Here is a 57165-nt window from a genome sequence, read left to right as displayed (position 1 = left end):
TCGCCTGTCGAGATATTGCAAGGCGAATCCTTTGCGTATACTGCATCGATGTATTCCCAATCTGCGATCCGCACGCGCTACGCCAAATGGCTGTCAGCGATCGGAATCCTTCTGCTGCTGAATGGCTGTGGGGCCGAAGAAAAAGTACCCACAACCCTTGAGCAAGTGCAGGCGGAGGGAGTACTGCGCGTGATCACCAGGAACAGCCCGGCCACCTATTTCCAGGATCGCAACGGCGAGACAGGCTTTGAATATGAGCTGGTCAAACGTTTTGCCGCCGACCTTAAAGTCGAGCTGAAAATTGAAACAGCCGACAATTTGGATGATCTGTTTAACCGTTTAAACAGCGCAGACGGTCCGGTTTTGGCTGCCGCTGGTCTGGTCGATAGCCCCGGCCGCAAGCAACAAGCGCTGTTTTCCAAGCCTTATCTCGAAGTCACCCCGCAAGTTATTTATCGCCAAGGCGAGCGTCGCCCTACCCGCCCCGAGGATTTACTCGGCAAACGTATCGTAGTGCTCAAGGGCAGCAGCCATGCCGAGCAACTGGCTGAACTCAAAGTGCAAATGCCAACCCTTGAGTACGAAGAATCTTCCGACGTGGAAATCGTCGACTTGCTGCGCATGGTCGATGAAGGCCAGATCGACCTGACGCTGGTCGACTCCAACGAGCTGGCAATGAACCAGGTCTATTTCCCCAATGTACGCGTGGCCTTCGATCTGGGCGACTCGCTCAATCTCGCCTGGGCAGTAAAGCCGGGCGAAGACCACAGCCTCCTCGACGAGGTCAACACCTTCATTGCCCGCGCCAAGGAAAACGGCAGCCTCAAGCGCTTGACCGATCGTTACTACGGCCACGTTGATGTACTGGGTTATGTCGGCGCGTACACCTTTGCCCAGCACCTGCAAAAGCGCTTGCCACGTTATGAGCAATTTTTCCGCCAGGCTGGGCGCGACAACAATATGGACTGGCGATTACTCGCTGCCATGGGTTACCAGGAATCACTTTGGCAACCCACCGCCACCTCTAAAACAGGGGTTCGCGGGCTTATGATGCTCACCCTGCGCACAGCTCAGGCAATGGGCGTTTCCAATCGCCTGGACCCCAAGCAAAGCATTGATGGCGGTGCCAAGTACATTATTCACGTAAAAGAGCTACTGCCAGAAAGCATTCCAGAGCCAGACCGGACCTGGTTCGCCCTCGCCGCCTATAATGTGGGCGGCGGCCACCTGGAGGATGCCCGCAAACTCACCGAAGCCGAAGGGCTCGATCCGAACAAGTGGCTGGACGTGCAGTCAATCCTGCCGCGGCTTGCGCAAAAGAAGTGGTACAGCAAAACGCGCTACGGTTATGCGCGCGGCGGCGAGCCTGTGCATTTTGTACGTAACATCCGCCGCTACTACGACATTCTCACCTGGGTAACCCAGCCACAGCTCGAGAGCAACCAGGTCGTCGAGAGCGGCATGCACCTGCCCGGCGTAAGCAAAGAAACAATAGAAGCCGAATCGCCTCCGCTCTAGCCCGGCAACGGCTGCCTAGCGCGCAGCATTGGCGCGGCGCGCCTTGAAAAACGCGCTCAGCATTTCACTGCACTCCAGAGCCAGCACCCCACCTTCGATCAGGACCCTGTGATTGAGGAACGTCTGACTGAAAAACTCCCCACGGCTCTGGGCCACGCCAGCCTTGGGTTCTGTCGCACCAAACACCACACGCTCAATGCGCGAATGCACGATCAACCCCGCACACATGCTGCAGGGTTCCAGGGTGACATACAGCGTGCTGCCCGGCAGGCGGTAGTTCGCCAATTGCCGGGCGGCATCGCGAATCGCCACCATCTCGGCATGAGCGCTTGGGTCATGGGTTGAAATCGGACAATTGAAACCACGGCCGATAATCTTGCCATCCTGCACCAGCACCGCGCCCACCGGCACCTCGCCCAGCGCTGCGCCCTGGCCGGCCAGCAACAGCGCCTCCTGCATAAAGTGCTGATCCTGACTGCGATCAATGATTCTCGGTTGCCGCATCAAACCACCGCAATGGCGGCCATAAGGCCGGTTTCCATATGATCAATCACATGGCAATGGAACATCCATACCCCTGGATTATCAGCGACAAGGGCAATTTTAGCGGTCTCGTTCTTGCCCAACAGATAGGTGTCGGTGAAATAGGGAATGATCTTTTTCCGATTCGAACTGATGACCTTGAACGTCATGCCATGCAAGTGGATCGGGTGCAGATACTGCGCCATATTGCGCAACTCGAAAATATAGTGATTATTCAATTTAAGCGTAGCAATTGGCCGGTCGGCGCAGGTTTTATCGTTGATATCCCAGGCCTGACCGTTAATTTGCCAATACTTTGCCGGACCTGCTTGATTCGGATCTGCCAGCGACGCCGCCCATTCGAAGTTGAACTTGATTGTCTCGGCTTTGGCCAGGTCGGGCTCTGCAACCGGATTAGCGGGCAATGGCGCAGGCCACTCAGCCACCGGCTCGGTTGATGCCAGGCTCTTGATCGTTGCCAGGCGCACGGAGCCATCACGCAGCGACAGTTCAGTACCAGCCTCGGGCACGCGCAGCGCCAGGTCAAGGCGCATGCCAGCGCCAAGCCAATACTCCTTGCCCAGCTCACGCGGCTCAATCGGGTTGCCATCGATGGCGTAAATGCGCGACTCGGCATTGGGCAGGTTCAAACGATAAGTCACCGTATTGTCGAGATTGATCAGCCGCAACCTCACCACTTGCCCGGCTGGCAGCTCCAGCGTCGGCACATGCACGGCATTGATGGTCGACAGACGTCCTCGTGTGCCTTCACGGGCAGCCTGGCGCGGCACGCTGAACGGCGTGTATTGGCCTTGCTCATCAACGTGCCAGTTTTTTATGCTCAAGGTGCGCTCGTGCTTGAACTCGCTCGGTTCGCGCTCTTCAATGATTAGCGGACCAACAAGCCCCTGCCCCATCTGCTCGGAGCTGAAAAGATGTGGGTGATACCAGTAGCTGCCAGCATCAGGCGGAACGAAGTGGTAATCGAAATACTCGCCCGGCAACACCGGCATCTGCGAGACATAAGGCACACCATCCATGTCCAGCGGCAAACGGATGCCGTGCCAGTGAATGGTGGTCTGCTCAGGCAGTTTATTGATAAAGCGCACGCGCAGCAGATCGCCCTGACGACAGCGGATTTCCACGCCTGGCGCCATACCGCCGTAACCCCAGGCGGTGGTCTTGTGCCCCGGCACCAGCTCTAAATCAACGGGTGCGGCGATTAATTCGTAGTCATGGGTTTTCTGGTCAAACGGACGACCCAGCCAATAACGAGCGCCACCGGCACCAATGCCAACAACACTCAAGCCCGCAAGACCTGCGAGCACTTGCCTACGCGTAAACGACATACAAACGGGCTCCTTATAGCCAATCAACTCGAGCCCATCAGGCGGCGGTGAACAGCGTTCTCTCTGTGGAGAACGGCGGTTACCTTAACGGCTGTGGCAAAAACCTGTATTGCCACAAATCACTTCAGTCGGCGATACCGGGATTTTATCACGACATGAACGGCAAGGCCGAGCGACCAGAAGCTACAGTGCTAAAGCAAAAGCTTGGAAGGCTGGCATCCATGAATGCCCAAGACAAGTGCAGGTCGCCACGGAACACTTGATCCAGAAAGCCCGGAACTGCATGGTTGGCAAAGCAGACAATCACGATCAAGACGGGATAAAAACAATGACGCCTGAAAACCCTAGCATCGCCCTCATTGGCCCCGGAGCGATCGGCACCACCATTGCGGCAGCGCTGCATGAGGTTGGACGCACGCCGACGATCTGTGGCCGATCAGCACTCAAGCAGCTGGAACTGCGCCACGATGGCGGGCACATCCTGGTACCCGGCCCGGTGCTTACCGCCCCAGCCGCGATCGAAACCACATTCGACCTGGTGTTCGTTGCAGTCAAGGCGACTCAAATCGATGCCATCGCCCCTTGGCTTTCGGCGTTGTGCAGCGAGAAAACCCTGGTTTGCGCACTGCAGAATGGCGTTGAGCAAAAAACACTTATCGAGCCATATTTGCCCGGCAATCAGGTCCTGCCTTCAGTGGTGTGGTTCCCTGCGCAACGCGAGCCGGACTCATCGGTGTGGCTGCGCGCCAAAGCTCGTCTCACCCTGCCGGACACTCCGGCGACCGCGCTTGTGACCAAGGCGCTGGCAGGCACATTGTGCTCGGTCGACGTAACGCCTGACTTCACCTCTGTTGCATGGCGCAAACTGCTACAGAATGCCGCCGCTGGCTTGATGGTTCTGACAGGTCGCCGTGCAGGCATGTTCGCCAGAACGGATATCAGCGAACTGGCTCTGGCCTATCTTCGCGAATGCCTTGTGGTGGCCCGTGCCGAAGGCGCGGTGCTGAGCGACCAGGTACCGCAGGATATTATCGACGTATTTCGCCGCTACCCGGCCAACCAAGGCACCTCGATCCTTGCCGACCGATCAGCTGGCCAGCCACTGGAATGGGACTGTCGCAACGGGGTTATCCAGCGCCGTGCTCAGGCTCGTGGCATCCCGACACCGATCAGCGACCTGATCGTACCTCTGCTGGCGGCCGCCAGCGATGGACCGGGTTGAGACCCTGATTTACAAGCCAGCCTGAAAACCCAAAACCCAAAAAGCCCGCAATTACGCGGGCTTTTGGTTATTCCATCGGCCTAGACCGACAGCGGGATCATTCCCACTCAATGGTCGCTGGCGGCTTGCTCGATACGTCGTAGGTGACGCGTGAGATGCCTTCGATCTCATTGATGATGCGGTTGCTGACTTTTTCCAGCAGTTCATAAGGCAGGTGTGCCCAGCGCGCGGTCATGAAGTCGATGGTTTCAACGGCGCGCAGAGCCACAACCCATGCGTAGCGGCGGCCATCGCCGACCACGCCAACCGATTTGACCGGCTGGAATACCACGAACGCCTGGCTGGTCTTGTGGTACCAGTCGAAGTTACGCAGCTCTTCAATGAAGATATGATCCGCACGACGCAGCAGGTCGGCGTATTCCTTTTTCACTTCACCGAGGATACGCACGCCAAGGCCCGGCCCCGGGAATGGGTGGCGGTATACCATGTCGAACGGCAAGCCCAATTCAAGACCGATCTTGCGCACTTCGTCCTTGAACAGTTCGCGCAGTGGCTCGACCAGTTTGAGGTTCATTTCCTCAGGCAGGCCACCAACGTTGTGGTGCGACTTGATCACATGTGCCTTGCCAGTCTTGGCACCGGCAGACTCGATCACGTCCGGGTAGATGGTGCCTTGGGCGAGGAACTGGATGTTCTCCAGCTTCGAGGCTTGGGCATCGAATACGTCGATAAAGGTACGACCGATGATTTTGCGCTTCTTCTCCGGATCTGCTTCACCAGCCAGGTTGTCGAGGAACTGCGCTTCAGCATTGGCGCGAATCACCTTGACGCCCATGTTTTCAGCAAACATGGCCATTACTTGCTCGCCTTCGTGCAAGCGCAGCAAGCCGTTATCAACGAAGACACAGGTCAGCTGATCGCCAATGGCCTTGTGCAGCAAGGCTGCGACCACAGATGAGTCAACGCCGCCAGACAGACCGAGCAGTACATTGGCATCGCCCACTTGCTGGCGCACCTGGGCAATGGCGTCTTCAACGATATTCGACGGCGTCCACAGGGCTTCACAACCGGCGATATCGAGCACGAAGCGCGAGAGAATGCGGCCGCCCTGCTTGGTGTGAGTCACTTCCGGATGGAACTGCACGCCGTAGTAGCCACGCGCATCGTCGAACATACCGGCAATCGGACAGCTCGGCGTGCTTGCCAGGACACTGAAGCCTTCTGGCATGGCGGTCACTTTGTCGCCGTGGCTCATCCACACATCGAGGCCGAATACACCGTCGTCATCGACATGATCTTCGATACCGTCGAGCAAGCGCCCCTTGCCGACTACATCAACGCGCGCATAACCAAACTCACGGATGTCGGAACCGAGCACCTTGCCGCCCATCTGCTCTGCCATGGTTTGCATGCCGTAGCAAATACCCAGAACCGGTACACCCAGGTCAAATACAGCTTGCGGGGCACGCGGGCTGTTAAGCTCGTGAACCGACTCAGGACCACCTGCGAGAATGATGCCGCGCGGGGCGAATGCGCGAATGTCGTCATCGCTCATGTCAAACGGATGCAGCTCGCAATAAACCCCGATTTCACGCACGCGACGGGCGATCAACTGGGTGTACTGGGAACCGAAATCCAGGATAAGGATGCGATGGGCGTGAATATCAGGGTGAGCCATAGCCGTCTCTCGTAGCGGAATCCACAAATGACAAGGGCTGAGTAAACAGCCCCGTACTTTTCAATCTCTATAAAAATCATTTTGCCGCACCGCGAGCGCAGTAGCGTCAAAAGGATTTTAGGGGCCTCTGAAAAACGTAGCGAGCGACGGGAGTACAAGGCAAAAACTGCAAAAAAGTGACCGAGGTCGCGCTCGACTTTACGTGTTGTAAATGAGCATTTTGAGCAGTTTTTTAACGCAGTAATACCGAGCGTAGTAGTTTTCAGAGGTTCCTTAGCCGACGCGGTAGTTCGGCGCTTCCTTGGTAATCTGCACGTCATGCACGTGCGACTCAGCCATACCCGCGCCGGTGATGCGAACAAACTCGGGCTTGGTGCGCATGTCTTCGACTGTTGCACAACCGGTGTAGCCCATGGATGCACGCAGGCCACCCATCAACTGGTGAACGATTGCCGCCATCGCGCCTTTGTATGGCACGCGACCTTCAATACCTTCCGGCACCAACTTCTCAGCACCAGCCGAGGAGTCCTGGAAATAGCGGTCGGACGAGCCTTGCGCCTGCGACATAGCGCCCAGCGAGCCCATGCCACGGTATGCCTTGTAGGAGCGGCCCTGGAACAGCTCGACTTCGCCCGGCGCTTCTTCAGTACCGGCCAGCATCGACCCGATCATCACGCAGGATGCGCCAGCCACTATGGCTTTGGACAAGTCACCCGAGAAGCGGATGCCACCGTCAGCGATCAGCGGCACGCCAGTGCCCTCGAGGGCTGCAGCAACGTTGGCCACCGCTGAGATTTGCGGTACGCCCACACCAGCAACAATACGCGTGGTGCAGATCGAGCCTGGGCCGATACCGACTTTAACGGCATCCGCACCTGCTTCGACCAGCGCCTTGGCAGCAGCGCCAGTGGCGATGTTGCCACCGATGACCTGGATCTCGGGGAAGTTCTGCTTGACCCAGCGCACACGATCAATCACACCTTTGGAGTGGCCGTGGGCGGTGTCGACGATAATCACATCAACCCCGGCAGCCGCCAGAGCTGTCACGCGGTCGCCCGTTTCCGGGCCGGTGCCGACTGCCGCGCCAACACGCAGGCGAGCCTGGTCGTCTTTGCTGGCTAGCGGGTATGCCTTGGCTTTCTCGATGTCCTTAACCGTCATCATGCCCTTCAGCTGGAAGGCATCGTTGACGATCAGGACTTTCTCGATACGGTGCTTGTGTAGCAAATCGCGCACGACTTCTTTATCGGCGCCTTCTTTGACCGTGACCAAACGCTCTTTTGGCGTCATCACTTCATGGACCTTGGCGTCCATGCGGGTTTCGAAGCGCACGTCACGTGAAGTGACGATGCCGACCAGATCACCGTTGGACAGTACTGGCACACCGGAGATGTTGTTCTGGCGCGTCAGCTCGAACAGGTCACGCACCGTGGCGTCAGCCTCGATGGTGATGGGGTCCTTGACCACACCTGCCTCGAACTTCTTGACCTTGCGCACTTCGGCAGCTTGCTGCTCGATGGTCATGTTCTTGTGGATGATGCCGATGCCGCCTTCTTGCGCCATGGCAATCGCCAGACGCGCCTCAGTAACAGTGTCCATCGCAGCTGAAAGCAAAGGAATATTCAGCTCGATTCCACGAGTCAGGCGAGTCTTGAGGCTGACGTCCTTCGGCAGAACATCGGAATAACCGGGAATAAGTAAAACGTCGTCGAAGGTAAGGGCTTCTTGACTAATACGCAGCATGGCGGGGGCTCCCAGACGGGAAAATAGGAAGCGCGCCATTATACCCAGCAGTAGCCGTGCACTCAATGCAAACAAGCAAAGGAATTTAAATGCATCGCAAAGGTTGGAGTTCAGGCCCGAGCACACACATAATAATGATTATCAAAAGCACTAAAGAATTATATACAAATGCAATTTTGTCGCACAATCGCCAGCACCGCCTTCGCCACCCTTGCCTTCAGCCCGCTGTCAGCAAAAGCCAACGAATCCTTCGAATTACCCGGACAACAAGTCACAGGTCAGCGACTCAATACTGAATACAGCAGCGACACCGCCAGCACCGCCAGTAAAAGCGCGGTGCCGATCATGCAAGAAGCACAAGCGGTACAAGTCGTGACAGAACAGGTGATCGAGGATTTCCAGGTCAATAGCCTGGATGATGCAATGAACTTCGTCAGTGGCATTACGCAGAGCAATACCTTGGCAGGCAGCCAGGATGGCTTTGTCAAACGTGGTTTCGGTACTAATGCCGATGGCTCGATCTTGCGTGACGGCATCCGCTCCAGCTTATCGCGCAACTTCAGTGCAACCACCGAGCGCGTCGAAGTCCTCAAAGGCCCCGCCTCTCTTCTGTATGGCGCACTGGAACCGGGCGGATTGATCAATGTGATCAGCAAGAAACCCGAATACCTGTGGCATAGCCAGATCAGTGGAGAAACCTCCAGCTTCGGCGGCGGCAGCGCAATGCTCGATGTCACCGGTCCTTTAGCCGATAGCGGCTTTGCGTTTCGCTTTATTGCCGAGCGCCAGCATGAGGATGACTGGCGTAACTCGGGCGAGGATGAACATACGCTTATCGCGCCGTCTGTGAGCTGGACCGGCAATGACCTGACGCTGAGCCTGGCCTATGAGCGCAAGGAATATTCCACGCCACTGGATCGCGGCACCGTGATAGTCAATGGCAAACCCGCGCACGTGGACTACAACAAGCGCTTTAGTGAATCCTGGTCAAAGGCTGAAGGCACTGATGAGTTGGTCACCGCCAAGGCTGAATATCAGATCAACCCTAACTGGCTGACCCGCCTGACCTACGGCTGGAATCAGGAGGACTATGACTACGCCGAAGCCCGTCCGGCCTCGCTGGATGAAAGCACTGGCGACCTCACTCGCCGTGCTGACGGCAGTGAATTCAAGAACCAGACGCACTACCTGGCATGGGACTGGATTGGTCATTCACAGTTGTTCGATCAACGGCATGATGTGCTGATCGGGGCTGACACCGAACGGGTTGATAACTTTCGTGGCGACACCTATCGCGGGCGCAACAGCACTGGTTTCAATATCTATAACCCGCAATACGGCAACCTCGGCGAACCGTCGCTGATCAGCCAAGCGCAAAGTGATCGCAGTGATGAGCTGCACTCGCAGTCGGTTTACTTCAAGGATAACTGGCACCTGAATGATCAATGGATTGTGGTGCTGGGCGGTCGCTATCAGCGCTTCGAGCAGTATGTGGATCAAGGTCGTGGCGATGAATACGTGAAAACCACTGATCGTACTGACAATACCTTCCTGCCTTTCGCCGGATTGGTTTACCAGCTTAACCAGCAGGTGTCGCTGTACGGCAACTACAGCCGCTCGTTCGTGCCCAACTCATCCGACGCAGATACCGGTGAATCCTTTGACCCGGAAGAAGGTCGCAGCTACGAGCTGGGCGTAAAGCTCGACCTGCAGCCAGGCATTAGCGCCAGTGTAGCGCTGTTTGATATTGAGAAAGAAAACGTCGTGGTCAGCAATAACGGCAGCTCTGAAGCCGCCGGAAAAGTTGGATCGGGTGGTGTCGAGTTGGACATCAACGGCCGCATCGCCGAACACTGGAACCTGCTTGGCACCTACGCCTATACCGATACAGAAATCAAGGACGACCCGCAGAACCAAGGCAACGAGCTGGTCAACGCCGCGAAAAACGTCGCCAGCTTGTATCTCTCCCATGATCTCGATATCAACCCTGAAACAGGCAACTGGCGTGTGGGAGGCGGCGCCCGTTATGTCGGTGAGCGCGCAGGCGACAATAGCAATTCATTCTGGCTCGACAGCTACACCGTGGCCGATGCCTTTATCGCCTGGGACAGCACATTGCTGGGCGACAAGACCCGCGTTCAACTCAATGTGCGCAACCTGTTCGATCAGCATTACTACCCATCGAGCGGTGGCAACCTGCGGGTCAACGTGGGTGAGCCGCGTGAAATTCGACTCCAGGCCAGTGTCGACTTCTAGGCATGCAAAAAAGCCTGAGCTGGCAGCCCCCTGCCAGCTTATAAAACCCTTATGATTCAGCGCCGCAGATGATCAGCCCGCTGGAACCGTCGAATGTTGTCCGCTGTTAAACGCTACAAACTCAAATTATCAGGCGCCTTGCTTCGCTACTTTCCGCGAACCGCAGCCTACTTGCGCGCTGAAGACGGCAACCTGCTGCGCCACGGCACCGGTGCTGCAAAGCCTCGGAGCAAAAGCCCGGCTAACCCAAAAAAGAAAACGGCCAATAAAGCGCGCAAAGCTGCCAGCGCTGGCCCCAGGAAAATCACTGAAGGCATCTATGGCCCGGCGCCACTGCCGATTTCCGAGCAACAGATTCAAGCCATGCGCGACCAGGTCCGCAAGGCGGCCAGTGCGGGCGTGGTCAGCCTGCCCTCCGATGAGCAGTGGGCAATGATTCTCAACACTGCCCCGTTAACCCGTGTGTTTGCAGGCGCAGGCTCAGGCAAGTCGAGCACTCTGCTGCTGCGCCTGGTATTTATGTTGTGCCACTTGCAGATCAAGCCCGAGCAGCTGACGGTAATCTCCTTCACCAGCGCCTCATGCGAGCAACTGCGCAAGCAGCTGCTTGATCTGCTGAGCTTCTGGCAATACCCCTTCGACCAAAGCCAGGCACGCCAATGCGTGCGTACCTTCCACTCGGCCATGGGCACCCTGGCAACAGCGCTGCTGGGCAAGCCAAGCTGGTTCGAGCAGCTCAACGACAAGACCGCCAACCCCAACGAGCTGGATAACCCGCTCACCGCATCACGCCTGGGGGCCGCCCAGCAACGCCTGCTGAAACAAGCCTATCAAGCCTGCTACGACGCGGAACCCGAATTCCGCCAGCAAGTTCACCAACTTTTGAGCTTACCCGCTCCACCGACCCCGGCAGATAACGCCAAAACCAAACCGGCAGGCAAAGCGCCGCTGGATACCTACAAGCTAAAAGGCGAGTTCAGCCCTGCGCCCTTGTTTGAGGCTTTTTACGCCCAGATCAACTTTATCCAAAGCATCGGCATTCACATCGCTGGGCTTGACCCGGCAAAACTGCAATGCAGCGCTCAAGAGCGTTTATTCATGCAGGCACTGGTGGCTTTCAATCGCTACTTTGAAACGGCGCTTAAAGAACAAGACCTGCTCACCTTCAACCTGGCCTTTGAGCAATTGACGCAGCTGTTCAATGGCAACAAGGGTGCATCGGCCAGCGCTGCACTGGAACCGTTCCAGCATTTGTTGATTGATGAGTTCCAGGACATTTCACCGCAAATCGTGAAATGGCTACAGGCCGTGCAGCGTAGCCTGGCCAAGCAAAAACAAGCGGTCAGCTTGATGGCCATTGGTGATGACTGGCAATCGATCTATGCCTGGCGCGGCAGCTCCCCGGAACTGTTCATGAATTTCGATAAGCACTTCCCCAGCAAGGGCAAATCGAAAAAAAGCAGCGTTTTGCTGATGACCACCAATTATCGCTCGATCGACCCCATCATTACGGCAGGCGAGCAGGTGCTCAAGGGCGTTGAGCTCAAGCAGAACAAAACCTGCCAGGCATCGCGGCCTACCCAGCCCGGCGAACACGGGGTCAAGGTTGTCAGCCGCTTTGATATCAATCGACGCTTGCCAGAGCTGCTTGAACAAATCAGCGAGCAATGCAGTTACGCAGCCGAGCAGAGCAAGCCAGAGAAAACCGCTGTGCTGTTATTGAGCAGGGCCAATCACACACTCAAAGCCATACAAGCCCAGCTCGACAAGAAACTACCAGTCAAGGGCTACACCATCCACCGCGCCAAGGGCCTGCAAGCCCAGGTTGCAATCATCGTCGACGACTGCAAGGCGCCGGATAGCTATCCGCTGCGCAACGCGCTCTATGCCTATTCTGGCTATTTTGTGAACAGCTACGATCAGGCCATGCGTGACGAAAGCCTGCGCCTTGGCTATGTCGCCATAACCCGCGGTGTAAGCCGGGTATTTTGGTATACGCAAAAGGTACAAGGCGCTACCCAGTTACTGGCGGCTAGAGGTTGAGGCTCCCTTGATAAAGGTTGCAAGCAGCAGCGAGTAAAAGATGCGAAAAAGCGATCAAGGTCGCGCTCGAATTCAGTGGCCTAGTGTTGCTCACCCTTGGTGCAGGGCATCTGTTCAGGCAGTGCGATCCAGGCGTTCGGCCAGCTCGCAAAAGAACTCGACATACTGCTGATGACCACCGCCAAAAATCACATCCAGGCGCAACGGGTCGGCAGGATCACTAATGCCTTGCAGTGCTGGCCACGGCGCCAGGTCGGGCTCGGCGATACGCCGTTGCAAGAACTCGACATCGACGCCAGGACGACGCACTTCGCCTGCGCTGCTGTCGATATAGACGACCTTGTTGTCACTTGCGAACGCCTCGCCCAGGGCCTGTACCAGGTGCAGAAAACCCCGGTCACTACCCCCGCGCGAGAATGCCTGCGAGCCTGGCTGGGCGATTGAACTGACGGTGTCACCAACGCCGACAATGCGTGGCATCAATTGCGGATCAAATTTATCCAGCGCCAGCGTGAGCAGCTCGGCCTGGGTGCCCGGCGCTTGGCGGGCATTGAAATCTTCGCCAAGTGGATAACTGGCGGTCTGGGCAAAATAGTAGTGATTGAGCAGCACCAGCAAGCCAACTTCCTTGACCGCACCGCTGAGCATGAACTGGAAATCAGTGGTACCCGCATGGTTATCGGCGCCCAGCTTGAGGCGCTCATGCCCCGTTGCATCACGCCCGGAGTTTGGCGCGTAATGGGTGAAGAAGCTGGCGCCCAGCCCCTGCTTGGCTGCCAGCCCATGCAGGCTTGTCATAAAGGCGGCGATATCTTGCTGTAACTGTCCATAGATATCCGGTTGCGCATTGAAGTGCTGGTAAAGCACATTGATATTCAGCGTTGGCGACACTCGATTATCCAGCACGGCCGAGGCCAACAACTCGCTAATCAGTCGATCATCAAGCCCATAGGCTGAACTCGCCAGCAAGCTGCGCAAAAACGATTCCGACCTGTCCGGCACTTGTTGCAAAAAAAGCAGCTCGGCTTCACTGATCCCCGGATGGGAGACCCTGGCAAAGCGATCCTGAAACTGCACGCCACCGGCTGCCAGGCCTGGCAGGTACAACCCGCGCTCTCGTGCTTGAGCAGCATCGCCCACGCTCTTTTCGACAATACTGTTCACGCCGCGCCGGCCAATGTGTTCGCCGTTGGTCAACACATAAAAGCGCCCGGCCAAGCGCGCGGCAGCTTCAATGTAGTCACGCTCTATCACCCGTGTAAGCGGGTCGCGGACCAGGCCCATGCAAACGCCGTCAAGATCCTGGACAATCAACAAGCGCTCGGTTGTGGCCAGCGAGTTGAGCAGTTCGGTGGAGTCGAGGGAATACCCTGTTTGATAATCAAGCATCGCCCTATCTTACGTGCTGGGGCTGGCAGCGCCAAACCGGCATCCCATCCGCAATGCCTGCTTGAGAGTTCCACCGCCGGGTCAGGCGTTGGCTTATCCAGTTATTTTTCATCGCCATCGGGCTTATAGGCTAACTTTATCTAGGCAGTTCCCAAGCAACCGCTGAACCGCAATCAAGGCGTTCTGAATACACTTGAATGCGCCAGGGAAGAAATCAGATGCTTATTGGCAATGCATAAACTGCGCTTTGGAGAATTCGATGTTCAAGTTTCTTAAAACAACTGCACTCGGCGGCGTCTTGTTTATTTTGCCGCTGATTTTAATTGGCGTGCTCATCGAAAAAGCAGTGCATTTGCTGCGAGGCCCGATTAGCAAGATGCTGCCGGTATTCGACCATCACAGCGTCGCAGGCATTACCGCGCTGACGATTACCGCACTGCTTGCATTGTTGCTGCTGTGTTTTCTGGCGGGCTTGCTGGCGAAGACCAGGGCGGCGAAACGGGTTCGCGACTCCATAGAAGACAAACTCCTCGACAACGTACCCGGTTACCGCCTGATCAAAGACACAATGGCGCGCATGGCCGGGGTTGAAGAAGAGGTCAATACCCAAGTCGGGCTCTATGTTGATGGCGATATTGTGCAGTTCTGCCTGATTGTCGGCAGCGCGCCTGACTGGACCTCGGTGTTCATCCCAGATGGCGGCTCTGCTGGCCTGACGGCAGGAGCGGTACAGATCGTGCCTTCGGCGCATGTCCACCCGACCGAGCTGAGCTGGTTTGAGGTACTCAAATGCCTCAAGCGCAATGGCCACGGCAGCATGGAACTGGCTCAGCCCTGGCTGCCAGGGTCGCAGCCAGATTAGCAAGGGGCCCAGCCGAGACAGCCCTCAGAGATCGACCCGCACCACGCGCACGGCATAGCCCAGGCGCTCGGCGAATTCATCGATAAATGCCTGCTTGAACACCGCATCGGCCCAGTTATTGAAGATAAACCCCAGGTTGGAAAAGCCGCAGGGCTGCAAGTAAAGAAACCCGTTGATATCGTCTTCATGGCGACATTCAGGGCAGATAAAGTTATCGGTGTATCCCGGCATCCAATTCTCAAGGCTGTCGCACAATGCCTCGCCGATCTCCTGCCTGCATTCGGGGCAACCGGCCTCTTCCTTGAAGCCCTCCTGCGGAGTAAAGATGCAGCGACGGGTGACGATCTCCAAACCGTTGACCGGCTGCGCAAAGGGCAACAACTCCGGGTGCTCGACCACACGCCGCGCCCCCGGCGCAATGGCATAGGCCATCTTCTTGAACGTACGCCCGCACGTGGTCATTTGCGCTTCGATGATGTTTTGCTGCCCCGGCCAACGCACAATCAAGCGCGCCCGCCCCTCGTGGCCCGGAAAGCTGGATATCTGCGGAACAACGATGGCTTGCTGGTCGTTCATTTAACCTGCTCTGCTGAAGTTTTCGATAAGTAAAAGCCGCGCAGTTTAATCGCGCCAGTTTCTGGATCAAGACAATCTACCGACAGCGGTTTAAAGCCTTTATCATGCGCCCATGATTAAAGATCCGTTCCAGCGCTTGGGCCTCGACCGCGAGGTGCTGAGCGTCAGCCAACTGAATAACCGTGCACGCCTGCTGCTGGAGGACGTGTTCAGCGGCATTTGGGTCGAAGGTGAAATTTCCAACCTGCCAAAGCCTGCCTCGGGTCATGTCTACTTTACCCTTAAGGACCGCCAGGCTCAGGTGCGCTGCGCCTTGTTTCGCCAGAGCGCGGCCCGGGTTCGCCAGGAGTTGCGCGACGGCCTGGCGGTAAAGGTGCGTGGCAAGGTCTCGCTGTTTGAAGGCCGTGGTGATTACCAACTGATTCTCGATACCGTGGAGCCCGCCGGTGACGGTGCTTTGCGCGCGGCATACGAAGCCCTCAAGGAAAAACTCGGCGCCGAGGGCTTGTTTGCAACTGAGCGCAAGGTCGCCCTGCCCAGCCACCCAAAGCGCATCGGTATCATCAGTTCGCCCACTGGCGCGGTCATTCGCGACATTATCAGCGTGTTTCGCCGCCGCGCTCCGCAGGTTGAACTGGTACTGATCCCGACCGCCGTGCAAGGGCGCGAAGCCACGGGGCAGATTGTCCGCGCCTTGCAACTTGCCGATCAGCAGCAATTCGATGCGCTGATCCTGGCCCGCGGTGGGGGCTCGCTCGAAGACCTCTGGTGCTTTAACGAGGAAGTGGTAGCGCGAGCTATTGATGTCTGTATCACGCCACTGGTCAGCGCGGTTGGCCACGAAACAGATGTTTCCATCAGTGATTTTGTCGCCGATGTTCGCGCCCCGACGCCCTCCGCTGCCGCCGAACTGCTCGCCCCGGACAGCTCGGAGCTGGTGCAACGCCTGAGTAATCTGCATCGACGCCTGGTGCTGCGCCTGCAAAGCCGTCTTGAGCGCGAACGATTGCGCCTTGAAAGCACCAGTCGGCGCCTGCGCCATCCGGGTGAACGGCTGCGCCAGCAAGCCCAGCAACTGGACGACCTGGACATGCGCATGCAACGTGCATTCGAGCAGCAATTCAACAGCCGCAAAGAACGCCTGGCCTATCTGGACAGGCGGTTGATCACCCAGCACCCCGGCCGCAATCTGCAACTGCTGCGACAGCGCCTCGACAGCTTTGCCCAGCGCTTGCCCAAGGCCATCAACGACGCTCTCAAGCAGCGCCGCTTGCAGCTACAAAGCCAGATGAAAACCCTCAACGCGGTAAGCCCGCTGGAAACCCTCGGCCGTGGCTACAGCATCTTGCTTGATGACAATGATCGAGTGGTGCGCAAGGCCGCAGACACCCAGCCTGGGCAACGCTTGAAAGCCAGGCTCGGCGAAGGCGAACTGGCTATTCGGGTCGAGGACAATCACATCGCTCCGACGACCTTGTCGCTGCTGGATTGACGCCAATGCGGATTAACCAGCGGGCGCTGGCCTATTTGAATGAAGTCATTCACCACCGCTCGTTGCGGCGCGCCGCCCAGCATTTGAATATCGACCCTTCCGCGATAAGCCGGCAGATAGCCGCACTGGAGCAGGAACTTGATACGCGCCTGCTTGAACGCACGGCGCAGGGCGTCAGCCCAACCGAGGCGGGTGAGATGCTGGTTGCCCATTACCGCCAGCAGCAAGCCAACGACCGAGGCGTGCTGTCGCGCTTGTCCGATTTGCGCGGGCTGCGCCAGGGCCATGTACGTATCGCCGTGGGTGAAGGCTTTATTGCGGACCTGATATCACAGCCCCTGCAGAGTTTTATCCTCAGCCATCCGGGTATCGACCTGGAAGTAAACATGGCCGGTGCCAATGAAGCCATTGGCCTGGTCAAAGAGGATGCGGTGGACTTTGCCCTGGTTTATGCACCCGCCGAAGATGACTCGTTGCATGTCCATGTCGACACCCTGCAGCCGCTCGACCTGATCACCCCACCCGACCACCCGCTGGCGCAATCGACATCGCCTGTCAGCATGGCGGCATTGCGCAATGAGTCCCTGGCCTTGATCCACAACAGCACCGGCATGGGCCAGTTGGCCGTGATCGTCGCTCAACTGGAGCACCTGCAACTGCGCCCCAAGTTGCGCACCAACTCAGTGGCGGTGCTGGTCAATTTCGTAAAGTCAGGCATTGGCGTGGCCTTTATGCCGGAACTGACAGTCAGTGATGAGTTGCAATCAGGCAGTATTCGCCGCTGCACCCTGGCCAACCGTGCATTGCGCGATGCACGGGCACGGATTGTCAGCCACAAGGGCCGGGAACTGACGGTCGCCAGCCAGGCCTGCCTCGAGCATTTGCGCGACGGCATGCGTTTTTTCAACGATCACGCCCCCAGTATCCGCGATAGAAAATAGCGTTTGTCGGCTGCGCACCGAGTTTCACAATGTGGGGATAGCGTTGCATTTAATGCATCACTCAAAGGCTTGAATAGTCAACACGACAACAGCTAGTTTCTCCCTCAGGAAATCTCAGGCTTCACACAACAACAACCTTTCCCATATTCCGAACTCGCTCTGCCACAAGGAAAATAATATGCATTCGATTCTGCGTCATAACCTTGCCCGTCGTTTCACCGCCGGATTGCTGTTCACCGCGATCTCGCTGGCAGGGGCCGTCGCGCAAGCGGCAACCGAAATCAACCTGAGCTACAACGGCGCCGCTGACAGCGAGAAAAACCCTGTCCACCTGTTCGCCACCAACCTCAAACGCCTGGCCGAAGAAAAAAGCGCCGGCGACCTGAGCATCAAGCTGTACCCAAACAGCATGCTCGGTGAAGAAGAGCAGCGCATGGAGCAAGTCATCAGCGGGCCAGGTTTGAACATCGCATCCTTTGCCGGTATTGCGCCGCTGTTTCCTGAAATCTATGTCAGCGCCATTCCGTTCATGTTCAAGGATGCCAGCGCCGCCCATAAGTTCTTCGATCAAGGCCAGTACTGGAAAGCCTCCAAGGCCGAGTTCAAGGAGCGCACAGGCACTCAATTGCTGGCGGTTGTCGAGGAAGGCGGCTTTATCAACTTCACCAACAATAAAAAGCCAATCAAATCGCCTGACGACTTTGCCGGCTTGCGCTTTCGCGCAATGGACCCAAGCCAGGTGGCGCTTTATGAATCATTCGGTGCATCGGGTACGCCAATTCCCTGGACCGAACTGTACATGGGCCTGCGCACGGGCGTAGCTGATGGCCAGATGAACCCGGCCTCCTACATCATCATGGGCAGCCTGTATCAGGTGCAGAAGTACCTGACACTGGCCAACATCCAGTATTCCGACCAATTCCTGGTGGCCAACGGCGACATGCTCGATTCGCTGTCTGAAAAAGACCGTGCTGCACTGCTCGAAGCCAGTAAAGAAGCCACTCGCCTGAACCGTGAAGCCATTGCCAAGCAGGAAGACACCGACCTGGCATTCCTCAAGGCCCAGGGCATGGAAGTGATCCAGCCGGACGACAAGGACCTGGCGGCCTTCCAAAGCAAAGGCCAACCGGCGTACCTGTCCTGGCTCAAAGAGCAGAATATCGATGCCAAGTGGATCGATATGGCGCTTGAAGATACCGGCCTCAATCACGCCCAGTAAAACGGCTAACCAGCACCCCGCCCGACCGGGGTGCTGACGCCTATCCGGAGTCACGTCACCTATGCACTCGCTACTACAGCGCAGCAGCAGCGTCCTGCTGAACCTGGGCACCTTGCTGCTATTGCTCGATCTGTTGTTACTCAGCTACGGCGTGTTTGCGCGCTATCTGATTGGCAGTTCACCCATCTGGATGGACGAACTGGCGCGCTACCTGATTATCGGCAGCGTCATGATGGTCATGGGCACGCTCTGGATTCGCGGCGGACATATGCGCATCAACCTGCTTGAGCAGCACCTGCCGCACAAATTGGCCAGGATAGTAAAACTTTATCAGTGGTTGATTGCCCTGTGCTTTTTCGCTTTTGCGACCTGGGCAAGCCTCCACTATGCCCTCAACGCCAGCCGTTTTCGCAGCATGGGCCTTGGCGTCAGCCGCATGTGGCCATTGCTCAGCCTACCTATCGGCTTTGGTTTGCTGACCCTGATGATTCTGATTCAAGGCCCACAGCAGAGACAGCCGCAAGCAGAACAAGGAATAGCACCATGATGGGCCTGGCCATGATCACAGCCTTTGCCGTTAACCTGGTGCTGGGCCTGCCGCTGTTCCTGTGCTTGCTGCTAACTGCATTGGTTGGTTTTCTGTTTGTTGACCCCAACCTGTTTTTCAATACCTTGCCGCAGCGCTTCTATGGCGGCATGGACATTTTCTCGCTGATGGCCATTCCATTGTTCATTCTGGCGGGTAACCTGATGAACAGCTCGGGCATGACGCCACGCCTGATGCGCCTGGCCAATGCGCTGGTCGGTCACTTCCGTGGCGGCCTCGGGCACGTCAACGTGGTCGCCGGGGTATTCTTTGCCGGGGTCAACGGTTCTGCCGCTGCCGATGCTTCCGCACTCAGCACCCTGCTGGTTCCAGCGATGGAAAAGGAAGGCTACTCGCGCAAATTTGCTGCGGGACTTACCGCTGGCAGCTCGCTGATCGGGCCTATTATTCCGCCCAGTATCTTCATGATTCTCTACTCGTCCCTGACCAATACCTCGGTTGGCGAGCTGTTTCTTGCAGGGGTGATTCCAGGCTTGGTGCTAGCCCTTGCGTTTATGACCATCAATGCGATCTACGCTCGAAAAGCAGGCCTCGAAGCGCAGCACAAGGCCCCGTCATGGGCGGAAGTGCTGGCCGCTGTGGCGGGCGCATCAACGGCCCTGGTTGCCCCTGTCCTGATCGTCGCCGGGATTGTCCTGGGCCTGGTTACACCGACCGAGTCTGGCGCAATCATTGTCCTGTATGTCGCCCTGATTGGGATTATCCAACGTGAGCTCTCGCTTAAAGGCTTCTGGACTTCGATCCAGGAAACAGTGCAATTGACGGCCAGTATCTACGTGATCATTGCCGCCGCATCGGTGGTCAACTGGCTGCTCAACTATGCCCAGGTTGCCAATGAGTTTGCGATGCTGCTCCAGCCATTCAACCACTCACCGACCCTGATGTTGCTGGTCATCAGCTCGATCATTTTCATTTGCGGGATGGTGATGGAGGAAGTGTCGGTACTGATGCTGCTCACGCCAATCATTGCTCCGGTTGCCCTGGCTGCCGGTGTCGACCCTGTCCACCTTGGCCTGATATTTACCCTCAATATCACCATTGCAATGATTACGCCGCCGATGGGCTCGTGCCTGTTCATTGTGGCGACCATCAGCAAATTGAGCATCACCGAGATGTTCAAAGGGATCTGGCCCTTCATCGCCGTGGCATTGGCCGTACTTTATATCCTGATCCTGTTCCCGTCCTTGACCCTGTGGTTACCGCACTTGCTGAGCTAACAAGATGAATGCAAATACAGCCATACCGCACAATCCTGAACCCGACTGGCACGCTGTAGCTGCGTTGCCCATTGTCGAGTGTAATCAGCCACTGCAAGCACTTGGCCTGAACCGGGCGCTGACAGTACACCCGGCTTATTACAAGCTCGGAGTCCCGAATGCAATTGCCGAATGCTACGTGCGCAGCGAAGTATTCGAGCGCTTGTTGCAAGTAACCAAGTGGCTCCCAGCAGGCATCCGTTTGGTGGTGCTGGATGCATGGCGACCATTCGGCGTGCAGCAATACCTGTACGACAGCTTGTGGGATGCGCTCAGGGACTATCACCCGCAAGCGGATACCGCCCAACTTGAACACCTGACGCGCCAGTTCGTGTCGCCACCAAGCACCAGCAGAACGGCGCCCAGCCCACATTTGACCGGTGGCGCGGTGGACGTATCGCTGTGTGACGAAGACGGTCGCTGGCTCGACATGGGCACCGGCTTCGATGAGGCCAGCCCGCTTTCGGCTAGCCACTACTTCGAGCAGATCGAACAGCCCGACGAGCAACAAATACGCATTCGTGACAATCGCCGAATACTCTATAACGCCATGCATGCTGCAGGTTTCAGCAATCTGCCCAGCGAGTGGTGGCACTACGACTACGGCGATCAGTTATGGGCCTGGCACAAGGGGCTGGATGCAGCCATATATGGACCGAGCCAGGTTCAGTCACTGGACAGCCTGTGGCGCCAACAGTTGGAAAAACAGATGCAGGCCGGCCAGGTCAGCTAAGCCCCCTTCAGGTGAAACGACACCTCGCGCATTGCCGCTCCGGACACTGGCCAAGACATAGCCCTTCACAGCGCACCGGCTTTAATGCAAGCATTGCAGCTTGTATTTCCCTGGATTGAGTCTTCTATGCCTGGCCTGCGTTATCTGTTGTCTTTGTGTGTACTGCTTGTGGCCCTGCCAGTCAGCGCCCAGGGTTTTATTACCCGCCTGCTTGACCAACCCGTGCCTGGCGGCGTGGCCGTGGTTGACCTGGGCAATGATGCCAGCGCCCCACGCGCGACTTATCACGGCAAGCCGGTACTGGTGGTGAAGGAAGATCAACAACGCTGGATTGCGATTGTCGGCATCGCGCTGAGCACCAAGGCAGGCACTGACACGCTTCAGGTCAGCAGCGCACAAGGTGATAAAACCCTGAGTTTCGAGGTCAAGCCCAAGCACTACAAAGAGCAGCACATCAGCATCAAGAACAAGCAGCAAGTCAATCCCAACGCCGCGAACCTCAAGCGCATCAACCGCGAACTGGCCGAGCAGAACGCAGCCTATGACCAGTTCAGCCCCCGCCAACCCAGCAACCTGTTGTTTGATCGCCCTGTCAGCGGTGCACTTTCAAGCCCTTTTGGCTTGCGTCGTTTCTTTAACGGCGAGGAGCGCAACCCACACTCCGGGCTGGACTTTGCCGCACGCAGCGGTACGCCAATCAAGGCACCAGCAGCCGGCAAGGTGATACTTACGGGCAACCTATTCTTCAATGGCAATACGGTATTTATTGATCACGGCCAAGGCTTGATCAGCATGTTCTGCCACCTTTCACAGATTGGCGTAAAGGTCGGTGACGAAGTGCCGCGCGGCGGGGTTATCGGCAAGGTCGGCGCAACCGGACGAGCCACAGGAGCACACCTGCACTGGAACGTCAGCCTCAATGCCAACCGGGTCGATCCAGCGATTTTTATTGGTGCATTCAAACCTTGAGTTACAGATAGGCCCTGCACATGCCACGGAGCTTTGCTAAGGTGCTCCGGCTTTTATCGAGGTAAGCAGGAGTCGTTATGCAACAAAAGCTGGCCAATGCCCTGGAATGGCTACAGCAACACCCGGATCTATACACCTCTATCGCGCTCGCTGCGCTGGTTGTCGCCGCCATGCTGTGCAACTGGCTGGTCAAGCGCGTGCTCGTGCGGGGCCTGCATCTGGTAGCGGGCAATACCCGCTTGTGGCGCGTGGCACACATCAGGGAAAGTGGCGTAATCAAGCGCCTGTCCAACATAGTCCCGGCACTGATCCTGTCCAACGGTATACGGGTTATCGAAGGCCTGCCCGAATCGCTGGTAACCATTGTCACCAATGTCTGCAGCGCCTTCATCGTATTGACCGTGGCACTGGCGATCAACGCGATACTCAACATAATCAACACCCTGTACCAGCGCCGCCCCGACGCCCACCAGCGGCCGATAAAGGGCTATATCCAGGTCATTCAAATCGTCATTTCACTGGTTGCGCTGATCCTGATAATCGCAGCGCTGATCGACCGCTCGCCGGTAATTCTGTTGTCTGGCCTGGGCGCCATGGCAGCCGTATTGATGTTGATTTTCCAGGACACCATCTTGTCGCTGGTCGCCAGCATCCAGATCTCATCCAACGACATCGTTCGAGTTGGCGACTGGATCGAAATGCCGCAACTCAATGCCGATGGCGATGTAATAGACATCGCCCTGCACATGGTCAAAGTGCAGAACTGGGATAAAACCATCACCAGTATTCCCACCCGGCGCTTTATCACCGACCCATTCAAGAACTGGCGAGGCATGCAGGAATGCGGCGGAAGACGGATCAAGCGCAGCCTCTTCCTCGATCAGTCGAGCATTCACTTCCTAAGCGCCGATGAATTGGCGCACCTGCAACAAATGAAACTGCTTAAACAGTACCTGAGCGATAAAAACACCGAAGTCAGCCAATGGAACAAGGCGCTCGCTGGAGACGCGGAGGTTCAGGCCAACACCCGCCGCCTGACCAATATCGGCACCTTGCGTGCCTACATTGAAAACTACCTCAAGCATCATCCGGATATCCATCAGCAGATGACGCAACTGGTCCGCCAGCTTGCGCCGACCGCCGAAGGCCTGCCAATCGAAATCTACTGCTTTACCACGACCATATCCTGGGGCCGTTACGAAGGCATTCAATCGGATATTTTCGACCATATGCTGGCAATACTGCCGGAGTTTGGCCTGCGTGTTTACCAGCACCCAAGCGGTGCTGACATGCGCGAACTGCGCCACCAGTCCCTGTTCGGCCAACCCAGCTGAAGCGGCCCGCGGGCCTTGGGTCAGGCGTAAGGTTTGACCCAGGGCCACATCAAGCAATAGTTAAGCAATATTTCTTTCAAACCCGCAATTAAATATCGGAAAACCTCTAACCAAGACCAAAATCACCAATTTTACAAGCATGCTTGCCAGCTTTAACCTGGCGCAGTAGTGTAGACCCATGAATACTTCTCACACCCTGTTTCTGCAGCGGCAACATACCAATCTGTGTCTGGTCAGCCAGCGACTGCGTAGCTAAGACTGCTGCCCTCGCCCCTCGCTACCCATTGACCCAACCTGTGCCTATCAGGTCGCCGCTTCCAAGGATTTATCATGAGCATGCTTAAAGACCCATCACGCAAATACCGCGCCTTTACGCCAATCAATTTGCCTGACCGTACCTGGCCGTCAAAGACCATCACCGAAGTGCCCATCTGGTGCAGCTCTGACCTGCGCGATGGCAACCAGTCTCTGATTGAGCCCATGGACGCCGAAAAGAAGATGCGCTTCTTCAAGACCCTGGTTCAGGTAGGCGTGAAGCAGATTGAAGTTGGATTTCCTTCTGCTTCGCAGACGGACTTCGACTTTGTGCGCACCTTGATCACTGACGGACATATTCCAGACGACACCACTATCCAGGTGTTGACCCAGGCCCGTGAAGACTTGATCACCCGCACCTTTGAATCACTCAAGGGCGCTAAAAAAGCCATCGTTCACGTATACAACGCGACAGCACCATCGTTTCGTCGCATCGTGTTCAACCTCGACAAGGCTGGCGTGGTCAATATCGCGACCAGCGCCGCCAAGGTCATCAAGCGCCTGGCCGAACAGCAGCCTGAGACCCAGTGGACATTCCAGTACTCGCCAGAAATATTCTCTTCGACCGAGCTGGATTTCGCCGTTGAAGTCTGCGATGCGGTGCTCGATGTCTGGCAACCAACCCCGGACAACAAGGTCATTCTCAACTTGCCGACCACTGTTGAAGTGGCGACGCCAAACGTCTATGCCGACCAAATTGAATGGTTTGGCCGCAATATCAGCCGTCGCGACAGCGTCTTGATCAGCCTGCACACCCATAACGACCGGGGCACGGGCGTTGCAGCCAGTGAGCTGGGCTTGATGGCTGGCGCCGATCGCGTCGAGGGCTGCTTGTTTGGCAACGGCGAGCGCACCGGCAACGTAGACTTGGTCAACCTGGCGTTGAACCTCTATACCCAGGGCATCAATCCAGGCCTGGATTTCTCCGACATTGACGCCGTGCGCAAAGTGGTCGAAGAATGCAACCAATTGCCGGTTCACCCACGTCACCCTTACGTCGGTGACCTTGTGCACACTGCATTCTCCGGCTCGCACCAGGATGCAATCCGCAAGGGCCTGGCCCAGCAGCAGGAAGACGCCATTTGGGAAGTCCCTTACCTGCCAATCGACCCGGCCGACATCGGTCGCAGCTATGAGGCCGTGATTCGCGTCAACAGCCAGTCCGGCAAAGGCGGCATCACCTTCCTGCTCGAACAGGAATACGGCGTGTGCTTGCCGCGACGCATGCAGATCGAATTCAGCCAGGTGGTGCAAAAAGAAACCGACCGCCTGGGCCTGGAAATGACTGCCGAGCAGATCTACAGCCTGTTCAAGACCGAGTTCCTGCAAGCCTCCAGCCCCTATGCACTCAAGGGCCATCGCCTGCAGGAAGAGAACGGCACCAGCGCGGTAGACGTTGAAGTCATCAGCAACAACGAAACCAAGCACTGGAGCGGAATCGGCAAAGGTCCGCTGGAAGCCTTGGTCGCCGCCCTGCCCTTCGATGTAGAGATCATGGACTACTCGGAGCACGCAATTGGCGCAGGAACAAATGCAAAGGCCGCCGCCTATATCGAACTGCGAATGGATGGCGGCCGTGCGCTGCATGGTGCGGGCATTGACGAGAACCTGACCACTGCCAGCTTCCGCGCCCTGTTTAGCGCTCTGAATCGTGCCTTGGTCCAGGCTCAGGAAGCGGCGTAACAGCTCGCCCGAGAAACCTTGCAACCAACAACCCCGCCAATTGGCGGGGTTGTTTGCTTCTGGATACAGGCAAGCCCCTAGAACAAGCTCAACAACAACGTAAGCTCAATAATGGTTGTCAGTATGACCAGCAGTAATAACAACCAGATGCCCAGCACTCTCCAATTCGAATAACGCCCGTGGGCTTGCCATCCGGCTGAGCCGCTAAAGCAGAACCTGGCATAGACAAGCATCACCAAGACTTCGGGGACAATCAACAGCTGTGCACTAAAGGTTTCGGGATGCCAACTGGAAAGACTGAAAGTCGCAACAAACAGGCCAATGGCAAGGCTCCAGAGCCTCAATAATTGGTTGCCGCGGCCCAGTACCTTGAAATTATGCTGCATCACAAAAGCACCGGCCAAAGGCGAGCCCAGGAGCGTGGCCAGGCCAACCGCGGGTACCGAGTACAACCTGACACTCGCAACCTCGTCAGCCCCAGCGCAACATGGTGTTCGCTCCAGCGTGCCGGGTGACGGGGAAACAGGCATGTAAAACCTTCAACCAAGGGTGAATATATCGGCATCACGATCAGCTGGAAAACGCTGGCGATACTCGGCCAAATCAACCCCCTTTAGAGTAAAGCGCAGCACTCCTGTTACATCCTGACCGTCCAGCATGACCTCACCCTGAAAATCAATCACCTTGGAATCACCGCTGTAGGCATGCCCCTTGCCATCGGTGCCAGTGCGATTGACTGCCGCCACAAAGCACAGGTTTTCAATCGCCCGAGCTGGCAGCAGGCGATTCCAGTGATTTCGCCGCGCCGCCGGCCAGTTGGCGGTATAGAGCAATAGATCCGTATCACTCGCATCACGGCTCCAGACCGGGAACCGCAGGTCGTAGCAAATCAGCGGGCGAATATTCCAGCCCTTGAGGCTGAACAAGGCCTGCTGTTGACCAGCGGCAAAGTGCTTGTGCTCACCGGCCATGCGAAACAGATGACGCTTGTCGTAATGCTCGACTGAGCCATCAGGGCGCGCCCATAGCAGCCGGTTGCGATAGCTGCCGTCTGCCGCCTGGATGATCAGGCTGCCAGTCACCACAGCATTCATCCGCGCAGCCTGCTCCATCATCCACTGGCTGCTCGGGCCGCCCTCAGGCTCGGCCAGTACCGCTGAGTCCATCGAAAAGCCAGTACTGAACATCTCTGGCAGGATGACCAGATCAGCCCCCTCGACGGCTGCCAGCATCTGTTGGAAATGCTCTCGGTTGGCGGCCGGGTCTTGCCAGGCCAGATCACTCTGGACCAGCACAAGATTCAGGTCCGGCAAAGTCGTTAAATCGCGCATAATTTCTCCGCGGCTTGGCACAAGGTGTCTTCACGTTTGGCAAAGCAGAACCTGACAAGACGTAGATCTTTCGGAGCCTGCTGATAGAAAACCGATACGGGAATGGTCGCCACGCCATGCTCGCGCGTCAGCCATTCAGACATGGCCACATCATCAAGATCATCACGAATGGCCGAGTAGTCAGCCAGTTGGAAATAAGTGCCGGGCGTGGGGCTGAAGCTGAAACGCGAATCCTTGAGCAAACCGCAGAACAGATCGCGCTTGGCCTGATAAAACCCTGGCAGTTCGTCAATGTGCTGTGGCTGTTCACTCATAAAGTCAGCCAAGGCCCATTGCAGCGGAGTAACGCCGCAAAAGCTGACATATTGATGGACCTTGCGCAGCTCGGCGCTCAATGCAGGCGGGGCAACCACATAACCTGTCTTCCAGCCGGTCACGTGGTATGTCTTGCCAAAGGAACTGACCACGAACGCACGCGAATAGAGCTCTTCATGCGCCAAGACACTGGTATGGGAAACACCATCAAAGACCAGATGCTCGTAAACCTCATCGCTGAGCACATAGATATCGCGACCGCGAATCAGCATGGCCAGTTGGTCCAGCTCTGCCCGACTGATCAGCGCCCCACTGGGATTATGCGGGCTGTTGAGGATAACCAGGCGCGTTTTATCACTCAGCGCATCGCTGAAGCGTTGCCAGTCGATCGAGAAATCCGGCAAGGCCAAGGGCACATGAATACAACGACCGCCGGCAAGCTCGACCGAAGGCTCGTAGCTGTCATAGCTGGGGTCAAAGACAATCACCTCGTCACCCGGGCGGATCAGCGCCTGAATCGCACAGAAAATCGCCTGGGTAGCGCCCGGTGTAATAGTGACCTCGGTTTCGGCGCTGACCGTGCGACCATAACAACGGCCAATCTTGGCGGCGACTTGCTCACGCAGCGCCGGTAGACCGGTCATGGCGGTGTATTGGTTGTGACCCGCCGCGATATGTCGGCCGACGGCGTCACGCAGTGCCAGCGGCCCATCAAAGTCGGGAAAGCCCTGCGACAGGTTCAGGGCACCCGTTTCCATGGCGAGCTGGGACATGCGGGTAAATATAGTGGTGCCAACATTCGGCAATTTGCTGATGATCATCACACCTTCCTGCTGCACACGCCTGGCTAGGCGATTCATAACCGCAGGATAACGGATCGCACAGGCATGAAAAAGGCGCCCGTCAGGCGCCTTTTTAAACAGAGACCAAATAGCCGTGCTAGCGCTTGTCCTTACGCTTTTTCTCGGCTTTCTTGTGGTGGCTCATCAAGCGACGCTTCTTGTTCACTTGACGATCGGTCAGGGTATTTTTATTGCCCTCATAGGGGTTCTCGCCACCTTTGTATTCGATGCGGATCGGCGTGCCGACCAGTTTCAACACCCGGCGATAGGTATTTTCCAGGTAACGCGAGTAAGCGCGGGGCACCGACTCGACCTGGTTGCCATGGATCACGATCAGCGGCGGGTTGGCACCGCCCAAGTGAGCGTAACGCAACTTGATCCGGCGGCCATTGACCAACGGTGGCTGGTGCTCGCGTACCGCATCCTCGAGGATCTGGGTCAAACGGTTGGTCGGCCAGCGGGTGATGGCTGACTGGAACGAAGCCTGTACCGACTTGTACAAGTGGCCCACACCCGTGCCGTGCAACGCCGAAATAAAGTGGATATCGGCAAAATCAACGAAGAACAGGCGGCGCTGCAGCTCTGTTTTCACATAGTCGCGCTCGCTTGGCTCCATGCCATCCCATTTGTTCAGGGCGATAACCAGCGCACGACCACTTTCAAGTACGAAACCAAGCAGGTTCAGGTCATGATCGACCACGCCCTCGCGCGCATCCATGACGAATACGACCACGTTGGAATCTTGAATCGCTTGCAGGGTTTTGACCACCGAGAACTTCTCGACAGCTTCAAAGATCTTGCCACGTCGCCGCACACCTGCAGTATCGATCAGCGTGTACTTCTCATCATCACGCTCGAAGGGGATGTAGATACTGTCGCGCGTAGTGCCCGCCTGGTCATAGACAATAACCCGGTCTTCACCGAGCATGCGGTTAACCAGTGTCGACTTGCCAACATTAGGACGGCCGATGATTGCCAGCTTGATACCGTCTTTCTCGCTCGGACCAGGGATGCGCTTGGCTTCTTCGCCTTCGGCAACCTCTTCTGGTTCTTCACCCTCCTCCAGCTCCCCGGCGTCTTTCGGAAAGCGACTGAGCACGGCTTCAAGCATCTGCGAGATTCCGCGGCCATGGGCACCGGCAATCGCCAGGGATTCACCCATGCCCATCGCGGCAAACTCGGCACGTGCCAGATCAGGGTCGAGATTATCGACCTTGTTGATGATCAGGTGGCTGTCCTTGTTGCGCTTGCGCAGGTGCTCGCCGATCATTTGATCCGAAGCAGACAAGCCCGCCCGCGCATCGACCAGGAACAACACCACATCAGCTTCTTCGATGGCCTGTAGCGACTGCTCGGCCATCTTCGCGTCAATACCTTCTTCATCGCCGGAAATACCACCGGTATCTACGACAATGTAAGTGCGTCCCTGCCACTTGGCCTCGCCATACTGGCGATCACGGGTCAAACCCGACAGGTCACCGACGATAGCATCGCGGGTCCTGGTCAAGCGGTTAAATAGAGTGGACTTACCGACGTTTGGTCGGCCCACCAGGGCAATTACGGGAACCATTAGGCTCTCCACTTCGTTATTTCAGAAAATACAAAGGCCGCTGCATGAGCAGCGGCCGGAATTCAAAGCTGGGCCTGGATGCTACAGATGCAGCATAGACAAGCCCGTCAGTTGCCAGCTATTTAATGGTGTAAGCAACCAACTTGCCGCTGTTACCAAATACGTACAGCCAGTCGCCATCCACCAGCGGACGTGCGCGTATGCCATCACTGTCAACGTGCTCACGACCGACAAAGCGTCCATCAACCTGACTGATCAAGTGCAGGTAGCCTTCAAAATCGCCAAATACGACATAGCTGGAGAACACTTCAGGCGCTGACAGTTGGCGACGAGCCAATGCATCATTGCTCCACAGAGCCGATGCTGAACGCTCATCCACACCTTCAACAGTGCCATTGGCCAAGCAGACATAGACGGTACCGAAACCCTGGGCCACGCCTACATAGCTGGACGCTTCACGCTGCCAAAGCACACGGCCCGACTCCAGGTCCAACGCGGCAACCCGCCCCTGGTAGCTGACTACATAGAGCTTGCCGCCGGAAAGCAGCAGGCCACCGTCGATATCCACCACACGATCCAGTTCGGAGCGGCCTTGTGGAACGGCAACACGCTGTTCCCAGACCGGTATGCCGCGCTGAGCGTCCAATGCAATGACCCTACCGCTGGACAAAGCAGCAATAGCCAGATTATTGGTTAGTACCGGGGCACTGGTTCCGCGCAATGTAAGCACCGCCGGGGTGTTATCAAAGCTCCAGCGTTGATTGCCAGTGTCCGCATCAAAGGCGACCAGCCGATCGTCCTGGGTTTGCACCAAGACGATATCACCATTGGTCGCCGGGGCCGAAAGCACTTCACTATTGACCCGAGCGCGCCACTTTTCTTCGCCAGTCGAGGAGTCCAGGGCAATAATCTCGCCTTTGAGAGTCCCCAGCATCACCAGGCCATAGCCTGCGCCCACAGCACCAGAAACTGGAAGCTCCAGGTCGTCTTCCCAGATCACGTCGCCAGTCATGCGGTCCAGGGCCATGACAACACCCTCGACGTCAGCGGCGAAGATCTTTTCACCTTCGATCGCAGGCTCGAGCATATTGAACGTTTCGCCTTGGCCATCGCCAATCGAACGGTCCCATTGCTCATCAAGCTCAACTTCGGCTGTGAAGTCAGGCAGTTCTGCTGGCGGCAGTTCCTTCTTGCTAGTGCTACTGCAGCCCACGACCAGCAAGGCCAGGCTCAGTAGTGCGACATTCTTCCAACGTATCACGTCACGCATCCCCTTTCGCGAGGTCGTCCAGCTTGATTTGCAAGCCACCAACCGCAGCATCTTCTGACAGAGCAGACTTGGCTTTTTCGTAGGCCGCGTGCGCATCGTCAGTGCGACCCAGCTTGACCAGCAGGTCACCCTTGAGCTCTTCGCGGCTGGCCAGATAGGCCTTATCAGCATCGCCATCAAGCAGTTTCAAGGCTTCTTCGGTCTTGTCTTGCGCGGCCAGCACACGGGCCAGGCGTTGACGTGCCAGCTCTTCCAGCGTCTCGTCGGCCGGTTTGTCGACTATGCCTTGCAGTGCGTTGGCGGCATCATTCAACTCACCAGCTTCGACCGCAACCTTGGCCACGAACAAATTGCCGTACTGCGCGTAATAGGTGCCACCGTACTCGCTGTTCAGCTTGCCAGCCAGCTCGGCGACTTTACCGGCGTCGGGCTTGCCACTTGGATCAAGGGCGGTTTCCAGCAATTGCTGGTAAATCATTGATGCGCCTTGTGACTGGTTGGCCTGGTACTTCTGCCACCCCTGCCAGCCCAAGACTGCAATCAGCGCCAGCGCGCAACCCGCCATCACCGGCTTGCCGTTTTGCTGCCACCATTCCTTGATTACCGCTAATTCTTCTTCGTCGTTACGCGAAACCACCCCAATACTCCTTATTCGCTAATTCGCTTAAGCCTGTTTGAGGCTGGTTGCCAGATGCTCAGCAAGAACATCCCAGGCAATGCTGTTTTGTTCACCCTGACCACGCAGCGGCTTGCAACCTACCACTTGCTGGGCCAGTTCGTCTTCCCCAATGACCAGAGCGAATAACGCACCACTCTTGTCGGCTTTCTTCAACTGACTCTTGAAACTGCCAGCGCCAGCATTAACTTGCAGGCGCAAGCCTGGAATCTTGTCACGCAATTGCTCGGCCAATGGAATGGCAGCCAGCTCGGCGGCCTCGCCAATCGCACAGAGATACACATCAACGGTACGGGCGATTTCAGCAGGCACTTTATCAAGTGTCTCGATCAGCAATAGCAGCCGTTCAATGCCCATGGCAAAGCCAACGCCGGTGGTCGGCTTACCACCCATTTGCTCAACCAGCCCATCATACCGGCCTCCGGCACAAACTGTGCCTTGTGCACCCAGTTTATCAGTGACCCATTCAAATACGGTTTTGCTGTAGTAATCCAGGCCACGAACCAGCTTGGGGTTGATCACATAAGGAATGCCAGCAGCGTCAAGACGCGCCTTGAGGCCCGCGAAATGGACGCGCGACTCTTCATCCAGATAATTCTCAAGCTTTGGTGCATCAACCAGCAGAGCCTGGGTCTGCGGCGACTTGCTATCAAGGATGCGCAATGGGTTGCTCGACAGGCGGCGACGGCTGTCTTCATCCAACTGATCGATTCGAGCCGTCAGGTACTCAACCAGCTCGCCACGATAGACCGCACGCGCTTCACTGGTACCAAGGCTGTTGAGTTCGAGGGTTACCGCATCGCCAATGCCAAGCAGTTTCCATAGACGCCAGGTGAGCATGATCAGCTCGGCATCGATGTCCGGGCCAGGCAGATTGAACACCTCAAGGCCGATCTGGTGGAACTGGCGGTAACGGCCCTTCTGCGGACGTTCATGACGGAACATGGGCCCGATGTACCAGAGTTTCTGGGTCTGGCCGCCACCGGACAAACCATGCTCAAGTACCGCACGCACGCATGCTGCGGTGCCCTCGGGACGCAAGGTCAGCGAGTCGCCATTGCGATCTTCGAAGGTGTACATCTCTTTTTCGACGATGTCAGTCACTTCACCGATCGAGCGCTTGAACAGTTCAGTGAACTCGACAATCGGCATGCGTATCTGCCGATAGCCGTAGCCATCCAGCAGACCTGCAACGGTGGCTTCAAAATAGCGCCACAGCGGGGTTTGCTCTGGCAGGATGTCGTTCATGCCACGAATGGCTTGCAGGGGCTTACTCAATTCAATTCCTTAGACGTCAAAGCTCTTAGCTGCGAACAATCACAGCGGCATCTGCTGCGAGCTTTTCAGCTGCTTTCTCACGGATCAACTTTTCCAGGTTATCCACGAGGTTTTCATTATTCAGTTTTTGTGCAGGCTTGCCATCAATGTAGATAAGGTTGTTTGGCGAACCACCGGTCAAGCCGATGTGCGCCTCTTTTGCCTCGCCAGGACCATTGACTACACAGCCGATTACCGCGACATCAAGCGGTACCAGCAGATCATCCAGACGGCCTTCGAGGTCGTTCATGGTCTTGACCACATCAAAGTTCTGCCTTGAACAGCTTGGGCAGGCGATGAAATTGATACCGCGAGAACGCAGGCGCAGCGACTTGAGGATATCGAAACCGACTTTGATTTCTTCAACCGGATCAGCCGCCAGCGAGATGCGGATAGTATCGCCAATCCCGTCGGCAAGCAGCATGCCCAGGCCAACCGCCGACTTGACCGTACCGGATCGCAAGCCACCCGCCTCGGTAATCCCCAAGTGCAAAGGCTGCTCGATTTTAGTCGCCAGCAGACGGTAGGCCGCTACGGCCATAAACACATCGGAGGCCTTGACGCTGACTTTGAAGTCCGGGAAGTTGAGTCGATCAAGGTGTTCGACATGACGCATCGCCGACTCGACCAGAGCTTCGGGTGTCGGTTCGCCGTATTTCTTTTGCAGGTCTTTTTCCAGCGATCCGGCGTTAACCCCGATACGAATCGGAATGCCTTTGTCGCGAGCAGCCTCGACCACTGCACGCACCCGATCTTCGCGGCCAATATTGCCCGGATTGATACGCAGGCAATCAACCCCCAGCTCGGCCACGCGTAGCGCTATCTGGTAATCGAAGTGGATATCGGCAACCAGGGGTAGATTTACTTGCTGCTTGATCTTGCCGAATGCCTCAGCGGCATCCATGTCGGGTACAGACACGCGCACGATATCGGCACCGGCCTCTTCCAGACGACGGATCTGCGCCACGGTGGCGGCCACATCGTTGGTGTCGGTGTTGGTCATGCTCTGTACCGAAATCGGCGAGTCGCCGCCTACGGGTACAGAACCCACCCAGATTTTACGCGACAAGCGACGCTTGATCGGTGATTCGCCATGCATGAGTTAAAGCCCCAGTTTCAGGCGTGCTGTTTCGCCAGTCGCATAGGGTGCGACATCCACAGCCTGACCGTTATAAGTAACCTGTGCACCACTGGCAAAGCCCAAACGCAGCTCCAAAGGTGCTTTACCGCTAACGTTGAGGCTCTCGCCCTGCTTCTTCAGACCGCTGTAAATCACTTTGCCATTGGCATCTTTCAACTGCAGCCAGCAGTTGGCCGTGAAATTGATGCTGACATTGCCTTCACCCGCAACCGCAGGCGTGCCTTGAGGTGCGGCAGTTGACGCCGGCGCCTCCACAACCGGCGGCGTCAAGGCCTCGGTCGTCGGCGCGTTATCAGCCACGGCCTGGCCTTCGACAGGAGCAGCATTGGGCATTGTCTCGTCGCCAGTCATTTGCGCTGCCATTTCATCGCTTGGCGGCTCTGGAGGGTCGCTCAATGAATCGTCAGTAGCCGACAGGTCCAGTTGGGTTTCATTCTGAGCGGCGGCCACGGCCTGGTCTTCCGGTTCATCCAGGGCGTGGATCTGGGTTGAACCATCGGCCCCTTCAACCTCGACATGCTCGATGCCAGCCACGGCTAAATCATCAGCCTGGCGCTTGGCCTGTTCCTGCCACCAGAAAAAGCCCACGAAACCCAAGACAACCAATATGGCAAAGCTGACGAAACGCAGGATTTTCTGCGAGTAATTCGTCGGCTCTTCAATACGACCCAGGCTCTGCACACTACTGGCCGCTACGCTGCTACCGGTGAACTGATCAAATTCCTTGACGATTTCTGCCTGATCAACACCCAAGAGTTTTGCATAGGTGCGAAGATAGCCACGGGCGAAGGTCGTGCCTGGCAATTTATCGAACGCTCCCGCTTCAATCTGGCCGAGGCGCTCAGGCGTGAGGTTGAGCTGCGCGGCAACCTCGACAATCGACCAGCCCTTGGCCTCGCGCGCGATGCGCAGAGTTTCACCGGGATTGACGCGATTTGCTGCTACAGCTTCAGGTGGCGCCGATTTCATCATTGCTCCGACAGGTATTGCTTGTATTCCGCAGTACCGGGATACAAGCGTTTAAGTTGCAGACCGAGGCTTGCTGACTTGTCACGGTCGTCAAATATTTTGGCAAGACGGGCACCTAACAACAGGCTTGCCGCGTTTTGCTCACTAATAAGGCTATAGCTATCGTAGTATCCGCGCGCCGCTACATAGTCCAGCTCTTTGTAGGATATCTCAGCCATTGCCAACAGCGCGCGTGGCTGGCGGCTATTCAAGCGCAAGGTCCGTTGAAAATACTTTTTAGCTTCCTCGGGCTTGTCCATGGCTAATGCCGTGACACCCAGGTTTTCAAACACCCTGGAACGCTCTGGATAGAGGTTGTCTTGGGCGGCTTGCTTGTACCGCTCCATTGCTTCGCCATAACGCTTTTGCTCAAAAAGAAAGCTGCCATAGTTATTCAGCAACCGGGCATCACCAGGACGTTGCGAAATGGCACTTCTGTAGTGCTCATCAGCCAGCTGAGGTTCCATTTCAAGCTGGAATACCAACGCCAGCGCGGCATGGGCATCGGCACTGGATGAGTCAATCTCCAGCGCTTTCTTCAGCGGCACCTTGGCGCGCTCGCTTGCGCCTTGCTGAATGTAGCCCAAGCCCAGTTGAATGTAGGCGTCACGTGCCTCTTCACGACCCTTTTCGGTTCTCATTGGGTCGACATCACCCGTTGAACCCCAGCCAGCAAGCAGGCTGGCAAGCAATAAGAACAGCGCGGGGCGCAGGGTCATGGATTTCCTCTCTTCTAGTTACTGTTTGCGGTGGAACGTGGCGACTCTGCCTCGCTACTCAACTCACGCACGGCGATATAACGCTCGCTGCGGCGTGTACGATCCATCACTTGACCAACCAGCTGGCCACAAGCGGCATCAATGTCCTCACCGCGCGTAGTACGCACAGTTACATTGTGCCCTGCTTTGTGCAGCAGGTCTTGGAAACGACGTATCGCATTGTTGCTCGGCCGCTCATATCCCGAGAAAGGGAAGGGATTAAACGGGATCAGGTTGATCTTGCAAGGTACATCTTTGAGAAGTGCGATCATTTCCTCAGCGTGCTCAATCTTATCGTTCACATCTTTAAGCAATGTGTATTCGATCGTCAGCACACGCTTCTCGCCCAAACGCGAAACATAACGCTTACAGGCGGCGAGGAGCATTTCCAGAGGGTACTTCTTGTTGATCGGGACCAACTGGTTGCGCAACGCATCATTGGGGGCGTGCAGCGACAGCGCCAGCGATACATCTATCACTTCGGCCAGTTTGTCGATCATCGGCACCACGCCCGAGGTAGACAGGGTCACCTTGCGCTTGGAAATGCCGTAGCCAAGGTCGTCCATCATGATTTTCATCGAAGCGACGACATTGTCGAAATTCAGTAACGGTTCACCCATGCCCATCATCACCACGTTGGTGACGGCGCGATCGATTTTCGCCGGCTGAGTGCCGAATGATTTATTCGAAATCCATACCTGGCCAATAATCTCGGCTGCGGTCAGATCGCTGTTGAAGCCTTGTTTACCTGTCGAGCAGAAGCTGCAGTCGAGCGCACAACCTGCTTGCGAAGACACGCACAGCGTGCCGCGAGCGCCCTGCGGGATATAGACGGTTTCAACGCAGCTACCCGACGCCACGCGAACCACCCACTTGCGGGTGCCATCGGTGGAAATATCTTCGCTGACCACTTCCGGCCCGCGAATCTCAGCACAGGCCTTGAGCTTTTCGCGCAAGACCTTGCTGACATTACTCATGGCATCGAAATCATCGATGCCAAAGTGGTGAATCCACTTCATTATCTGACCGGCACGAAAACGCTTCTCCCCGATACTGTCGAAGAATTGTTCCATTTCCTGCTGGGTCAGACCCAGAAGATTGATTTTACCGGTCGCAATAGTCATGGTTTCACCTTCACCCGGTTCGCTTAGCGAATGCGAGCGCACACCTCTGTAGAGGCGAAGAAGTAAGCGATTTCGCGGGCAGCCGAGGCTTCGGAGTCCGAACCGTGTACAGCGTTTTCGTCGATGGAAACAGCGAAATCAGCACGGATAGTGCCAGCTGCTGCTTCTTTAGGGTTGGTAGCGCCCATCAGTTCGCGGTTTTTCAGGATAGCGCCTTCGCCTTCCAGAACCTGAACAACAACCGGGCCGGAAGTCATGAATGCAACCAGATCCTTGAAAAAGCCACGCTCGCTGTGCTCAGCGTAGAAACCGCTGGCTTCGCGCTCGGACAACTGAACCATCTTCGATGCAACAACGCGCAGACCTGCTTTTTCGAAGCGGGTAACGATCTCGCCGATGACGTTTTTAGCTACTGCGTCTGGTTTGATGATAGAGAAAGTACGTTCAACAGCCATGTGAAACTCCAAAAACAGGGATTAAAGCGAAAAATTAAACCCGCGAATTATACGCGGGTTCTGGGTAAATGCGTAGGGCTCGCGCCTGACGGCGCACAGCCTGGGGTCAAAATCAGTCCACTTCTTCGATCCAGGCCGCCTGGATAGCCTCCAGAACCTTCTCGCCGCCGCGCTGACTATCGTCGGAAAATTCCGGCAGTTCGATCACCCAACGATGCAGATCGACGAAGTTCACGTAACGTGGATCGACATCCGGCTTGCTCTCTGACAACTGAATGGCAATTTCCAGTACATCGGACCATTTGATGCTCATGGTGATGCTCCTTAATGGCCTTCAGAAACCTGATTAATGGTGTATTTCGGGATTTCGATCACCATATCCTCTTCGCCCACCACTACCTGGCAAGACAGGCGCGAATTAGGCTCCAAACCCCAGGCCTTGTCGAGCATGTCATCTTCCAGTTCGTCGGAAGGCTCGAGGGAGTCGAAACCTTCACGGACCACGACGTGGCATGTGGTGCACGCACAAGACTTCTCGCAGGCGTGCTCGATATGGATGCCATTGCGCAGCGCAGCATTCAACACAGTCTCACCAGGCTGAGCCTCGAAAACCGCACCTTCTGGGCAATGCTCGGCATGCGGCAGGAAAATCAACTGGGTCATGCTTATTCCTCGATCTCATTAAGACTACGGCCAGCCAGCGCGGCTTTGACCGTTGAATCCAGGCGACGCGCTGCAAACGCATCGGTTACTTGGGTCAATCGCTTGGTTTGCTGTTCAAGGGCCAAGCCATCGGAACCATTTATCAACTCGCGCAACAGTTCCACCTGGGCGTCAATCGCCAACCGCTCATCGCGATCCAGCAAACGCTCGCCATCGGCATCCAGCGCTGCTTCAACTGCTTCAAGCAAGCGCTGGGCATCAACTTGCTGCTCACGCAATACGCGCGCCTGCTTGTCGCCCCCGGCATTGCTGAATGAGTCCTGCAGCATTTTGGCTACCTGGTCATCAGTCAGCCCATAGGACGGCTTAACCTGAATGCTGGCCTCTACGCCCGAACCCAGTTCGCGCGCAGCCACACTTAACAGGCCATCGGCATCAACCTGAAATGTCACCCGGATCTTCGCTGCACCCGCCACCATTGGCGGGATACCACGTAGTTCGAAACGCGCCAGGGAGCGGCAATCACTGATTAACTCGCGCTCACCCTGGAGCACATGCACCATCATGGCGGTCTGGCCATCTTTGTAGGTGGTGAAGTCCTGGGCACGGGCAACAGGTATGGTGGTGTTACGCGGAATGACCTTCTCCATCAACCCACCCATGGTCTCCAGACCGAGTGACAAGGGAATGACATCCAGCAGCAACAGCTCTTCACCATCGCCCCGCTTATTCCCGGCCAGGGTATCTGCCTGAATCGCCGCGCCGATGGCAACAACCTGATCAGGATCGATATCGGTCAGGGGCTGACGGGCAAACATCTCGGCAACGGCCTGGCGCACACGCGGCACTCGCGTAGAACCACCAACCATGACCACGGCGCCAACTTCCTCTAGCTCGATGCCTGAATCACGCACTGCACGGCGACAGGCCTTGAGGCTGCGGGCAACCATCGGCTCGATCAGCGCCTCAAACTGCGCGCGACTCAGTTCACCGCGCCATTGCTGGTAAACCACCTCGACGACATCATTGCTGGTCAGGGCTTCCTTGGCAGCACAGGCTACCTCCAGCAGGCTGCGCTGGGCGCTCGGATCGATATCAGCCGAGAGCCCCGCCTGCTCGATAATCCAGCTGGCGATCGCATGATCAAAGTCATCGCCACCCAGCGCACTGTCTCCGCCAGTCGCCATGACTTCAAATACACCGCTGGTCAGGCGCAGGATCGAAATATCAAAGGTGCCGCCACCCAAGTCATAAATTGCCACGACGCCTTCAGCTTGCTGGTCGAGCCCATAAGCGACGGCAGCCGCGGTAGGCTCATTGAGCAAGCGCAGGACATTCAAGCCCGCTACACGCGCCGCATCCTTGGTGGCCTGGCGCTGCGCTTCATCGAAATACGCAGGCACGGTAATAACGGCACCCACCAACTCACCACCAAGGGTCAACTCGGCACGCTGGCGCAACACCTTGAGAATCTCGGCGGAAACTTCAACCGGGCTCTTGGCGCCCTGCACTGTTTCGATCGAGGGCATCTGCGACTCACCGCCAACAAAGCGGTAAGGCAACTGGTCGCCAAGCTGCTTGACGTCCGCAAGACCGCGCCCCATGAGGCGCTTGACCGAAACGATGGTGTTGAACGGGTCGCTAGAGGCTGCGCCTTTGGCAGACTCACCGACTTCCACCCGGTCCGCGTGATAGCGCACGGCGGACGGCAGTATGACTTCGCCTTCAGCGTCAGCCAACGGCTCGGAAATTCCGCTGCGAACGGCAGCGACTAGCGAATTGGTGGTGCCCAGGTCGATCCCGACTGCCAGCCGACGCTGGTGTGGCTGGGGGCTCTGTCCGGGCTCAGCGATCTGCAGTAAGGCCATGGTTTATATATGCTTTTGTGAATATCAAGCGCACCCCTTGAGGCACGCGAGCGTTAATCGTCGAGGCGCTCTTCCAACTGGCGGACCTCGTGGGAAAGCTTGTCGAGAAACTGCATGCGACGCATGAGACGCTCGGCCTCATCACGACGGGCAGGATCATCCCAACAAACCGCAAAGCTTTCGTTCAACTCATCAGAGGCAACTTTCAGCTGGCGCTTGAATTGCAACACACCCTCAATATCAGCGGCGTCCTGCAGCTCTTCAAGCTCTTCGCGCAACTGGATCTGCTGCATCAGGAAGTCGGGGTCATGCACTGTTACTTCAAGCGGTAGCTCGGGGCCACTGAGGGCCAACAAGTAACGGGCACGCTGCGGAGCATTTTTCAGCGTCTGGTACGCTTCATTGAGGCTCGCGGACTTCTCCAGCGCAACGCGCTGCTCACGCGCATCGGCGTCGGCAAAGCGATCCGGATGAACCGCCCGGGCCAACTCGCGATAGCGCACAGCCAACTGATCAAGATCCAGCCGAAAGCTTGGCTGCAGGTCAAATAAAGCGAAGTGACAAGGAGTACCCACAATAGCCTCAGATGTTGAAGCTTTCGCCGCAGCCACACTCACCGCGCACGTTAGGGTTATTGAACTTGAAGCCTTCGTTCAGACCTTCCTTGACGAAATCCAGCTCAGTGCCGTCAAGGTAAACCAGGCTTTTAGGGTCAATAATCACCTTGACACCATGACTCTAAAAGCCCTGGTCCTCGCTAGCCGTTTCATCGACAAACTCCAGCACATAAGCCAAACCAGAGCAGCCAGTCGTGCGAACAGCCAAACGAATGCCCTCACCTTTGCCGCGCCCATCAAGGGAACGCTGTACGTGCCGGGCGGCGGCTTCGGTCATGCTGATAGCCATCGACAAACCTCCTTAGAGCAAGCCTTTCTTCTGCTTGTAGTCGCGCACAGCAGCCTTGATGGCGTCCTCGGCGAGCACTGAGCAGTGAATCTTAACCGGCGGCAACGCCAGCTCTTCGGCGAGCTGAGTGTTCTTGATGGTTTCAGCCTCGTCCAGCGTCTTGCCCTTCATCCACTCAGTGGCCAGGGAGCTGGAAGCGATAGCCGAACCGCAACCGTAGGTCTTGAACTTGGCGTCTTCAATAACGCCTTCGCCGTTGACCTTGATCTGCAAGCGCATTACGTCGCCGCAGGCTGGAGCACCAACCATGCCGGTGCCAACATCTGGGTCCTGCGCGTCCATCTTGCCGACGTTGCGCGGGTTTTCGTAGTGGTCAATGACCTTTTCGCTGTAAGCCATGCTCTTATTCCTCAATCATCAGGCGCCGCTCATCGGCAGCTTTAGTGTGCCGCCCATTCAACCTGGGACAGATCGACACCTTCTTTGAACATATCCCACAGTGGCGAAAGCTCACGCAGCTTGGTAACTGCATCGCGAACTTTTGCTGCTGCGTAATCAATCTCTTCTTCAGTGCTGAAGCGACCGAAGGTGAAACGAATGGAGCTGTGCGCCAACTCATCGTTGCGGCCCAGGGCGCGCAGAACGTATGAAGGCTCGAGCGATGCCGAGGTACAGGCCGAGCCCGAGGAAACTGCCAGATCCTTGAGCGCCATGATCAACGACTCGCCCTCAACATAGTTGAAGCTCAGGTTGAGGTTATGCGGTACGCGGGCAACCATGCTGCCGTTGACATAGAGCTCTTCCATATCTTCAAGGTGCGAGTAGAAGCGATCACGCAAGGCCAGCAAGCGCTGGTTCTCGGCAGCCATCTCTTCCTTGGCGATACGGAAAGCCTCACCCATGCCAACGCACTGGTGGGTTGCCAAGGTTCCCGAGCGCATGCCGCGTTCGTGACCGCCACCGTGAGTCTGCGCTTCCAGGCGGATGCGCGGCTTGCGACGGACGTACAGTGCGCCCACGCCTTTAGGGCCGTAGGTCTTGTGCGCAGAGAACGACATAAGATCAACCTTGAGGTTCTCCAGGTTGATTTCAACCTTGCCCGTCGATTGCGCTGCGTCGACGTGGAAGATAACCCCACGCGAACGAGTCAGCTCGCCAATGGCGGCAATGTCGTTGATCGTACCGATCTCGTTATTGACGTGCATGATCGAAACCAGAATGGTGTCTTCACGCAGCGCTGCTTCAACCATGGACGGAGTGATCAGGCCATCTTCACCTGGCTCGATGTAGGTGACTTCGAAGCCTTCACGCTCAAGCTGGCGCATGGTGTCGAGCACCGCTTTGTGCTCGATCTTCGAAGTGACAAGGTGCTTGCCCTTGCTCTTGTAGAAGTCAGCGACACCCTTGATAGCCAGGTTGTCGGATTCTGTTGCCCCGGAAGTCCAGACAATTTCACGCGGGTCAGCACCGACCAGCTCAGCAACCTGGCGACGCGCATTCTCGACCGCCTCTTCGGCTTTCCAGCCAAAGAAGTGGGAACGCGACGCAGGGTTACCGAAGTTGCCTTCGGCGGTCAGGCACTCGACCATTTTTTGCGCAACACGCGGATCAACCGGAGTGGTAGCGGAATAATCGAGGTAAATAGGCAATTTCATTGATTCTCTCCTATCAGGACTCAGGCTTTGCAGGCCGGATTCAGTCGACGGCGGATGCTTCTATTTTATCTAGTTGCGACGTCCTGCCGTTGCAGCGACGCTGGTCCTGGCGATGAGCAACTTCTTGAACTTCTCGACGGGTAACCAGATCGGCCAAACTGATGCCACTCAGGAACTCGTGGATCTGCTGGCTCAGGTCACACCACAGATGATGAGTCAGGCAGGTATCTCCCGCATGACAATCGCCCTGCCCCTGGCAACGCGTCGCATCAACGGATTCATTGACCGCGTCAATCACTTCGGCGACCTGGATACCGTTCATGTCACGCGCCAGCTGGTAACCGCCACCGGGGCCACGAACACTGGAAACCAGGCTTCCGCGACGCAACTTGGCGAACAGCTGCTCCAAGTAGGAAAGGGAAATTCCCTGACGCTCGGAAATATCAGCAAGGGACACGGGACCATTCTGCGCATGCAACGCCAAGTCAAGCATGGCGGTGACGGCGTATCGGCCTTTGGTTGTCAGTCTCATCTAAGAGGTACCGGGGATCACAATATGCTGCAAATTATGCAATTCCCGAGTATTTAAGTCAACTATAAGACCTATTAAATTACTCGGGATTAGCATTTGCGAGGGGCGCAAAGCATAGCAAACTCGCTATGCTCGCGCATCAGGCGGCAGGCTTGTCGTCCTGCTCTTTGCAGACACCGATGAAATCTTCATCGCGCAGGACCGGCAGATCTTTCGCGCAGTAGTCGCTACCCAGTGAAGTAAGCGCCTCGCACATACCCTCAAGGCGCACATCCACCGCCTGCAGGTGATCAAGCAGCTGGCCAATTGCACGCGAAACCGGGTCGGGCATGTCCTGGCTAACCCCATAGGCATCAAAGCCCAGCTTTTCAGCCATTGCCTTGCGCTTGGCCTCTTGGTCGCTGTCGTCCTTAACAATGATCCGGCCGGGAATCCCGACTGCAGTCGCGCCCGCCGGTACTTCCTTGGTGACCACTGCGTTGGAGCCTATCTTGGCACCGGCGCCAACAGTGAATGGCCCCAGGACCTTGGCGCCCGCGCCGACAACCACGCCATCTTCGAGCGTTGGGTGGCGCTTGCCTTTGTTCCAGCTAGTCCCACCCAGAGTCACCCCCTGGTAAAGGGTGACATCGTTGCCGATTTCAGCCGTCTCACCAATGACGATACCCATGCCGTGGTCAATAAAGAAGCGACGTCCAATCCTGGCACCCGGATGAATTTCAATACCGGTCAGCCAGCGACCAAAATTCGAAACCACGCGGGCCAGCCATTTCCAGCCATTGACCCACAAAGCATGGGCAACGCGATGCAACCAAACAGCATGCAGGCCAGGGTAGCAGGTGACCACTTCAAAGGTATTGCGCGCAGCCGGGTCGCGATGAAATACGCTTCGAATGTCTTCACGGATTAGCTCAAACATCTGACTTCCCCTGTTTGTGGTGTTCACCGCGCGCGGCCTTGAGCGTTTCGGTCAAGATCCCACGCAAAATATTCATCTCGGCTCGACTGATGTTATTGCGCCCATATAGGCGCCGCAACCGACTCATCAAGTGACGCGGGTTTTGCGGATCAAGAAACCCGATTTCCTCCAGCGCCTGCTGCAGGTGCGTGTAGAACGACTCCAGCTCATCAGCCGTCACCAACTGGGTATTGAGCATTGCAGTGGTTTCGAGCTTGGCCACCTTGGTCGGCTGGTTTTGTGCAGCCAACCATGCCATGCGCACCTCATAGGCAAGCACCTGCACCGCCGCCGCCAGGTTCAGCGAACTGAACGCAGGATCAGACGGAATATGCACATGATACTGACAGCGCTGCAGCTCTTCATTCGTCAGGCCGGCATACTCTCGACCAAAGACCAGCGCCACATCCGCACCTTCCAGCGCCTGCTCACAAGCAGTGACCCCACATTCGCGCGGATCCAGCAATGGCCACGGGATACGCCGATCACGGGCACTGGTACCGAGCACCAGATTACAACCAACCAGCGCCTCCTCAAGGGTAGCGACGACTTGCGCCGCCTGGAGAATATCGCTGGCGCCAGACGCTCGTGCATCAGCTTCATGACTCGGGAAATCAATAGGGTCAACCAGCACCAAGCGGCTCAACCCCATGTTTTTCATTGCCCGCGCCGCCCCACCGATATTACCGGGATGACTGGTATTGACTAAGACCACTCGAATATTTTGCAGCAATGAAAGCGCTCACACAGAATGCGGAAAGGTGCAAATCTTACAGAACCCACCCTGATTACGCCACGCAGGCTATGCGGCACTTCATATATGTGAGTTTTCTGATAGAATGATCGGCTTTCTTTAACGACCCAGGTGACCCATCCATGCAGCCTATGCTGAATATCGCGCTGCGCGCAGCCCGTAGCGCCGGTGAAATGATCTTCCGCTCTATCGAACGCCTGGACGTCATCTCGGTAGACGAGAAAGATGCCAACGATTACGTGACCGAAATTGACCGCTCCGCAGAGCAGTTGATCATTCAGGCCCTGCGCAAAGCCTACCCGACGCACGGTTTCTACGGCGAAGAAAGCGGCCTTACCGAAGGCACGGGCGAAGGCGCTGACTACCTGTGGATTATTGATCCACTGGACGGCACCACCAACTTCGTTCGTGGCGTGCCGCATTTCGCTGTAAGTCTTGCCTGTAAATATCGCGGCCGCCTTGAGCACGCCGTGATCATCGACCCGGTTCGCCAGGAAGAATTCACCGCCAGCCGAGGCCGCGGCGCTGCACTGAACGGTCGCCGCCTGCGCGTCAGCACACGCAAGAGCCTTGATGGTGCCCTGCTTGGCACCGGCTTCCCGTTCCGCGAAAGCCAAATGGACAACCTTGAGAACTACCTGGGCATGTTCCGCAGCCTGGTTGGGCAGACTGCCGGCGTACGTCGTGCAGGCGCCGCCAGCCTCGACCTGGCCTATGTAGCAGCGGGCCGTTTCGATGCATTCTGGGAATTTGGCCTGTCCGAGTGGGACATGGCTGCAGGCGCCCTGTTGATTCAAGAAGCAGGCGGCCTGGTCAGTGACTTCACCGGTGGCCACGACTTCCTGGCAAAAGGCCAGATCGTTGCCGGCAACACCAAGTGTTTCAAAGCCGTATTAACCGCTATTCAACCGCACCTTTCGGCATCACTGAAGCGCTAAGCGCTGCGAGCCTGCAAAAGCGCCTTCGGGCGCTTTTTTATTGCCTGCACCTGGCGCACGACTGGCTGATTTAGTTCAGAAGCACCTTCAATCGCGCCCAGACAAGCTGAGCTGCGCCCACAAAAAAGCGCCCAGACAGGGCGCTTTTTTGTGGGTCCGGTTACTGGGCTTCAGAGAGCACCAGCTTGCCGTCCTTGACCGGAATACGGCTACCTGGATCTTCAGACATGCGCACCTGGCTAACCTTGCCATCCAGCTCATACTTAACGTTGTAGCCCACCAGTTTCTGACTGGTGTCGGTGACTGTCTTGCAACGGTTTTCCGTGGTGGTGTAGGTATCGTTCGCCTGCATGTTGCCCTGCACCTTGTTACCAGCATAACCGCCACCAATGGCACCTGCCGCAGTGGCAATCTTCTTGCCGCTACCGCCACCGATCTGGTTACCCAGCAAGCCGCCAACCACAGCGCCAATTGCCGTACCGGCAATCTTGTGTTCGTCCTGCACGGGACGCTGACGCGTAACAGTCACATCGCGACATTCCTGACGCGGGGTCTTGATGGTCTCATTGATGGGCTCAACAGCCAGCACATCTGCGTAGTCCGGGCCACCGACCAAGCTGTAAGTCGCAACAGCACCGCCAGCAGTTACGCCCACCGCACCTAATACCGCACCTACAAGCAATGACTTATTCATTATTGACTCCTGACCTTCTCAATCTGGCGAATCCCGCCTTATCTGATACTCAGACAACAAAAAGCCCTCGCAAGTTCAAAACCTGCGAGGGCCAGTTGAGCGACTATGACGCCAGGCTTGAGGCCTAAGGGCGTTCGTCGACCTCCTCTGCGACAACCGGTGGAATCAGGTCATCGACAGTCAGGTTCAGCCAGATCAGCACTACGTTGGCGATATAAACCGACGAGTAGGTACCGGCAAAAACACCGATAAACAGCGCGATCGAGAACGAGAACAGATTGTCGCCTGCAAAGATCAGCAAAGCGCCAATCGCCAGCAGGGTCGAGATCGAGGTAGCCAAGGTCCGCAACAGGGTTTGCGTGGTCGAGATATTGATATTTTCAATCAAGGTCGACTTACGCAGCACCCGGAAGTTCTCACGCACCCGGTCAAACACCACGATAGTGTCGTTGAGCGAGTAACCGATGATCGCCAGGATGGCCGCCAAGGTGGTCAGGTCGAAGGTCACCTGGAAAAACGACAGTATGCCCAGGGTCACTACCACGTCATGGATCAGCGAGACGATGGCACCGACCGCAAACTTCCACTGGAAGCGGAAAGCCAGGTACAACAGCACGCCGCCCAAAGCCAGCAACATGCCGATACCGCCTTGGTCACGCAGCTCTTCACCCACTTGCGGGCCAACGAACTCAACCTTCTTGACCTCAAGTTGATCACCCGTCGCGCGCAATGCACTGGCAACCTTGTTACCCAAGTCCGGGTCATCACCCTGCATGCGCACCACAACATCAGTGGTCGCACCAAAGCTTTGTACCACGGCATCAGTAAAGCCGGCTGTCTGCAACTTCTCACGCACCTGCTCCAAAACCGCAGGTTGCTCGTAGCTCAGCTCGATCTGGGTACCGCCAGTAAAGTCCAGGCCAAAATTCAGGCCCTTTACCGCCCAGCTACCCAACGCCAACAGCGTCAGGAACACAGTCACGGCAAACGCGAAGTTCCGCGCCCCCATGAAGTTGATTGTACGATTCATGTCAGCCCCTTAAATCCACAACTTCTTGAAGTCACGCCCGCCAAAAATCAGGTTGACCATGGCGCGAGTCACCCAGATAGCAGTGAACATAGACGTCAGGATCCCAAGCGACAGCGTTACCGCAAAGCCCTTGACCGGCCCGGTCCCCATTGCGAACAGGATGCCCCCGACCAACAGCGTCGTCAGGTTGGCATCGATGATCGCCGAGAACGCGCGGTCGAAACCTTCATGGATTGCCCGTGGAATCGACATGCCATTGGCAATTTCTTCGCGGATACGCGAGAAGATCAGCACGTTGGCGTCAACCGCCATACCCATGGTCAATACGATACCGGCGATACCTGGCAAGGTCAGCGTTGCACTGAGCAACGACATCAATGCCAGCAGCAAAATCATGTTGAAGCCCAGCGCGATGGTCGCCAAGACACCAAAGAAGCGATAGATCGCAATGATAAACAGCGATACGAACAGCATGCCCCACAGCGCTGCGTCGACACCCTTGGCAATGTTATCCGCACCCAGGCTAGGGCCGATGGTGCGCTCTTCAGCGAAGTACATCGGCGCGGCCAGGCCACCGGCGCGCAGCAACAGGGCCAATTCAGACGACTCACCCTGACCGTTCAGGCCGGTAATGCGGAACTGACTGCCCAGCGGCGACTGAATGGTTGCCAAGCTGATGATTTTCTTCTCTTCGGCGAAGCTTGGCACGGCAACTTCTTGCTCCACGCCATCAACCATCTTGCGCACGAACTTGGTAATCGGCTTTTGCTCGATGAAGATTACCGCCATGCTGCGCCCAACGTTGCTGCGCGTTGCGCGGCTCATCAGGTCGCCACCATGGTTATCAAGGCGAATATTGACTTGCGGACGGCCATTTTCATCAAAGCTGGCCTGCGCGTCGGTCACCTGGTCACCAGTGATGATCAGCTCACGCTCAAGGTCGACCGGCGGACGACCCGGTTCACGAAACTCGAAGGCTTCGGTCGATGCCTTTGATGCATCAGCAGCTGCTTCAAGGCGGAACTCGAGGTTGGCCGTCTTGCCCAGAATACGCTTGGCTTCAGCGGTATCCTGCACACCCGGCAGCTCAACCACGATACGGTTGGCACCCTGGCGCTGAACCAGTGGCTCAGCCACGCCCAGTTCGTTTACCCGGTTGCGTACGGTGGTCAGGTTTTGCTTGATCGAGTATTCACGAATTTCAGCAATCTTGGCCTTGGTCAACGTCAAGCGCAGCACTTGCATGCCACTGCGCTCGGTGGTGGTCAGGTCAAAGTCAGTGAAGTCCTTGCGCACCAGGCTTCTGGCTTTTTCAAGCGTATCTTCATCAGCAAAACCCAGCTGAATTGCACCTGCCTGCTCCGGCATGCTGCGGTAACGCACGCGCTCTTTACGCAACAAGGTCTTGACCTCGCCCTCGTAAACCTTGCGCCGTGCATCCAGGGCTTTCTCCATGTCAACTTCGAGCAGGAAGTGGACACCACCGGAAAGGTCGAGACCCAGCTTCATCGGCGTCGCACCGACACTGCGCAGCCAGTCAGGCGTTGTTTGCGCCAGGTTCAGCGCAACCACGAAATCTTCACCGAGCGCCTTGCGCACGATGTCTTTTGCAGGAAGCTGATCTTCCTTCTTAACCAAGCGCAGCAAACCTGCCTTGCCCTGGTCGGCAACGCTAAGGCCCTTGACCTCGATACCAGCCTCTTTCAACGCACGGTCTGCACGATCAAGGTCAGACTGTTCGATGCGCTTGGCGGTGCTGTTGCCACTAATCTGGATAGCCGGGTCATCCGGATACAGGTTAGGAGCAGAGTAGAGAAAGCCGACGGCCAACACGGCCACAATCAGCAGGTACTTCCAAACTGGAAATTTATTGAGCATGACGCCGCCCGTTGTAACGCGGGGCGCATTTAGCGCCCCGTCGAATGGTAAAGGTTGAAACTTAGATGGCTTTCAGAGTGCCTTTAGGCAAGGTCGCTGCAATGGCAACCTTCTGAATTTTCAGCTCAACGGTATCCGAGACTTCAATCACTACAAAGTCATCGCTGACTTTGTTGACCTTGCCAGCGATCCCACCAGTGGTGACGACTTCATCACCCTTCTGCAGGCTGCTGAGCAGGTTCTTGTGCTCTTTGGCGCGCTTGGACTGTGGACGCCAGATCATCAGGTAGAAGATGACCAGGAAACCAACCAGAAATACCCACTCAAAACCGCTACCAGCTGGGCCGGCCGCAGGTGCAGCAGCGTCTGCGAATGCCGCAGGGATAAAAAAGCTCATGTATCACTCCTGTTGAAATAGTTTTTAAACAAACTCGGGTTTAGTCCAGCGGCGGCGTTGGCAGACCACGCTGGCTGTAGAAGCTATCGACAAAGGCGGCCAATGTACCCTGTTGGATAGCACCGCGCAAACCAGCCATCAAGCGCTGATAGTGACGTAAGTTGTGGATTGTATTCAGCATACTGCCCAACATTTCGCCGCATTTGTCCAAATGATGCAGATAAGCACGGGAGAAGTTCTGGCAGGTGTAGCAATCGCAATTGGCATCCAGGGGAGAATCATCGTGACGGTGCACTGCATTGCGGATCTTCAACACACCGGTATCGACAAACAGGTGGCCATTGCGAGCGTTACGGGTCGGCATCACGCAATCGAACATATCCACGCCACGACGCACACCTTCGACCAAATCCTCGGGCTTGCCCACCCCCATCAGGTAACGCGGTTTTTCAGCCGGCATCAGGCCTGGCAGGTAGTCGAGCACCTTGATCATTTCTTCTTTTGGCTCACCCACCGACAAGCCGCCAATCGCCAGGCCATCAAAGCCAATTTCATTGAGGCCCTCGAGCGAACGCTGGCGCAACTCCTGGTACATGCCGCCCTGGACAATACCGAACAGCGCTGCAGTGTTATCGCCGTGAGCAGCTTTTGAACGCTTGGCCCAACGCAGCGACAACTCCATCGACGTCTTGGCTACATCGAACTCGGCCGGATACGGCGTGCACTCGTCGAAAATCATTACCACATCTGAGCCCAGGTCGCGCTGGACCTGCATCGACTCTTCCGGCCCCATGAACACCTTGGCACCGTCAACCGGGGAGGCGAAGGTCACGCCCTCCTCCTTGATTTTGCGCATGGCACCCAAGCTGAAGACCTGGAAGCCACCGGAGTCAGTCAGGATAGGACCTTTCCACTGCATGAAGTCGTGCAGGTCGCCGTGCTCCTTGATGACCTCGGTACCCGGGCGCAGCCACAGATGGAAGGTGTTACCCAGGATCATCTGCGCGCCAATCGCCTCGATATCACGAGGCAACATGCCCTTGACCGTGCCGTAAGTGCCGACCGGCATGAATGCAGGGGTTTCCACTACGCCACGTGGGAAGGTCAGGCGTCCGCGACGCGCCTTGCCATCGGTTGCCAACAACTCAAAAGACATACGGCAAGTACGCGTCATACGTGATCCTCGGGCCCGCGCGCCGCGGGATTACGGGTGATGAACATGGCATCACCATAACTAAAGAAACGGTAACCCTCGGCGACAGCACTTTGATAAGCCGCCATGGTTTCCGGATAACCTGCAAACGCCGACACCAGCATCAGCAAGGTCGACTCAGGCAGGTGAAAATTGGTTACCAGCGCATCGACCACATGAAATGGCCTGCCGGGGTAGATAAAAATATCAGTATCGCCACTGAAGGGCTTGAGCTCGCCATCACGCGCGGCTGTTTCCAGCGAGCGTACGCTGGTCGTGCCCACGGCGATCAACCGGCCACCGCGTGCACGACAGGCAGCCACCGCGTCGACCACATCCTGACCAACCTCAAGCCACTCGCTGTGCATGTGGTGATCTTCGATACGCTCGACACGCACGGGCTGGAAAGTACCCGCGCCGACATGCAAGGTGACAAAGGCAGTCTCGATACCTTTGTCAGCAATGGCTGCCATCAGCGCTTCATCGAAATGCAGCCCCGCCGTTGGCGCCGCTACCGCACCAGCGCGCTGGGCATAGACGGTCTGATAACGCTCGCGGTCGGCTGCATCGTCCGGCCGATCAATATAAGGCGGCAACGGCATATGGCCGACCCGCTCAAGCAGCGGTAAGACTTCCTCGGCAAAGCGCAACTCGAACAAGGCATCGTGACGGGCAACCATTTCTGCCTCGCCGCCCCCCTCAAGCAAAATGCTCGAGCCAGGTTTTGGTGACTTGCTCGAGCGCACATGCGCCAGCACGCGATGGCTGTCCAGCACACGCTCGACCAGAATCTCAAGCTTGCCGCCCGAAGCCTTCTGGCCAAACAAGCGCGCAGGAATGACCCGCGTGTTGTTAAACACCATCAGGTCGCCTGGGCGCAAAAACTCAAGCAGGTCGCTGAATTGACGGTGGCCCAGCGCACCGCTCAGTCCATCGACCGTTAGCAGGCGACTGGCACGCCGCTCAGTCAATGGATGACGAGCAATCAGGGCTTCAGGTAAATCAAAATGAAAATCGGCAACACGCATGACAGAAGGGTCATCTAGCAGGGCGGCAAAGTTTAGCGGAAATTATTAAAAATGACCACGAAAGAGCATTGACCAACTCGAAACTCGTCCCTATACTTCGCCGCCATTGTGCCCCGGTGGCGGAATCGGTAGACGCGGCGGATTCAAAATCCGTTTTCGAAAGAAGTGGGAGTTCGAGTCTCCCCCGGGGCACCACAAACTCGAAGAAAGGCCTTGATTATCAAGGCCTTTTTTTATGCCCGGGGTAAAGTTGGCATAGTGGTTCCAGGCAACGCTTATTAATAAAAATCGGCCTGCCTTGGCTCTTTTCCACGCGCCCTGCACCATGCCTGCGCCTACTCGAAGCGCCCTTGCCCATCGCGATCACGCAAGTAGCGGTGCACCACTGGAAACGGCGGCAGCCACGACTCTCGCCTTAGCATCCATAACTCGTAGGTGGGTCGTAACTGGTCCGGCTCATCCAGCGAGCCCAGGTTCAGCTCGACCTCGTCAGCGCTACGGGAAAAGACCGATGAGCCACAGCAGGGACAGAAATACCGACCCTGGTATTCACCGACCTCACCAGTGATGGTTACGGCATCCTCGGGAAATATCGCCGAGGCGTGAAACAACGCGCCGTGATGCTTGCGGCAATCCTGACAATGACAGATACCCACCCGATAGGGCTGGCCAACCGCGACAATTCGAACTTTGTCGCACAGGCAACCCGCGCTGAACGACTCCACAAGCACCTCCTCTAAAATTATGCTGTTGTAACCAATAGCCAAGACAATTAAACAGCAGCTACCATTTTTATCCCCTTGGAGAAGGCTCCATGCTCAAAACAGCCCTCATACTCAGTTTAGGCATTGTGCTCAGCGCCTGCGCTCACGAAAGCTCGTCCCCAACACCTGCAGCTCCGCCTACAACGGCTCCCGATCAATGGGTTGGCAGGTGGATAGGCGTCGAAGGCCTCAATTTGACCCTGAGCAAGGATGCAGCGGCAGGCCCCGGGCACTATTTGCTGAAGATGCAATATGGCCTTGATGCCGAGCAAAGCGGTACCTACAAAGGCCAGGCAACAGCAGATGGCATCGCGTTTGACCGGCAGGATGGTCCGCAGCTACTGCGCGCCGGAGATGGCCAGGCAACAGGGCTGAAATGGCTGGCGGACAAGCACAACTGCTTGATTGTGAAACCAGGCGAAGGCTATTGCCGAGACTGAACATTTGCAGTCACCAACAACTGGTCCGGCTAGTTGAAGCCCTGGCTGGGCAACAACCGGACCGATATGACTTTTCTTTCAGATCAACGGATCAAGTTGGCAACCCGGCAAGCACCTGGCATTGCCGAAGCCAGTTGCAAGTTGATGGCCAAAAGCCTGTATTCCTCGCTGCGTCCCAGTTCGCATTCGAGTTATGATTAGGCGACATAAAGCGGACTTCCCAGAACTATGGCCGGTGGCCCACAAGCGCTCTATCCCAAATTGATCCACCTGATGCTGGACACTGTGTTCGTGGTCGACAAGGACAACCAGATCGTATTTGTCAGTGATGCCTGCAAAGCCCTGCTCGGCTACCACCCCAGCGAACTGACGGGCACCGCGATCACCAACTATATGCACCCTGATGATCTGGCGATCACCCAGGCTTCGATTGTCCGTGTCATGAGTGGCAAGCCCCACATCGATTTCCGTAACCGCTACATCCGCAAGGATGGAAGCGTCGTACACATCCTCTGGGCGGCCTTCTGGTCCGAGGAGGTGGGCGCAAGGATTGGTGTTGCACGAGACATCACCGCCCTGTGGCAGGCAGAATCGGAGCTGCATTTCCTTGCCCACCATGACCCGTTAACCGAACTGGCCAACCGCTCGCTTTTCAGCGAACGACTGGAATCGGCCCTGCGCGGAGCCCGCCGCCACCAGAACTCACTGGCCCTGCTGTTCATAGATATCAATGACTTCAAGGGCATCAACGATGTTCATGGCCATGTCGCTGGAGATCGTGTGCTGCGCTTGATCGCCCAGCGTCTGAAAAGCTGCGTACGCGAGACCGACACTGTCGCGCGCATGGGCGGTGATGAGTTCACAGTGCTATTGACCGATATTCAATCCCGGGACGCAGTGGCAGCCAAGATCGAGCAGATCCTCGAAATCATGGCCGAGCCGCTGGGCGCTGACTTTGGCGCAATAAAAATGCCGTCCTGCAGCATCGGCGTGGCCTGCTACCCCGCTGATGGCGAGGATGCCGACACCCTGCTAAGCCATGCGGATGGCGAAATGTACCGGGTTAAAAAGCAGCGTAGCGTCGTTCGCTAGGCCACAAGTTGCCCGCAAAGGGGTCGCAGCCTGCCTGATTCAAGCAGTTGGCCGAGTCGACTCATCCAGGCAAGCGCTTGCAAGCCAAAGCTGTAAATGGACGCGCAGGCTCTCGTGGTAATCCTTCTCGCAAAACAACAATAAACTTTTGCACGGTTATTCCAGAAAACATTATTACTGCGTATGATAGTGATTCGTATTAACACTATAAATACAGCAGAGTCCGCCATGTCCGCCAATCCTCCCTTGCATTCACACACACCCTTCGCCCAGCGCTCATCACTGACAATCCGCCCCTTGGCCCTGGCGGTGCACATGCTTGCAGCCGGGACAGCCCTGGCGGTGCCATCGGTCATGGCAGCGGAGCAAGCCGAGTCAACCGAGGCCGCGAGTGCTGTAACCCTGAAGCCAATGGAGATCACTGGCGCCGCCGAGCCGAGTGCAGTCACTGAGGATACCCACTCCTACACCACAGAAGCTGCCCGTACCGCCACGCCGTTGAGCATGTCGCTGCGCGAGACGCCGCAGTCGGTCAGCGTGGTTACCCAGCAGCGCATTGAAGACCAGGACCTGGAAACCATCCTTGATGGGGTAAACAACGCCACCGGTGTGTCGGTCAACCGCTACGAAACCAGCCGCGCACAGTTCAACGCCCGTGGCTTTGAACTCAACTCGCTGATGATCGACGGCGTACCCACCATTTATGAGCAACCATGGAGTTCCGGCGAGATTTTCAGCAGCCTGGCCATGTATGACCGCGTTGAAATCGTACGCGGCGCCAACGGTTTGATGACCGGTGCAGGCGATCCTTCGGCATCCATCAATCTGGTGCGCAAACGCGCCAGCAGTCGCGACCTGAAAGGCTCGGTCAAATTCAGCGCAGGTACATGGGATACCTTTGGCACCGAAGCCGATGTATCCACTGCCCTGAACGAGGCCGGCACCATTCGCGCACGCCTGGTTGGCGAAGTGACAGATGGCGATACCTGGATCGACGATAACTCCAAGCGCAGTGAAACGGTCTACGGCACCATGGACATCGACCTGACGCCCGATACCACCCTGTGGTTCGGCCTGAGCAACCAGGACAACAGCGAAGACTCGCCAATGTGGGGCGGCCTGCCCGTCTGGTACGCCGATGGCAGCCGCACCAACTGGAGCCGCTCGAAATCGACCTCCGCGGGCTGGAGCAAGTGGGACACCAGCTACAAGACTTACTTCGTTAATCTTGACCACACCTTTGCCAACGACTGGCAGGTCCACCTCAGCTACAACCGTGGCGAGCGCAAAGGCGACTCCGCGTTGCTTTACCTGTCTGGCAACCCAGGCCGTGACGGCAGCAGCCCGATGTCCTCGTTCCCGGCAACCTACAAAACCGAGACAACCCAGGACGACTACAGCATTCGCTTCGATGGCCCATTCTCGCTACTGGGTCGTAAACACGACCTGGCCTTTGGTTACATCGACAGCAAACAAGAGTTCGATGCCGACGCACTGGTTGCCCAGACCGGCTTTGGCGGGGTGCCAAACTTCGACGCCTACAACGGTGATTTCCCTGAGCCCGTCTGGGCACCACGCAGCGACTATGGCTAAAACGAAAACCCCCAAAAAGGTTTGTACGCAGCAACGCGCCTTAACCTGACCGACGATCTGAAGCTTATCCTGGGCGGTCGCGACAGCTGGTACGAGCAGACCAGCGATGACATCTACTCGGAGGTCAGCAAGGTCGATGTGGATCATGAGCTGACGCCTTACGCGGGTATCGTCTATGACCTCAATGAAAACCTGTCTGCCTATGCCAGCTACACGGAAATCTTCCTGCCGCAGTCGGTACGTGACCGCAACGGCCAGCAGCTGGACCCCATTGTCGGCGAGAGCAGCGAATTAGGCCTCAAGGGTGAGTTCTTCAATGGTCGTCTGAACGCCTCTGCGGCGGTATTCCAGATCAAGCAGGACAACCTGGGCCAGAGCACCGGCCAATTGATTGATCCAACCAACCCCATTGGCGGTTACGCTTATGAAGCAAGTGAGGGCGCGACCAGCAAAGGCTTTGAAATTGAGGTCTCTGGCGAACTGGCACCGGACTGGAATGCCTCGGTCGGCTATACCCAGTTCACCGCTGAAGATGCCGATGACAACGACGTCAACACCCTGTATCCGACCAAACTGTTGCGTACCTTCACCACTTATCGCCTGCCCGGCATGTTCAACAAGTTGACCATCGGCGGCGGTGTTAACTGGCAGGACAGCATCTACACCTACGCCACCAACCCGGCGGGCAACTCCGAGAAAATCGAACAGGATGCCTATGCACTGGTCAACCTGATGGCACGCTACGACATCACCGAGAACCTGTCGGCCCAATTGAATGCCGACAACATTACCGATGAAAAGTACTTCGATATTTTCGATGCCTACGGCGCCCTGACTTACGGTGCGCCACGTAGCTTCACCGCTTCGGCCAAGTACCGCTTCTGAGTGCGTCAAGCTGTACTGCACAACACCGGCCCTGCGCCGGTGTTGTGCATTCTGGGGGTGTGCCTGGGCTCGGTGTCACGACGAAGCTTCAGCCCTGGCGATAATCTTTTGTGGTTTTCCCCGTCCAGCGCTTAAAGGCACGACGAAAGTTCGTGGGTTCGGAAAACCCCAGCAGCAATGCAATATCGTCGGTGCTCATAATCGTCGTTTTAAGGTATTCGATGGCCAAGGAGCAGCGCACGTCATCGGTAATCTGCACAAAGGAAATGCCCTCTTCCTGCAATTTGCGCCGCAGACTGCGAGTCGTCATGTACAGCTTTTGCGCGACAGTTTCCATACTCGGAAACTCACCCGGCGTTTGCATCATCATCTGGTACACCTCGC

At 56.7% G+C, this 57165-nt stretch carries 54 protein-coding genes, 1 tRNA gene and 1 pseudogene (1 of these 56 only partly in view); 20 read left to right on the top strand and 36 right to left on the bottom strand.

Going from position 1 to position 57165, the window contains the following annotated elements; genetic code table 11:
* Window positions 1–48: 48 nt before the first annotated feature.
* Entirely contained in the window at window positions 49–1518 is a 1470-nt protein-coding gene (mltF, locus tag PSES9_RS0104835; RefSeq protein ID WP_010484650.1) for a membrane-bound lytic murein transglycosylase MltF, read from the top strand.
* 15 nt (window positions 1519–1533) lie between these two features.
* On the opposite strand, the gene tadA is transcribed toward mltF, so the two are convergent.
* A complete protein-coding gene (gene tadA / locus PSES9_RS0104830; protein ID WP_029529375.1) occupies window positions 1534–2022 on the bottom strand; it encodes a tRNA adenosine(34) deaminase TadA in 489 nt (162 codons plus the stop codon).
* Window positions 2022–3389, bottom strand: coding sequence for a multicopper oxidase family protein (locus PSES9_RS0104825; RefSeq protein ID WP_010484646.1), 1368 nt, complete (start codon window positions 3387–3389; stop codon window positions 2022–2024). The genes tadA and PSES9_RS0104825 overlap by 1 nt, the downstream gene beginning before the upstream one ends.
* Before the next feature lie 328 nt (window positions 3390–3717).
* Here PSES9_RS0104825 and PSES9_RS0104815 point away from each other — a divergent pair, with 328 nt between their 5' ends.
* Entirely contained in the window at window positions 3718–4611 is an 894-nt protein-coding gene (locus PSES9_RS0104815; protein WP_010484645.1) for an oxidoreductase, read from the top strand.
* A 97-nt stretch (window positions 4612–4708) separates the two neighbouring features.
* Here the strand turns inward: PSES9_RS0104815 and guaA are convergent, their stop codons facing one another.
* Entirely contained in the window at window positions 4709–6289 is a 1581-nt protein-coding gene (gene guaA / locus PSES9_RS0104810) for a glutamine-hydrolyzing GMP synthase (protein WP_010484643.1), read from the bottom strand.
* Window positions 6290–6562: 273 nt separating this feature from the next.
* Window positions 6563–8032 (bottom strand): IMP dehydrogenase, encoded by a 1470-nt coding sequence (gene guaB, locus PSES9_RS0104805; RefSeq protein WP_010484641.1) that lies wholly within the window; start codon window positions 8030–8032, stop codon window positions 6563–6565.
* A 168-nt stretch (window positions 8033–8200) separates the two neighbouring features.
* On the opposite strand from guaB, the gene PSES9_RS0104800 reads away from it, so the two are divergent.
* Both PSES9_RS0104800 and PSES9_RS0104795 read left to right on the top strand, forming a co-directional pair.
* Window positions 8201–10288, top strand: a complete 2088-nt coding sequence (locus PSES9_RS0104800) for a TonB-dependent siderophore receptor (RefSeq protein ID WP_010484640.1) — start codon at window positions 8201–8203, stop codon at window positions 10286–10288.
* A 93-nt stretch (window positions 10289–10381) separates the two neighbouring features.
* Window positions 10382–12331, top strand: a complete 1950-nt coding sequence (locus PSES9_RS0104795; RefSeq protein WP_010484638.1) for a DEAD/DEAH box helicase — start codon at window positions 10382–10384, stop codon at window positions 12329–12331.
* Window positions 12332–12445: 114 nt separating this feature from the next.
* Here the strand turns inward: PSES9_RS0104795 and stpA are convergent, their stop codons facing one another.
* Window positions 12446–13720, bottom strand: coding sequence for a glucosylglycerol 3-phosphatase (stpA, locus tag PSES9_RS0104790; protein WP_010484636.1), 1275 nt, complete (start codon window positions 13718–13720; stop codon window positions 12446–12448).
* Window positions 13721–13979: 259 nt separating this feature from the next.
* On the opposite strand from stpA, the gene PSES9_RS0104785 reads away from it, so the two are divergent.
* Window positions 13980–14582: a hypothetical protein gene (locus tag PSES9_RS0104785; protein WP_010484633.1), complete on the top strand. Its 603-nt coding sequence runs from the start codon at window positions 13980–13982 to the stop codon at window positions 14580–14582.
* Between the two features lie 24 nt (window positions 14583–14606).
* Here PSES9_RS0104785 and PSES9_RS0104780 read toward each other — a convergent pair whose 3' ends face one another.
* On the bottom strand, window positions 14607–15158 hold the full coding sequence (locus PSES9_RS0104780) for a hypothetical protein (RefSeq protein ID WP_010484631.1): 552 nt from the start codon (window positions 15156–15158) through the stop codon (window positions 14607–14609).
* Between the two features lie 112 nt (window positions 15159–15270).
* Here PSES9_RS0104780 and xseA point away from each other — a divergent pair, with 112 nt between their 5' ends.
* The 9 genes from xseA to leuA all read left to right on the top strand — a co-directional run bounded on the left by xseA (window position 15271) and on the right by leuA (window position 25707).
* Window positions 15271–16650, top strand: coding sequence for an exodeoxyribonuclease VII large subunit (xseA, locus tag PSES9_RS0104775; protein ID WP_010484630.1), 1380 nt, complete (start codon window positions 15271–15273; stop codon window positions 16648–16650).
* A 5-nt stretch (window positions 16651–16655) separates the two neighbouring features.
* Window positions 16656–17591, top strand: a complete 936-nt coding sequence (locus PSES9_RS0104770) for a LysR family transcriptional regulator (protein ID WP_010484628.1) — start codon at window positions 16656–16658, stop codon at window positions 17589–17591.
* A 178-nt stretch (window positions 17592–17769) separates the two neighbouring features.
* Window positions 17770–18810, top strand: coding sequence for a TRAP transporter substrate-binding protein (locus tag PSES9_RS0104765; protein ID WP_010484626.1), 1041 nt, complete (start codon window positions 17770–17772; stop codon window positions 18808–18810).
* A 61-nt stretch (window positions 18811–18871) separates the two neighbouring features.
* Entirely contained in the window at window positions 18872–19357 is a 486-nt protein-coding gene (locus PSES9_RS0104760) for a TRAP transporter small permease (protein WP_010484624.1), read from the top strand.
* Window positions 19354–20634, top strand: coding sequence for a TRAP transporter large permease (locus tag PSES9_RS0104755; protein ID WP_010484622.1), 1281 nt, complete (start codon window positions 19354–19356; stop codon window positions 20632–20634). The genes PSES9_RS0104760 and PSES9_RS0104755 overlap by 4 nt, the downstream gene beginning before the upstream one ends.
* A gap of 4 nt (window positions 20635–20638) precedes the next feature.
* Window positions 20639–21406 carry a M15 family metallopeptidase gene (locus PSES9_RS0104750; protein ID WP_010484620.1) on the top strand — a complete coding sequence of 256 codons (768 nt, stop codon included), beginning with the start codon at window positions 20639–20641 and terminating at the stop codon, window positions 21404–21406.
* Between the two features lie 126 nt (window positions 21407–21532).
* Window positions 21533–22375: a M23 family metallopeptidase gene (locus tag PSES9_RS0104745; protein ID WP_010484619.1), complete on the top strand. Its 843-nt coding sequence runs from the start codon at window positions 21533–21535 to the stop codon at window positions 22373–22375.
* 77 nt (window positions 22376–22452) lie between these two features.
* Window positions 22453–23709: a mechanosensitive ion channel family protein gene (locus PSES9_RS0104740; RefSeq protein ID WP_010484616.1), complete on the top strand. Its 1257-nt coding sequence runs from the start codon at window positions 22453–22455 to the stop codon at window positions 23707–23709.
* A gap of 330 nt (window positions 23710–24039) precedes the next feature.
* On the top strand, window positions 24040–25707 hold the full coding sequence (gene leuA / locus PSES9_RS0104735) for a 2-isopropylmalate synthase (protein ID WP_010484614.1): 1668 nt from the start codon (window positions 24040–24042) through the stop codon (window positions 25705–25707).
* A 77-nt stretch (window positions 25708–25784) separates the two neighbouring features.
* On the opposite strand, the gene PSES9_RS0104730 is transcribed toward leuA, so the two are convergent.
* From PSES9_RS0104730 to trmJ, 22 genes and pseudogenes are all read right to left on the bottom strand, one after another.
* Window positions 25785–26237, bottom strand: coding sequence for a hypothetical protein (locus PSES9_RS0104730; protein ID WP_138943015.1), 453 nt, complete (start codon window positions 26235–26237; stop codon window positions 25785–25787).
* 9 nt (window positions 26238–26246) lie between these two features.
* Complete coding sequence (locus PSES9_RS0104725; RefSeq protein WP_010484610.1) at window positions 26247–27038, bottom strand: amidohydrolase; 792 nt, start codon at window positions 27036–27038, stop codon at window positions 26247–26249.
* A complete protein-coding gene (locus PSES9_RS0104720; RefSeq protein ID WP_010484609.1) occupies window positions 27026–28174 on the bottom strand; it encodes a pyridoxal phosphate-dependent aminotransferase in 1149 nt (382 codons plus the stop codon). The genes PSES9_RS0104725 and PSES9_RS0104720 overlap by 13 nt, the downstream gene beginning before the upstream one ends.
* Before the next feature lie 118 nt (window positions 28175–28292).
* Complete coding sequence (der, locus tag PSES9_RS0104715) at window positions 28293–29765, bottom strand: ribosome biogenesis GTPase Der (protein ID WP_010484607.1); 1473 nt, start codon at window positions 29763–29765, stop codon at window positions 28293–28295.
* A 118-nt stretch (window positions 29766–29883) separates the two neighbouring features.
* The gene (gene bamB / locus PSES9_RS0104710; RefSeq protein ID WP_029529373.1) at window positions 29884–31035 is read right to left on the bottom strand and encodes an outer membrane protein assembly factor BamB; all 1152 of its coding nucleotides are present in this window, start codon (window positions 31033–31035) and stop codon (window positions 29884–29886) included.
* Entirely contained in the window at window positions 31028–31672 is a 645-nt protein-coding gene (locus PSES9_RS0104705) for a tetratricopeptide repeat protein (protein ID WP_010484604.1), read from the bottom strand. Before PSES9_RS0104705 ends, bamB begins: the two co-directional genes overlap by 8 nt.
* Window positions 31673–31699: 27 nt before the next feature.
* On the bottom strand, window positions 31700–32989 hold the full coding sequence (gene hisS, locus PSES9_RS0104700) for a histidine--tRNA ligase (RefSeq protein ID WP_010484602.1): 1290 nt from the start codon (window positions 32987–32989) through the stop codon (window positions 31700–31702).
* A gap of 25 nt (window positions 32990–33014) precedes the next feature.
* Window positions 33015–34127 (bottom strand): flavodoxin-dependent (E)-4-hydroxy-3-methylbut-2-enyl-diphosphate synthase, encoded by a 1113-nt coding sequence (ispG, locus tag PSES9_RS0104695; RefSeq protein WP_010484600.1) that lies wholly within the window; start codon window positions 34125–34127, stop codon window positions 33015–33017.
* 3 nt (window positions 34128–34130) lie between these two features.
* Window positions 34131–35138 carry a RodZ domain-containing protein gene (locus PSES9_RS0104690; RefSeq protein WP_010484598.1) on the bottom strand — a complete coding sequence of 336 codons (1008 nt, stop codon included), beginning with the start codon at window positions 35136–35138 and terminating at the stop codon, window positions 34131–34133.
* Window positions 35138–35896, bottom strand: coding sequence for a type IV pilus biogenesis/stability protein PilW (gene pilW / locus PSES9_RS0104685; RefSeq protein ID WP_010484596.1), 759 nt, complete (start codon window positions 35894–35896; stop codon window positions 35138–35140). The genes PSES9_RS0104690 and pilW overlap by 1 nt, the downstream gene beginning before the upstream one ends.
* Window positions 35897–35910: 14 nt before the next feature.
* On the bottom strand, window positions 35911–37059 hold the full coding sequence (gene rlmN / locus PSES9_RS0104680) for a 23S rRNA (adenine(2503)-C(2))-methyltransferase RlmN (RefSeq protein ID WP_010484594.1): 1149 nt from the start codon (window positions 37057–37059) through the stop codon (window positions 35911–35913).
* A 23-nt stretch (window positions 37060–37082) separates the two neighbouring features.
* Complete coding sequence (ndk, locus tag PSES9_RS0104675; RefSeq protein ID WP_010484592.1) at window positions 37083–37514, bottom strand: nucleoside-diphosphate kinase; 432 nt, start codon at window positions 37512–37514, stop codon at window positions 37083–37085.
* Between the two features lie 112 nt (window positions 37515–37626).
* Window positions 37627–37827 carry a Fe-S cluster assembly protein IscX gene (gene iscX, locus PSES9_RS0104670; RefSeq protein WP_010484591.1) on the bottom strand — a complete coding sequence of 67 codons (201 nt, stop codon included), beginning with the start codon at window positions 37825–37827 and terminating at the stop codon, window positions 37627–37629.
* Window positions 37828–37838: 11 nt separating this feature from the next.
* Window positions 37839–38177 carry an ISC system 2Fe-2S type ferredoxin gene (gene fdx / locus PSES9_RS0104665; protein WP_010484589.1) on the bottom strand — a complete coding sequence of 113 codons (339 nt, stop codon included), beginning with the start codon at window positions 38175–38177 and terminating at the stop codon, window positions 37839–37841.
* Window positions 38178–38179: 2 nt separating this feature from the next.
* Window positions 38180–40045 carry a Fe-S protein assembly chaperone HscA gene (gene hscA, locus PSES9_RS0104660; protein ID WP_010484587.1) on the bottom strand — a complete coding sequence of 622 codons (1866 nt, stop codon included), beginning with the start codon at window positions 40043–40045 and terminating at the stop codon, window positions 38180–38182.
* A 53-nt stretch (window positions 40046–40098) separates the two neighbouring features.
* Window positions 40099–40620: a co-chaperone HscB gene (gene hscB, locus PSES9_RS0104655; protein ID WP_010484585.1), complete on the bottom strand. Its 522-nt coding sequence runs from the start codon at window positions 40618–40620 to the stop codon at window positions 40099–40101.
* A 7-nt stretch (window positions 40621–40627) separates the two neighbouring features.
* Window positions 40628–40951, bottom strand: a pseudogene (gene iscA, locus PSES9_RS23000) (iron-sulfur cluster assembly protein IscA).
* A 12-nt stretch (window positions 40952–40963) separates the two neighbouring features.
* Window positions 40964–41350 carry a Fe-S cluster assembly scaffold IscU gene (gene iscU, locus PSES9_RS0104645; protein WP_010484583.1) on the bottom strand — a complete coding sequence of 129 codons (387 nt, stop codon included), beginning with the start codon at window positions 41348–41350 and terminating at the stop codon, window positions 40964–40966.
* Window positions 41351–41391: 41 nt separating this feature from the next.
* On the bottom strand, window positions 41392–42606 hold the full coding sequence (locus tag PSES9_RS0104640; protein WP_010484582.1) for an IscS subfamily cysteine desulfurase: 1215 nt from the start codon (window positions 42604–42606) through the stop codon (window positions 41392–41394).
* A 40-nt stretch (window positions 42607–42646) separates the two neighbouring features.
* The gene (gene iscR / locus PSES9_RS0104635; protein WP_010484581.1) at window positions 42647–43138 is read right to left on the bottom strand and encodes a Fe-S cluster assembly transcriptional regulator IscR; all 492 of its coding nucleotides are present in this window, start codon (window positions 43136–43138) and stop codon (window positions 42647–42649) included.
* Window positions 43139–43277: 139 nt separating this feature from the next.
* Complete coding sequence (gene cysE / locus PSES9_RS0104630) at window positions 43278–44057, bottom strand: serine O-acetyltransferase (protein WP_010484578.1); 780 nt, start codon at window positions 44055–44057, stop codon at window positions 43278–43280.
* Window positions 44050–44829, bottom strand: coding sequence for a tRNA (cytosine(32)/uridine(32)-2'-O)-methyltransferase TrmJ (gene trmJ, locus PSES9_RS0104625; protein WP_029529372.1), 780 nt, complete (start codon window positions 44827–44829; stop codon window positions 44050–44052). Before trmJ ends, cysE begins: the two co-directional genes overlap by 8 nt.
* A gap of 143 nt (window positions 44830–44972) precedes the next feature.
* Here trmJ and suhB point away from each other — a divergent pair, with 143 nt between their 5' ends.
* Window positions 44973–45788: a type III secretion system regulator SuhB gene (gene suhB / locus PSES9_RS0104620; RefSeq protein WP_010484575.1), complete on the top strand. Its 816-nt coding sequence runs from the start codon at window positions 44973–44975 to the stop codon at window positions 45786–45788.
* Between the two features lie 160 nt (window positions 45789–45948).
* Here the strand turns inward: suhB and PSES9_RS0104615 are convergent, their stop codons facing one another.
* From PSES9_RS0104615 to queA, 6 genes are all read right to left on the bottom strand, one after another.
* Window positions 45949–46482: a glycine zipper 2TM domain-containing protein gene (locus PSES9_RS0104615; protein ID WP_010484572.1), complete on the bottom strand. Its 534-nt coding sequence runs from the start codon at window positions 46480–46482 to the stop codon at window positions 45949–45951.
* A 124-nt stretch (window positions 46483–46606) separates the two neighbouring features.
* Window positions 46607–47512 (bottom strand): protein translocase subunit SecF, encoded by a 906-nt coding sequence (secF, locus tag PSES9_RS0104610; RefSeq protein ID WP_010484571.1) that lies wholly within the window; start codon window positions 47510–47512, stop codon window positions 46607–46609.
* Window positions 47513–47521: 9 nt separating this feature from the next.
* The gene (gene secD / locus PSES9_RS0104605) at window positions 47522–49390 is read right to left on the bottom strand and encodes a protein translocase subunit SecD (RefSeq protein WP_010484570.1); all 1869 of its coding nucleotides are present in this window, start codon (window positions 49388–49390) and stop codon (window positions 47522–47524) included.
* Window positions 49391–49451: 61 nt separating this feature from the next.
* Window positions 49452–49787 (bottom strand): preprotein translocase subunit YajC, encoded by a 336-nt coding sequence (gene yajC / locus PSES9_RS0104600; protein ID WP_010484568.1) that lies wholly within the window; start codon window positions 49785–49787, stop codon window positions 49452–49454.
* Between the two features lie 40 nt (window positions 49788–49827).
* On the bottom strand, window positions 49828–50943 hold the full coding sequence (tgt, locus tag PSES9_RS0104595) for a tRNA guanosine(34) transglycosylase Tgt (RefSeq protein ID WP_010484567.1): 1116 nt from the start codon (window positions 50941–50943) through the stop codon (window positions 49828–49830).
* Between the two features lie 14 nt (window positions 50944–50957).
* The gene (queA, locus tag PSES9_RS0104590; RefSeq protein WP_010484565.1) at window positions 50958–52007 is read right to left on the bottom strand and encodes a tRNA preQ1(34) S-adenosylmethionine ribosyltransferase-isomerase QueA; all 1050 of its coding nucleotides are present in this window, start codon (window positions 52005–52007) and stop codon (window positions 50958–50960) included.
* Between the two features lie 110 nt (window positions 52008–52117).
* Between queA and PSES9_RS0104585 the strand changes: the two genes are divergently transcribed.
* Window positions 52118–52202 (top strand) — tRNA-Leu (locus tag PSES9_RS0104585).
* 140 nt (window positions 52203–52342) lie between these two features.
* Here the strand turns inward: PSES9_RS0104585 and PSES9_RS0104580 are convergent.
* Window positions 52343–52732: a GFA family protein gene (locus PSES9_RS0104580; protein ID WP_010484564.1), complete on the bottom strand. Its 390-nt coding sequence runs from the start codon at window positions 52730–52732 to the stop codon at window positions 52343–52345.
* Between the two features lie 89 nt (window positions 52733–52821).
* Here PSES9_RS0104580 and PSES9_RS0104575 point away from each other — a divergent pair, with 89 nt between their 5' ends.
* The 4 genes from PSES9_RS0104575 (at window position 52822) to PSES9_RS25200 (ending at window position 56781) form a co-directional block, all read left to right on the top strand.
* Window positions 52822–53211, top strand: a complete 390-nt coding sequence (locus tag PSES9_RS0104575) for a hypothetical protein (RefSeq protein WP_010484563.1) — start codon at window positions 52822–52824, stop codon at window positions 53209–53211.
* Window positions 53212–53439: 228 nt separating this feature from the next.
* The gene (locus PSES9_RS0104565) at window positions 53440–54303 is read left to right on the top strand and encodes a sensor domain-containing diguanylate cyclase (protein ID WP_010484561.1); all 864 of its coding nucleotides are present in this window, start codon (window positions 53440–53442) and stop codon (window positions 54301–54303) included.
* Between the two features lie 228 nt (window positions 54304–54531).
* A complete protein-coding gene (locus PSES9_RS25205) occupies window positions 54532–55896 on the top strand; it encodes a TonB-dependent siderophore receptor (RefSeq protein ID WP_238530363.1) in 1365 nt (454 codons plus the stop codon).
* 21 nt (window positions 55897–55917) lie between these two features.
* Entirely contained in the window at window positions 55918–56781 is an 864-nt protein-coding gene (locus PSES9_RS25200; RefSeq protein WP_238530362.1) for a TonB-dependent siderophore receptor, read from the top strand.
* 88 nt (window positions 56782–56869) lie between these two features.
* Here the strand turns inward: PSES9_RS25200 and PSES9_RS0104555 are convergent, their stop codons facing one another.
* A protein-coding gene (locus tag PSES9_RS0104555) for an AraC family transcriptional regulator (RefSeq protein ID WP_238530369.1) crosses the window boundary here: on the bottom strand, window positions 56870–57165 show its 3' end. It continues 721 nt past the right edge of the window; 296 of the gene's 1017 nt are visible here — the last part of the coding sequence; its start codon lies off the right edge, out of view — the gene reads right to left on this strand; the stop codon is at window positions 56870–56872.

This window comes from Pseudomonas sp. S9 (assembly GCF_000222125.1).
Lineage (GTDB): Bacteria > Pseudomonadota > Gammaproteobacteria > Pseudomonadales > Pseudomonadaceae > Aquipseudomonas > Aquipseudomonas segetis.
The sequence above is the reverse complement of the archived record's forward strand: the minus strand, read 5'-3'. Positions and strand labels throughout refer to the sequence as shown.

What these genes read in the sequence shown, in the direction of transcription:
- secF (WP_010484571.1), bottom strand. Translation starts at nt 47,512, where the DNA reads ATGAATCGTACAATCAACTTCATGGGGGCGCGGAACTTCGCGTTTGCC.
- xseA (WP_010484630.1), top strand. Translation starts at nt 15,271, where the DNA reads ATGATTAAAGATCCGTTCCAGCGCTTGGGCCTCGACCGCGAGGTGCTG.
- PSES9_RS0104755 (WP_010484622.1), top strand. Translation starts at nt 19,354, where the DNA reads ATGATGGGCCTGGCCATGATCACAGCCTTTGCCGTTAACCTGGTGCTG.
- PSES9_RS0104770 (WP_010484628.1), top strand. Translation starts at nt 16,656, where the DNA reads ATGCGGATTAACCAGCGGGCGCTGGCCTATTTGAATGAAGTCATTCAC.
- PSES9_RS0104730 (WP_138943015.1), bottom strand. Translation starts at nt 26,237, where the DNA reads ATGCCTGTTTCCCCGTCACCCGGCACGCTGGAGCGAACACCATGTTGC.
- PSES9_RS0104565 (WP_010484561.1), top strand. Translation starts at nt 53,440, where the DNA reads ATGGCCGGTGGCCCACAAGCGCTCTATCCCAAATTGATCCACCTGATG.
- mltF (WP_010484650.1), top strand. Translation starts at nt 49, where the DNA reads ATGTATTCCCAATCTGCGATCCGCACGCGCTACGCCAAATGGCTGTCA.
- PSES9_RS0104725 (WP_010484610.1), bottom strand. Translation starts at nt 27,038, where the DNA reads ATGCGCGATTTAACGACTTTGCCGGACCTGAATCTTGTGCTGGTCCAG.
- iscU (WP_010484583.1), bottom strand. Translation starts at nt 41,350, where the DNA reads ATGGCTTACAGCGAAAAGGTCATTGACCACTACGAAAACCCGCGCAAC.
- secD (WP_010484570.1), bottom strand. Translation starts at nt 49,390, where the DNA reads ATGCTCAATAAATTTCCAGTTTGGAAGTACCTGCTGATTGTGGCCGTG.
- PSES9_RS0104760 (WP_010484624.1), top strand. Translation starts at nt 18,872, where the DNA reads ATGCACTCGCTACTACAGCGCAGCAGCAGCGTCCTGCTGAACCTGGGC.
- PSES9_RS0104575 (WP_010484563.1), top strand. Translation starts at nt 52,822, where the DNA reads ATGCTCAAAACAGCCCTCATACTCAGTTTAGGCATTGTGCTCAGCGCC.
- bamB (WP_029529373.1), bottom strand. Translation starts at nt 31,035, where the DNA reads ATGCGTGACGTGATACGTTGGAAGAATGTCGCACTACTGAGCCTGGCC.
- PSES9_RS0104690 (WP_010484598.1), bottom strand. Translation starts at nt 35,138, where the DNA reads ATGAAATCGGCGCCACCTGAAGCTGTAGCAGCAAATCGCGTCAATCCC.
- PSES9_RS25205 (WP_238530363.1), top strand. Translation starts at nt 54,532, where the DNA reads ATGTCCGCCAATCCTCCCTTGCATTCACACACACCCTTCGCCCAGCGC.
- PSES9_RS0104615 (WP_010484572.1), bottom strand. Translation starts at nt 46,482, where the DNA reads ATGAATAAGTCATTGCTTGTAGGTGCGGTATTAGGTGCGGTGGGCGTA.
- PSES9_RS0104815 (WP_010484645.1), top strand. Translation starts at nt 3,718, where the DNA reads ATGACGCCTGAAAACCCTAGCATCGCCCTCATTGGCCCCGGAGCGATC.
- PSES9_RS0104765 (WP_010484626.1), top strand. Translation starts at nt 17,770, where the DNA reads ATGCATTCGATTCTGCGTCATAACCTTGCCCGTCGTTTCACCGCCGGA.
- tadA (WP_029529375.1), bottom strand. Translation starts at nt 2,022, where the DNA reads ATGCGGCAACCGAGAATCATTGATCGCAGTCAGGATCAGCACTTTATG.
- stpA (WP_010484636.1), bottom strand. Translation starts at nt 13,720, where the DNA reads ATGCTTGATTATCAAACAGGGTATTCCCTCGACTCCACCGAACTGCTC.
- leuA (WP_010484614.1), top strand. Translation starts at nt 24,040, where the DNA reads ATGAGCATGCTTAAAGACCCATCACGCAAATACCGCGCCTTTACGCCA.
- ndk (WP_010484592.1), bottom strand. Translation starts at nt 37,514, where the DNA reads ATGGCTGTTGAACGTACTTTCTCTATCATCAAACCAGACGCAGTAGCT.
- suhB (WP_010484575.1), top strand. Translation starts at nt 44,973, where the DNA reads ATGCAGCCTATGCTGAATATCGCGCTGCGCGCAGCCCGTAGCGCCGGT.
- queA (WP_010484565.1), bottom strand. Translation starts at nt 52,007, where the DNA reads ATGCGTGTTGCCGATTTTCATTTTGATTTACCTGAAGCCCTGATTGCT.
- guaA (WP_010484643.1), bottom strand. Translation starts at nt 6,289, where the DNA reads ATGGCTCACCCTGATATTCACGCCCATCGCATCCTTATCCTGGATTTC.
- PSES9_RS0104795 (WP_010484638.1), top strand. Translation starts at nt 10,382, where the DNA reads ATGTTGTCCGCTGTTAAACGCTACAAACTCAAATTATCAGGCGCCTTG.
- PSES9_RS0104750 (WP_010484620.1), top strand. Translation starts at nt 20,639, where the DNA reads ATGAATGCAAATACAGCCATACCGCACAATCCTGAACCCGACTGGCAC.
- pilW (WP_010484596.1), bottom strand. Translation starts at nt 35,896, where the DNA reads ATGACCCTGCGCCCCGCGCTGTTCTTATTGCTTGCCAGCCTGCTTGCT.
- iscX (WP_010484591.1), bottom strand. Translation starts at nt 37,827, where the DNA reads ATGAGCATCAAATGGTCCGATGTACTGGAAATTGCCATTCAGTTGTCA.
- rlmN (WP_010484594.1), bottom strand. Translation starts at nt 37,059, where the DNA reads ATGACTATTGCGACCGGTAAAATCAATCTTCTGGGTCTGACCCAGCAG.
- PSES9_RS0104745 (WP_010484619.1), top strand. Translation starts at nt 21,533, where the DNA reads ATGCCTGGCCTGCGTTATCTGTTGTCTTTGTGTGTACTGCTTGTGGCC.
- hscA (WP_010484587.1), bottom strand. Translation starts at nt 40,045, where the DNA reads ATGGCCTTACTGCAGATCGCTGAGCCCGGACAGAGCCCCCAGCCACAC.
- PSES9_RS0104785 (WP_010484633.1), top strand. Translation starts at nt 13,980, where the DNA reads ATGTTCAAGTTTCTTAAAACAACTGCACTCGGCGGCGTCTTGTTTATT.
- PSES9_RS0104720 (WP_010484609.1), bottom strand. Translation starts at nt 28,174, where the DNA reads ATGATCATCAGCAAATTGCCGAATGTTGGCACCACTATATTTACCCGC.
- tgt (WP_010484567.1), bottom strand. Translation starts at nt 50,943, where the DNA reads ATGTCTTTTGAGTTGTTGGCAACCGATGGCAAGGCGCGTCGCGGACGC.
- PSES9_RS0104825 (WP_010484646.1), bottom strand. Translation starts at nt 3,389, where the DNA reads ATGTCGTTTACGCGTAGGCAAGTGCTCGCAGGTCTTGCGGGCTTGAGT.
- PSES9_RS0104780 (WP_010484631.1), bottom strand. Translation starts at nt 15,158, where the DNA reads ATGAACGACCAGCAAGCCATCGTTGTTCCGCAGATATCCAGCTTTCCG.
- PSES9_RS0104800 (WP_010484640.1), top strand. Translation starts at nt 8,201, where the DNA reads ATGCAATTTTGTCGCACAATCGCCAGCACCGCCTTCGCCACCCTTGCC.
- PSES9_RS0104640 (WP_010484582.1), bottom strand. Translation starts at nt 42,606, where the DNA reads ATGAAATTGCCTATTTACCTCGATTATTCCGCTACCACTCCGGTTGAT.
- fdx (WP_010484589.1), bottom strand. Translation starts at nt 38,177, where the DNA reads ATGACCCAGTTGATTTTCCTGCCGCATGCCGAGCATTGCCCAGAAGGT.
- cysE (WP_010484578.1), bottom strand. Translation starts at nt 44,057, where the DNA reads ATGTTTGAGCTAATCCGTGAAGACATTCGAAGCGTATTTCATCGCGAC.
- der (WP_010484607.1), bottom strand. Translation starts at nt 29,765, where the DNA reads ATGGTTCCCGTAATTGCCCTGGTGGGCCGACCAAACGTCGGTAAGTCC.
- iscR (WP_010484581.1), bottom strand. Translation starts at nt 43,138, where the DNA reads ATGAGACTGACAACCAAAGGCCGATACGCCGTCACCGCCATGCTTGAC.
- ispG (WP_010484600.1), bottom strand. Translation starts at nt 34,127, where the DNA reads ATGCATGGCGAATCACCGATCAAGCGTCGCTTGTCGCGTAAAATCTGG.
- PSES9_RS0104740 (WP_010484616.1), top strand. Translation starts at nt 22,453, where the DNA reads ATGCAACAAAAGCTGGCCAATGCCCTGGAATGGCTACAGCAACACCCG.
- yajC (WP_010484568.1), bottom strand. Translation starts at nt 49,787, where the DNA reads ATGAGCTTTTTTATCCCTGCGGCATTCGCAGACGCTGCTGCACCTGCG.
- guaB (WP_010484641.1), bottom strand. Translation starts at nt 8,032, where the DNA reads ATGCTGCGTATTAGTCAAGAAGCCCTTACCTTCGACGACGTTTTACTT.